Annotated in this window: 43 protein-coding genes (1 of these 43 running past the window's edge); 18 read left to right on the top strand and 25 right to left on the bottom strand. The window is 62.9% G+C overall.

Going from position 1 to position 57671, the window contains the following annotated elements; genetic code table 11:
* Window positions 1–102 precede the first annotated feature (102 nt).
* The 5 genes from FYJ85_RS09685 (at window position 103) to FYJ85_RS09705 (ending at window position 4571) form a co-directional block, all read left to right on the top strand.
* Entirely contained in the window at window positions 103–1677 is a 1575-nt protein-coding gene (locus FYJ85_RS09685; protein ID WP_154418177.1) for a hypothetical protein, read from the top strand.
* Complete coding sequence (locus tag FYJ85_RS09690; RefSeq protein ID WP_106055271.1) at window positions 1664–2407, top strand: class I SAM-dependent methyltransferase; 744 nt, start codon at window positions 1664–1666, stop codon at window positions 2405–2407. The genes FYJ85_RS09685 and FYJ85_RS09690 overlap by 14 nt, the downstream gene beginning before the upstream one ends.
* Window positions 2395–3126 carry a glycosyltransferase gene (locus FYJ85_RS09695; protein ID WP_154418179.1) on the top strand — a complete coding sequence of 244 codons (732 nt, stop codon included), beginning with the start codon at window positions 2395–2397 and terminating at the stop codon, window positions 3124–3126. Before FYJ85_RS09690 ends, FYJ85_RS09695 begins: the two co-directional genes overlap by 13 nt.
* A 30-nt stretch (window positions 3127–3156) precedes the next feature.
* Window positions 3157–3534 (top strand): hypothetical protein, encoded by a 378-nt coding sequence (locus FYJ85_RS09700; protein WP_154418181.1) that lies wholly within the window; start codon window positions 3157–3159, stop codon window positions 3532–3534.
* Window positions 3535–3635: 101 nt separating this feature from the next.
* Window positions 3636–4571 (top strand): class I SAM-dependent DNA methyltransferase, encoded by a 936-nt coding sequence (locus FYJ85_RS09705; protein WP_106055268.1) that lies wholly within the window; start codon window positions 3636–3638, stop codon window positions 4569–4571.
* A 7-nt stretch (window positions 4572–4578) separates the two neighbouring features.
* On the opposite strand, the gene arfB is transcribed toward FYJ85_RS09705, so the two are convergent.
* Together arfB and FYJ85_RS09715 are read right to left on the bottom strand one after the other, a co-directional pair.
* Window positions 4579–5031: an alternative ribosome rescue aminoacyl-tRNA hydrolase ArfB gene (gene arfB / locus FYJ85_RS09710; RefSeq protein ID WP_206213080.1), complete on the bottom strand. Its 453-nt coding sequence runs from the start codon at window positions 5029–5031 to the stop codon at window positions 4579–4581.
* A complete protein-coding gene (locus tag FYJ85_RS09715; RefSeq protein ID WP_106055266.1) occupies window positions 4998–5747 on the bottom strand; it encodes a hypothetical protein in 750 nt (249 codons plus the stop codon). Before FYJ85_RS09715 ends, arfB begins: the two co-directional genes overlap by 34 nt.
* A 79-nt stretch (window positions 5748–5826) precedes the next feature.
* Between FYJ85_RS09715 and FYJ85_RS09720 the strand changes: the two genes are divergently transcribed.
* Window positions 5827–6114 carry a hypothetical protein gene (locus tag FYJ85_RS09720; protein ID WP_154418183.1) on the top strand — a complete coding sequence of 96 codons (288 nt, stop codon included), beginning with the start codon at window positions 5827–5829 and terminating at the stop codon, window positions 6112–6114.
* On the opposite strand, the gene FYJ85_RS09725 is transcribed toward FYJ85_RS09720, so the two are convergent.
* The 9 genes from FYJ85_RS09725 to FYJ85_RS09765 all read right to left on the bottom strand — a co-directional run bounded on the left by FYJ85_RS09725 (window position 6115) and on the right by FYJ85_RS09765 (window position 17950).
* Window positions 6115–7467, bottom strand: coding sequence for a deoxyguanosinetriphosphate triphosphohydrolase (locus FYJ85_RS09725; RefSeq protein WP_154418185.1), 1353 nt, complete (start codon window positions 7465–7467; stop codon window positions 6115–6117).
* Between the two features lie 155 nt (window positions 7468–7622).
* The gene (locus FYJ85_RS09730) at window positions 7623–9476 is read right to left on the bottom strand and encodes an ABC transporter ATP-binding protein (protein WP_206213081.1); all 1854 of its coding nucleotides are present in this window, start codon (window positions 9474–9476) and stop codon (window positions 7623–7625) included.
* 175 nt (window positions 9477–9651) lie between these two features.
* Window positions 9652–10038: a hypothetical protein gene (locus tag FYJ85_RS09735; RefSeq protein ID WP_106055262.1), complete on the bottom strand. Its 387-nt coding sequence runs from the start codon at window positions 10036–10038 to the stop codon at window positions 9652–9654.
* Window positions 10039–10085: 47 nt separating this feature from the next.
* Window positions 10086–11234, bottom strand: a complete 1149-nt coding sequence (locus tag FYJ85_RS09740) for an SU10 major capsid protein (protein ID WP_106055261.1) — start codon at window positions 11232–11234, stop codon at window positions 10086–10088.
* A gap of 25 nt (window positions 11235–11259) precedes the next feature.
* Window positions 11260–11814, bottom strand: a complete 555-nt coding sequence (locus FYJ85_RS09745) for a hypothetical protein (protein ID WP_106055260.1) — start codon at window positions 11812–11814, stop codon at window positions 11260–11262.
* A 496-nt stretch (window positions 11815–12310) separates the two neighbouring features.
* Window positions 12311–15235 carry a hypothetical protein gene (locus FYJ85_RS09750; RefSeq protein WP_154418189.1) on the bottom strand — a complete coding sequence of 975 codons (2925 nt, stop codon included), beginning with the start codon at window positions 15233–15235 and terminating at the stop codon, window positions 12311–12313.
* A gap of 306 nt (window positions 15236–15541) precedes the next feature.
* Window positions 15542–16117 carry a rubrerythrin gene (gene rbr, locus FYJ85_RS09755; protein ID WP_106055258.1) on the bottom strand — a complete coding sequence of 192 codons (576 nt, stop codon included), beginning with the start codon at window positions 16115–16117 and terminating at the stop codon, window positions 15542–15544.
* A 103-nt stretch (window positions 16118–16220) separates the two neighbouring features.
* Complete coding sequence (locus FYJ85_RS09760) at window positions 16221–16754, bottom strand: IbrB-like domain-containing protein (protein WP_106055257.1); 534 nt, start codon at window positions 16752–16754, stop codon at window positions 16221–16223.
* Entirely contained in the window at window positions 16739–17950 is a 1212-nt protein-coding gene (locus FYJ85_RS09765) for a phosphoadenosine phosphosulfate reductase (RefSeq protein ID WP_106055256.1), read from the bottom strand. The genes FYJ85_RS09760 and FYJ85_RS09765 overlap by 16 nt, the downstream gene beginning before the upstream one ends.
* Window positions 17951–18233: 283 nt before the next feature.
* On the opposite strand from FYJ85_RS09765, the gene FYJ85_RS09770 reads away from it, so the two are divergent.
* Entirely contained in the window at window positions 18234–19721 is a 1488-nt protein-coding gene (locus FYJ85_RS09770) for a carboxypeptidase M32 (protein ID WP_206213082.1), read from the top strand.
* A gap of 23 nt (window positions 19722–19744) precedes the next feature.
* Here the strand turns inward: FYJ85_RS09770 and FYJ85_RS09775 are convergent, their stop codons facing one another.
* On the bottom strand, window positions 19745–20776 hold the full coding sequence (locus FYJ85_RS09775; RefSeq protein WP_154418193.1) for an ROK family transcriptional regulator: 1032 nt from the start codon (window positions 20774–20776) through the stop codon (window positions 19745–19747).
* 535 nt (window positions 20777–21311) lie between these two features.
* Here FYJ85_RS09775 and FYJ85_RS09780 point away from each other — a divergent pair.
* On the top strand, window positions 21312–23570 hold the full coding sequence (locus FYJ85_RS09780; RefSeq protein WP_158704318.1) for a serine/threonine protein kinase: 2259 nt from the start codon (window positions 21312–21314) through the stop codon (window positions 23568–23570).
* Here the strand turns inward: FYJ85_RS09780 and FYJ85_RS09785 are convergent.
* Window positions 23554–24936, bottom strand: coding sequence for an extracellular solute-binding protein (locus FYJ85_RS09785; protein WP_106055251.1), 1383 nt, complete (start codon window positions 24934–24936; stop codon window positions 23554–23556). The two genes, FYJ85_RS09780 and FYJ85_RS09785, sit on opposite strands and share 17 nt — an antisense overlap.
* Window positions 24937–25111: 175 nt before the next feature.
* On the opposite strand from FYJ85_RS09785, the gene FYJ85_RS09790 reads away from it, so the two are divergent.
* From FYJ85_RS09790 to FYJ85_RS09805, 4 genes are all read left to right on the top strand, one after another.
* On the top strand, window positions 25112–25696 hold the full coding sequence (locus tag FYJ85_RS09790; protein WP_158704317.1) for a type II secretion system protein: 585 nt from the start codon (window positions 25112–25114) through the stop codon (window positions 25694–25696).
* Between the two features lie 18 nt (window positions 25697–25714).
* Window positions 25715–29170, top strand: coding sequence for a beta-galactosidase trimerization domain-containing protein (locus FYJ85_RS09795; protein WP_154418195.1), 3456 nt, complete (start codon window positions 25715–25717; stop codon window positions 29168–29170).
* 70 nt (window positions 29171–29240) lie between these two features.
* On the top strand, window positions 29241–32201 hold the full coding sequence (locus FYJ85_RS09800) for a hypothetical protein (RefSeq protein ID WP_154418197.1): 2961 nt from the start codon (window positions 29241–29243) through the stop codon (window positions 32199–32201).
* Window positions 32202–32211: 10 nt separating this feature from the next.
* A complete protein-coding gene (locus FYJ85_RS09805) occupies window positions 32212–34482 on the top strand; it encodes a hypothetical protein (protein WP_154418199.1) in 2271 nt (756 codons plus the stop codon).
* A 12-nt stretch (window positions 34483–34494) separates the two neighbouring features.
* On the opposite strand, the gene FYJ85_RS09810 is transcribed toward FYJ85_RS09805, so the two are convergent.
* Together FYJ85_RS09810 and mnmA are read right to left on the bottom strand one after the other, a co-directional pair.
* Window positions 34495–34932, bottom strand: a complete 438-nt coding sequence (locus tag FYJ85_RS09810; RefSeq protein WP_154418201.1) for a 23S rRNA (pseudouridine(1915)-N(3))-methyltransferase RlmH — start codon at window positions 34930–34932, stop codon at window positions 34495–34497.
* Window positions 34922–36043 carry a tRNA 2-thiouridine(34) synthase MnmA gene (mnmA, locus tag FYJ85_RS09815; protein WP_338116704.1) on the bottom strand — a complete coding sequence of 374 codons (1122 nt, stop codon included), beginning with the start codon at window positions 36041–36043 and terminating at the stop codon, window positions 34922–34924. The genes FYJ85_RS09810 and mnmA overlap by 11 nt, the downstream gene beginning before the upstream one ends.
* An 84-nt stretch (window positions 36044–36127) precedes the next feature.
* On the opposite strand from mnmA, the gene FYJ85_RS09820 reads away from it, so the two are divergent.
* A complete protein-coding gene (locus FYJ85_RS09820; RefSeq protein ID WP_106055246.1) occupies window positions 36128–38629 on the top strand; it encodes an ATP-dependent Clp protease ATP-binding subunit in 2502 nt (833 codons plus the stop codon).
* Window positions 38630–38913: 284 nt separating this feature from the next.
* Here FYJ85_RS09820 and FYJ85_RS09825 read toward each other — a convergent pair whose 3' ends face one another.
* Entirely contained in the window at window positions 38914–39621 is a 708-nt protein-coding gene (locus tag FYJ85_RS09825; RefSeq protein ID WP_177995840.1) for an LOG family protein, read from the bottom strand.
* Window positions 39622–39778: 157 nt separating this feature from the next.
* Here FYJ85_RS09825 and FYJ85_RS09830 point away from each other — a divergent pair, with 157 nt between their 5' ends.
* The 4 genes from FYJ85_RS09830 to FYJ85_RS09845 all read left to right on the top strand — a co-directional run bounded on the left by FYJ85_RS09830 (window position 39779) and on the right by FYJ85_RS09845 (window position 42800).
* Entirely contained in the window at window positions 39779–40429 is a 651-nt protein-coding gene (locus tag FYJ85_RS09830; protein ID WP_154418207.1) for a CatA-like O-acetyltransferase, read from the top strand.
* Between the two features lie 47 nt (window positions 40430–40476).
* Entirely contained in the window at window positions 40477–41043 is a 567-nt protein-coding gene (locus FYJ85_RS09835; RefSeq protein ID WP_106055242.1) for a hypothetical protein, read from the top strand.
* A gap of 15 nt (window positions 41044–41058) precedes the next feature.
* Window positions 41059–42021, top strand: a complete 963-nt coding sequence (locus FYJ85_RS09840; protein ID WP_154418209.1) for a hypothetical protein — start codon at window positions 41059–41061, stop codon at window positions 42019–42021.
* A gap of 68 nt (window positions 42022–42089) precedes the next feature.
* Window positions 42090–42800 carry an SGNH/GDSL hydrolase family protein gene (locus FYJ85_RS09845; protein ID WP_154418211.1) on the top strand — a complete coding sequence of 237 codons (711 nt, stop codon included), beginning with the start codon at window positions 42090–42092 and terminating at the stop codon, window positions 42798–42800.
* 48 nt (window positions 42801–42848) lie between these two features.
* Here the strand turns inward: FYJ85_RS09845 and FYJ85_RS09850 are convergent, their stop codons facing one another.
* The 5 genes from FYJ85_RS09850 to FYJ85_RS09870 form a co-directional block, all read right to left on the bottom strand.
* Window positions 42849–43547 carry a hypothetical protein gene (locus FYJ85_RS09850; RefSeq protein WP_154418213.1) on the bottom strand — a complete coding sequence of 233 codons (699 nt, stop codon included), beginning with the start codon at window positions 43545–43547 and terminating at the stop codon, window positions 42849–42851.
* Window positions 43548–43667: 120 nt separating this feature from the next.
* Window positions 43668–43937, bottom strand: coding sequence for a hypothetical protein (locus tag FYJ85_RS09855; RefSeq protein WP_154418215.1), 270 nt, complete (start codon window positions 43935–43937; stop codon window positions 43668–43670).
* A gap of 283 nt (window positions 43938–44220) precedes the next feature.
* On the bottom strand, window positions 44221–48546 hold the full coding sequence (locus FYJ85_RS09860) for a malectin domain-containing carbohydrate-binding protein (RefSeq protein ID WP_154418217.1): 4326 nt from the start codon (window positions 48544–48546) through the stop codon (window positions 44221–44223).
* Between the two features lie 69 nt (window positions 48547–48615).
* Complete coding sequence (locus FYJ85_RS09865; protein ID WP_106055235.1) at window positions 48616–49383, bottom strand: type II secretion system protein; 768 nt, start codon at window positions 49381–49383, stop codon at window positions 48616–48618.
* A 71-nt stretch (window positions 49384–49454) separates the two neighbouring features.
* Window positions 49455–50495, bottom strand: coding sequence for a LacI family DNA-binding transcriptional regulator (locus FYJ85_RS09870; RefSeq protein ID WP_154418219.1), 1041 nt, complete (start codon window positions 50493–50495; stop codon window positions 49455–49457).
* 167 nt (window positions 50496–50662) lie between these two features.
* On the opposite strand from FYJ85_RS09870, the gene FYJ85_RS09875 reads away from it, so the two are divergent.
* The gene (locus tag FYJ85_RS09875) at window positions 50663–52978 is read left to right on the top strand and encodes a glycoside hydrolase family 95 protein (RefSeq protein ID WP_206213083.1); all 2316 of its coding nucleotides are present in this window, start codon (window positions 50663–50665) and stop codon (window positions 52976–52978) included.
* Between the two features lie 61 nt (window positions 52979–53039).
* On the opposite strand, the gene FYJ85_RS09880 is transcribed toward FYJ85_RS09875, so the two are convergent.
* The 4 genes in view from FYJ85_RS09880 to FYJ85_RS09895 are tightly spaced (each overlapping or abutting the next) and all read right to left on the bottom strand, a layout consistent with a single transcriptional unit that may run on beyond the window.
* Window positions 53040–55154 (bottom strand): WecB/TagA/CpsF family glycosyltransferase, encoded by a 2115-nt coding sequence (locus FYJ85_RS09880; RefSeq protein WP_154418223.1) that lies wholly within the window; start codon window positions 55152–55154, stop codon window positions 53040–53042.
* On the bottom strand, window positions 55151–56314 hold the full coding sequence (locus FYJ85_RS09885) for a glycosyltransferase family 4 protein (protein ID WP_106055231.1): 1164 nt from the start codon (window positions 56312–56314) through the stop codon (window positions 55151–55153). The genes FYJ85_RS09880 and FYJ85_RS09885 overlap by 4 nt, the downstream gene beginning before the upstream one ends.
* Window positions 56307–57536: a glycosyltransferase family 4 protein gene (locus FYJ85_RS09890; protein ID WP_206213084.1), complete on the bottom strand. Its 1230-nt coding sequence runs from the start codon at window positions 57534–57536 to the stop codon at window positions 56307–56309. Before FYJ85_RS09890 ends, FYJ85_RS09885 begins: the two co-directional genes overlap by 8 nt.
* Window positions 57533–57671 carry the end of a glycosyltransferase family 2 protein gene (locus tag FYJ85_RS09895; protein ID WP_106055229.1) on the bottom strand. Its footprint extends 725 nt past the window's final position, so the window shows 139 of its 864 coding nt (coding positions 726–864); the start codon falls outside the window, past its right edge — the gene reads right to left on this strand; the stop codon is at window positions 57533–57535. The genes FYJ85_RS09890 and FYJ85_RS09895 overlap by 4 nt, the downstream gene beginning before the upstream one ends.

Here is a 57671-nt window from a genome sequence, read left to right on the forward strand (position 1 = left end):
GTCGATGAATAACGAAAGTTGACGGAAGCCGAGACAAAAATCAGAACAGAAAACGCCGGAAAATCCGGCAAAAAACAACGTTTGAATCCGCATGAAAAACACATGGACAAAATTTCACGGATTCAGGTGCATTACAACCTGACCGCGAACCTGCAGGGAGTCTATACGCCGCTGACCGCGCTCTGGCTCATGATCGACAACGCCGTGTTCGGCGGAGCCCCGGCCGGCTTCCATCTCGTGAATCTGCTGCTTTACGGCGGCTGCGCCGCCATGCTCTGCCTCATCATGCGGGAGCTTCGCATTCCGCCCGTCGCGGCCGTCGTGCTGACGCTGCTGTGGGCGTGGAATCCGTGCAAGATCGAAACGGTCGGCTGGATCGCCGAGCGCAAAGGGCTCGCCAGCGCGTTCCTCGCCTTCTGCGCCATGCGGCTCTTCCTGCCGGCCTGCCGCCGCGGCCGTCCCTCATGGAGCGCCGCGCTGCTGACTTTCGCGGCGTTCTTCTTCAAGCCGTGGGTGCTGCCGCTGCCGGGCGTCATGGCGGTCTATGCGTGGATGCTTTATCCGCGCGATTTCCGGAAGCTGCAGAACCTCCTCGGGCCGGTCGCCGCCGCAGGAATCCTCGGAGCGGCAATCGTCAGCGCCGTGACCTTCAGCGAACTTTCGGGCTCGCAGAAGCCGGAAGCGGCGGATTATGCCGGGCTCCTCCTCCGCTACGCCGGGGCCGCCTTCGCACCGCTCTCGCTCAATCCGCTTCACCCCGCGGCCGGCTTCGCCCGCATGTGGCCCGAAGCGCTCTGGGGCGCGGCGGTGCTCGGCTGCCTGTGGGCGGCAGGCTTCGCAAACTTCGGCCCGAAGCGCGGGTTGCGGCTCTCGCTCGCCTTCACCGTTTCGCTGGCGGGACTCGCGCTGCCGGTCCTGTCAAGCGGGAGCTTCACGAATACGAATTACGCCGACCGCTACGGCTTCCTGCTTTCGGCGCTGCTCTGGTGCTGGGCCGGGGTGGCGGGAAGCTGCTGGTTCCGCCGTTTTCCGCGCATCTCCGCTGCGGCCGCCGCGCTGCTGGCCGGCGGTTATCTGCTCGCCGGATACGTTTATGCCGAAACCTTTTCGGACGCCCGGCTCCTGTTCGCCCGCGCCGCCGCCGAGCCGGACTGTCCGGCCAAAGCGATCGACGGCCTCGCGCTCGTCGGGCTGAACCGCAACGACCCCGGGCTCGTTTACGAAGCCGGAACCCTCTTCCTCGCCCGCGCCGCGCTTCAGCCCGCGCCGGTCCGCCGCAGTTACGAGGCGGCCGGCGCCCTGCTGACCGCGCTGGCCCCGGCCATGGCGGGCGGAAACCCGGCGGCGGAGCGAAAGCTTGCGTCGCTGCTGGAACATCTTGACCTGCCGGCGGTCTACTCCCCGACCGCGTTCCTGGCCCGCGCCTGGGGCATCGCCGCCGCGCGGCTGCTGCGGGACGGCGAGAAAGCAAGAGCGCTCCGCATGCTGGAATGCCAGCTCGAACGCGGCGACGGCGGCAGTTACGAGCTCGCCTTCGCATCGGGACTGTACGGCTACCTGACCGGCGACCGCGAACGCGCCGTCGCCGGCTGGAAAAAAGCGCTGATGCTCAAGCCCGGCGACGAACGGGCCCGGCTGAACCTGAAGAACGCGGAGGCGATGCATGGATCTGAGTGAGGAACGCATCCGTTTCCGGCAGGACGGGGAGCGTCATTTCTGGGAGCTGGCGCGGGCGGATTTCCTGGTGCGGCTGCTCGGCCGCCGCCTTCCGCCGGGTCCCGGCACGATTCTCGACATCGGCTGCGGGGACGGATACCTGCTGCGGCGCCTCGGAGCCGCCTTCCCCGAACGGCGTTTCGCGGCAGTCGACCCGGCGGCCGGTCCGGAACGGACCGCCGAACTCGAAGCGCTGCTGCCGGGCCGCGTCTCCGTTTCGACCGGAGTGAACCCGCAAAGCGCCGCCGCCGCGGACACCGTAACGCTGTTCGACGTGCTCGAACACATCGAAGACGATGCCGCCTTCCTGCGCTCCGTCCGCGACATGGTTCCGGCCGGAACGCTCTTTTTCCTGACCGTCCCGGCCGGAGCACGGCTTTTCGGAGAACACGACCGGAAACTGCGCCACTTCCGCCGCTACGATCACGGCGCGCTGCGGCTCCTGCTCGAAAGGAGCGGCCTGCGGATTCTGGAGACCGGAAGTTTCTTCCAGACGCTCTACTGGTTCCGCTGCCTTGAGCTCCTGTTCGGCAGGCGGTCCCCCGGGGTCGGCGGCGGAGCGATCTCTCCGCGCTGGCTGAATGTCTGCCTGCGGAACTTCCTGCGTCTGGAAGCCGGATTCGAAACCCGTCAGGCCTGGAGCCGCCTCCGGCTGCCCGGCCTTTCCCTGGAGGCGATATGCAGGAAGTGATCCTCGTTGTGCCGTGCTATAACGAAGCGGAACGGTTCGACTCCGGCGGATTCGCGGATTTTCTCGCGGAACAGGCCAGCTATGCGCTGCTCTTCGTCGACGACGGCAGCTCCGACCGCACGCCCGAGCGGCTCGAAGCACTGCGGAAACGGCAGCCCGGACAGGTTTCCGTGCTGCGGCTCGAAGCAAACTCCGGCAAAGGCGAAGCGGTCAGGCGCGGCATGCAGACAGCGCTCGCCGCCGGCGCTCCGTTCACCGGCTTCTGGGACGCCGACCTGGCGACTCCGCTCTGCGCCGCCGTCGCCATGCGCCGCGAATTCGAACGCCGGCCGGAGCTCGACTTCGTCACCGGCTGCCGGCTGCGGCGGCTCGGAGCCGATATCCGCCGCTCCCCGCTGCGGCATCTGGTCGGACGCGTCTTCGCCACGGCGGCTTCGCTGCACCTGAAGCTGCCGGTTTACGACACGCAATGCGGCGCAAAACTCTTCCGGCGCGAGACAGCGGAGGCGCTTTTCGCAGAGCCGTTCACAACCCGCTGGCTGTTCGACGTCGAACTCTTCGACCGGTATCAGAGGCGTTACGGGCGCGATGCCGCGATGCGCCGTATCTGCGAACATCCGCTGGCCGTCTGGCACGACGTGCCGGGTTCGACGCTGCGGCTGCGCACGGCGCCGCGCATCCTTCTTGAATTCCTGCGGCTCCGGCGCCGCTGTTTGTAAAGTATGCGGCATTATGCTATATTAAAAAGCATGAATTTATTTTCGTTCAAATCCGCCGGGCTGGCCGGCTGTTTTTTCTTTCTTCTGCTGCTGACGGCGGCCCTGCCGGGAGCGATTCGTTTCGCTTCCCATGCATGCCCCGCCCCGGCGGTGCCGGTCTATATCATGACTCCGGTCGACGACTGCTGCGACGACTCGGCGCACGATCACTCCGTGCCGGTACTGCAGGAGGACGAGTTCGATGAAGCGATCGTTCCGAAGTCGTTTCCCGACTTCGTTCCGTCCGCGGTACCGCCCGCCGCATTCCGCATCGAACCGGCGCCGCCGGAAAGCACTCCGGCCGGCTGTTCCGGCCGGTTGTCCGTTCCGGCTCCGCCCTGTCCGGCGCCGCCGATTCTGCGCTGTTGACCTTTCTCTTTCTTTTCCGCGCCTCCACCGGAGAGAACGGCGCCCCGCCGCGCCTCTTCTCCCTGTCATATCCGTCAGATCATCACAGAAAGAAAACATCCATGAAACGATTGTTCCGGCGCAAGCGCAAAAATCCGAATTCTCAGGAAATCGGATTGCGCATCGCCAATATTTTCGGCCGTTACTTCCTGAAAACCGACCATCTTCATTACGGCTTCTGGCCGGAAGGGCTCCCCGTCGCCCTCGAAAACCTGCCGAAGGCGCAGGACCTCTACACCGAATTCCTGCGCGCCCGGATTCCGGAAGGCGTCAGAAGCATTCTCGACGTCGGCTGCGGCACCGGCCACAACGCCGAAGTGCTGCTGGCTGCGGGATACGAAGTCGACTGCGTTTCGCCGAGCCCGTATCTCTCTTCGGTGACCCGGAGCAAGCTGCTCGACCGCGGCACCTTGTTCGAGTGCATTTTCGAAGACCTGCCGGCCGGAAAGAAATACGACTGCCTGCTGTTCAGCGAAAGTTTTCAATATATCGACCTCGACACGGTGTTCGCAAAGATGCCGGTGTTCCTGAATCCGGGCGGCTGTGTGATCATCTCCGATTTCTTCCGGATTCCGGGAAAAGGGTCGAGCGCCATGGGCGGCGGCCACCGGCTGAGCCGGTTCCGCGACAAACTCGCCGCATCGGGCTTCACGCTCGAATACGAGCAGGATATCACGGACAATACTGCACCGAACCTGCAGCTGGTGGACGAAGCGCTGCAACAGGTGGCCGTTCCGATCCGCGACCTTGTGCTGGACGAGCTTTCGACCCACCACCGCTGGGCGTGGCTGCCGGGACGCTGGATCGGCCGGCTCTTCTTCCGCCGCAAGCTCGAAAAGCTTGATTACAAATACTTCAGCGGCTCCCGCAACGCCGAAAACTTCAAAGAGCACAAACGGTACTGCTGCTTTGTGCTGAGGCAGGAAAAAGCGGCCAGGGAACCCGGTCTCGCCGCGGAACGGCCCGGCCGGATGAACTGGAAAGCCGCGGCGCTGTAACCGGGCGTCACTCCTCGTCCAGAGGGCCGCGGCGGGAATTCTTGAGCTCGGAGCGGCGGCTTTTCGACTCGAGCCGCCGCCGGACCGACGCGGCCGTCGGTTTCGTCGGCCGCCGCATTTTGCGGACGGTCATCGCCTCCGCCAGAAGCGCATCAAGCTTTGCGAGCGCGATGCGCCGGTTCGCGTGCTGCGTACGTTCTTCCCGGGCCGTGACGACGAGCTCGCCCGCCTCGTTGAGGCGCGGGCCGAGCCGGGCCAGCAGCCGGTCGCGGAACTGCTCCGGCACCGACGGCGATCCGCGCAGATTCCAGCTGAGCCGGACCGCCGTGCAGACTTTGTTCACATTCTGCCCGCCGGGGCCGCCGGACTGCGCAAACTGCCAGTTCAGCTCGGACTCCAGCACAAAGATTTTTCCGGCCAGCAGCATCAGCGGACGAATTCCCGGAAGAGCGAGAGCCATTTCGTCCAGATGCCTTCCGCCGTCTCCGCATGGTCCGGCGCTTCAACGCCGGGCGGAACCGCGTAGGAGGCGGCCAGAAAAAGATCGACCCACATGAACTGCTCCTCGTTCAGAAACTTCATCGCCTCCCCGAAACTTTTCCAGTCGCGCACTTTGTTCAGGAACTTCATGCTCATCGCGTCGCGCCGGGCCGTCAGGACCCGGATCGAGTTGTCCGCGGGATCGTGGACCAGCGTGTAGCGATCGCGCTTGCGCAGTTCCGAATCGGGGTTGAAGAGTCCGGGATCGTCGACATAACCGCCCTCGAAAATCAATTCGACCGGGCGGCCGAGCGCGGCGGCTCCGGCACGAACCTTCTCCTGCAGAATTCCCGACGCGACGGCCGGATAAAAGGTGTGCCACCCCCACGAATCGTCCATCAGGAGCCGCCGCCCTTTTTTGGTCGGGTAGACCTTTTTCAGCATCGGGTCGAGCCCTTTGGCCAGATAGAGACCGCAGCGGAGCGGGTCCCGGACTTTTTCATCCCAGGTGAAAAAGTATTTGCCGAACTTGAAAAACGGCAGTTCGAGCGACGGAACGATCCACCAGTCGGTCAGCGCCGGCGAATAGTGGTTGAACGGACGGCGCACGATCCGGCCGCCCTCCGGCGGAATCACCGCCTCGATCCCCTCGCACATCCGGCGCGGAGACTGGTATACCGAGTATGGAATTTCCATAAAAAACATCCTTTCAAAAATTTTTCACTTGCAAACCCGTAACCGGGAGCATATTGTATCTCCGGAAAGGGGAACCGTCATGCAGAATCCGGCTTGCTCCCATACAGCCCGGCCGCGCCTGAAACTCACCGGAGCATTTTTTCGCCAGCTTGAACTGCTGATCACTGCTTTTCTGTTTTACGCCTGCGTTTTCTCCACCGCAGATCCCCTCAGCCATCTTTGTTATCTCGCAACTCTCGCGGTCTTTCTGATCATCGCATGGCTTGCCGAGCGCCTGACCGGCTGGAAGGGATTCGACATGCCGGCCTATTTCCTGTCGATTCCAGCAGCGCTTTTCCTGACGGAAACCATCGTGCAGCGCTGTTGATTACAGCGAAATCCCCTTCAGCTTCTGAAAGAGGCTGACCGCGTACGAATCGGTCATGCCGGAGACGTAATCGAGCACACGCAGCAGCCGCAGATAGGCACTGCGTCTCCACTCCTCGTCCGCGAGATTCTCCGCCATGTCCGGCAGCAGGGCCGACAACCGGCGGCTGCGGAACGAAGCGGTTTTTCCTCCGGTCGCTTCGAGCGCCATCTCGTTCACGCACGGCACGAAGATGTCAAGCATGCCCGACACCATTTCGAACCCGGCGCCGATGACCTCGGCGACCGCCCGGTGCTGATAAATGTCGCGCGTGCTGCGCGCCTCGATCCGCCGCAGCGGCTCCTGGCAGCCGATGTAGGACAGCAGCGGTTTTTCGAGCGTTCCGGACAGCAGTTCCTCGTGATGATCGATAAACGCTTTCGTGCACTCCCCGACCAGCCGGCCGATGACCTGCGCCCGCAGGAATTCGGATTTGCGCAGCGGCGAAGCGATGGTCGCGACATACTCGGCCGAACGCTCCGAATCGATGATCTCCAGAAAGAGCTGCTCAAGTTCCTGATAGGACACGAGCCCGAGCCGCTGGCCGTCCTCGAAGTCGACGATCCGGTAGGCGATGTCATCCGCCGCCTCGACCAGATACGCGAGCGGATGACGCTGCCACGCCCACGGCCCGGTCTGGACCAGCCCGGTGTGCTCGGCCATCTCCCTGAACAACTGTTCCTCGGCGCGGAAAAAATTGAACTTCTTGCCGGCCACTCCGGTCGGCCTGACCATGACGCGCGAGGCGCACGGATACTTCGCAAACGCCGCCAGCGTCGCACAGGTCAACTGCATTCCGCCGGCCTGATCCGGCATTTCGAGCCGGGTCAGCACCCGGAAGCCCTGCGCATTGCCTTCGTAGAACTCGAAATCGGCGGCTTCGTCGTCATTCATGACGTCGCGCATCGCCTTCCCGACCGGCGAATGGGTGAACCAGTGGCGGATCGCCTCCTCTCCCGCATGTCCGAGCGGGGGGTTGCCGATGTCGTGCGCAAGTGCGGCGGCCGCAACGGCTGCGCCGACGTCGCTCGGCTGCGCATCGCCCATATCGAACTCCCGGCACAGGTGGACGCCGACCGCGCTGCCGAGCGAACGCGCGACCGAACTGGCTTCGAGGCTGTGGGTCAGCCGGGTGCGGACATAGTCGGTCTTGGCGAGCGGAAACACCTGGGTCTTATCCTGAAGCCGCCGGAACGAACTCGAAAAAACAATCCGGTCGAAGTCGCGCTGAAACGGCGACCGCGCCTGTGAGATTTCCCCGGGACGCGAACTCCCGACCCGGTGGGGAGACAAAAGCTTCTTCCATTCCATCATCTTTCGAACGGCTCCTTGATTCATGCCAATCATTCATTGTCATGAAATATACCAGCCGGACTCCCCAAATACAAGCGGAAAGACGACAACTCTGCACGGGAATGGCCGGGCAGAACGTCCGGCTGAAGAAAAGGCCGCAGGCGGCAGAGGAACAATCACGCAAATCCGGCTTCGGCCATGCGGGCCTCGCGGATCATTCCGGCCGTGGCGATGGCGTGGAGCTCCGCAAAGAGTCCGCCCTTCCCGAGCAGCTCCTCGTACGAGCCCGATTCGACCACGCGTCCCTGATCCATCACAATGATCCGGTCCACATGCCGCAGCGTATTGAGGCGGTGCGCGATGATCAGCACGGTTTTCTGATGGCTCAAAGCGTCGAAACTCTGCTGAATGATCGCCTCGCTCTCCGGATCGAGCGCGCTGGTCGCTTCGTCAAGCAGCACGATCCGGCTCTCAAGCAGCATGCAGCGCGCAATCGCAAGCCGCTGGCGCTGGCCGCCCGAAAGACGGCTGCCGCGTTCGCCCACCCGGAACCGGAGCTGCCCCGGAAGCTTCTCGACGAACTCCCAGGCGCGCGCTTTTTTGAGCGCCTCGATCACCGCCGCCTCGTCCGCCTTCGGATTCGCGCAGTGCAGATTTTCAAAGATCGTCGTGTCGAACAGATACGGGTCCTGCAGCACCACGCCGAAAAGCGCGCGGTAGTCGTGCAGCGGCAGTTTGCGGATATCCGTCCCGTCGAGCAGAACCGCGCCGCCGGACGGATCGTAGAAACGCATCAGCAGATTCGTCACCGTCGTCTTTCCGCAGCCGGAACGGCCGACGAGCGCGACGGTCTGCCGCGCCGGAATGACCAGACTCGCATCCTTCAGGATCAGCTGATCCGGCTCGTAACCGAAATCGACGTGGCGCAGCTCAAGCCCGCCGCAGACCTCCGCCGGAACCGGCACCGGGCGTTCGCACTCCTCGATGTCGCTGTGCGTGTCGAGCACCGTGAACAGCTGATCGAAAGCGACGCGCGTGGTCGTGAACTGCCCGTAAACGTTGGTCAGCGACTGAATGACCGTGATCAGCGTCGCCTGATAGCCGACGAACGCGACGAGCGTGCCGATCTCCATATTCTCGTCGAGCACCATATAGGCGCCGGTCACCACGACGGTCGCGGTCAGCAGATAGCTGATGTTTTCGGTGGTCAGCGAGAGCTTCATCGACTCCATGACGCTCGACAGCCACTTGCGCTGGGCGGTCCAGATTTCATCCTCGAATTCGCGCTGGACCTGTTCTTCCATGATGAAAGCCTGAATCGTCTTGTGGCCGTGCAGCTTATCCATAATCACCTCGGTCACGCGCATGCCGGCCTGCGCCGACTCCTTCGATTTCGTGTAGATCCGCTTCGACAGCTTCCGGGCGACGAAGACATAGCAGGCCGCCCCGGCGATGATGACCAGCGTGAGCTGCCACGACAGATAGAGGCAGACGAAAAGACTGAAGAAAAGCCCGGTCACAAAAGTGGCGAACTGCTGCATGAAGCTCTGGATGAAGGTGCCGAGCGCATTGATCGAATTGCCGAACACCCGTTCGTACAGGAAACCGGACGGGAATTTGCTGTGAAACGACAGACAGAGCTTCTGCAGATGGTTGAACGACTGCGCGCGGAGGTGAAACACCACCGACTGCTGGATCAGATAGACATTGCTCATGGCCTGATACCAGAGGAAGGTGCGCCCGCACTCGACCACGAGAAAGACCGCCGCCGCCGCCAGCGCATAATAGATGCCGTCCTCCCTGCCGTGAGTCTTGATTGCGGTATCGATGACGTATTTCGGAAAGAGCGGCACGGCCGCGAACGCCGCGCCGACCAGCATCAGCAGCACCGCCGTGCCGAGCATCCGGAATCTGTACGGCGCGAGCAGCGGGGCAAACCGCCGGAAAATTTCACGCCAATGATAGTGTTCGACCCGGAACTGCGCTTCCGCCGATTGTTCCGCCGCCTGGTTCTCCGCTGCTTCCGCCATCTCCTGCCGACCGCTCCACAAATGTTGAATTTCGGACTTCCTGTAAAATAGCCGGAAAAGAGGCGAATGCAAATGCGGAAGAACCATTCCGGCCACAAAAAACGCGATTCCGCCGGCAAAAGAGGGGAACCGGGGCGACAGAGCGGTCCCGCCTGTTTCCCGGCCCCCTCCGCAATCAGCCGCGCCCGATCCGGAAATTCCGGCGCCGGGCCGCCTCCATGAATTTCAGCGCACGCGGCGCGTAATCCGGCTCCTCCGTGTCGCCGTACTCCCATGCGCGGCGGCCGACGCCCGAAATCTCCTCCGAGACAAGGCGCCGTTTCGGACCGGAACACGGCGGCTTCCGCGCCAGGTGAATCGCCTGCTCGAAGACGGCGCCGCACTCGCAGCGGTTCTCCGGGTCGATGCCGGTCCGGTCAAGGTAGAGCGCGACATCCGCCTCAGCCCCGGCAAGCGCGCTCTGCTTCACCTCTTCGGGCAGCAGCTTCCACTCCTCCCGGGCCAGATGGCGGCGGAAATACTCTTCCGCCGCGGATCTCAGTTCAACAAGTGTCATATTCATACTTTCTCCTGCCGGAAAAAGGGGGGCCGCACCGGCCCCCCGAAATATCAGTTTCCGCCGCGGAGCGCCGCAAGCGCGGTCGCGCTGGCCTTCAGGTTGCTGATCCGGCAGAGACGCGCGCCGGCGTTCCTGAAGACGAAAGTGACTTCCCCGAGCGCCATGCGCTTGATGCCGTCGAACCCCTTCGGCGTCGCATCCGAGTCGGTGATCGCGCGTCCTTTCAGGCTGGCCAGGCCGAAACCGGCCGGATCGATGATCCAGCTGTCGGTGTCCGGCATGTCAGGATCGGCCATGACCGTCATGCCGCGACCGTTGATCTCGTTCACGATCACCGCGACATAGGCGCCGCGCCGGTCGTCGGAACGGACGATCTGCAGCTGGTTCTTATACTCGTTCGACAGAACCCGCGCCTGTCCCGGCGAGCAGAGGATCAGCGACGGGTCGCCGCCCGCGCCGAGCACTGCCTGAGCCGCATCGTTCACCACGACGCTGTCGAGCGCGGCGGCAGAAGCATCGACCGAGAGCCCGTTGTCGCCGCAGCCGAAGAAGTAGAGCCCGCCCGCTTCGCCGCGCGCCGACGCGGTCGCTTCGACCCGGCGGCCGAAAAGCGCCACGCGGTTCAGGTCGCGCGCCAGCTCGCCGAGCGCAAAGGCGGTCTGCTTGTTGAGCTGGTTGTCGACCGTGCCGAAAACATTGACCGCGAGCGCACTGCCGGAGAGAATGATGTCCTTGCGGAAAATCTGCGTGCAGTTGAACCCGGTCTGTCCGGTCAGGCCGGTTTCGTCGCCGTCGCCGGGGTTGCTGCCCTCCTGCACCGGCGTCGAAACGATCGACAGCACGTCGTCCGCCGCCGGCGCTGCGGTCTTGGAACCGTTCGCGCTGACCAGCGCGACGGTGAAGCCCGACGACGTCACCGTGGCAACCCGGAAAAGCGCCGAATCGTCCTTCACGACCACGAGCGTACCGACCTTCAGCTTCGCGAGGTCGGCGGCCGAGGCCGACAGCGTGCCGGACGAAACGGCAGTGACCGTCACGCTGCGCCCGGTCAGCTGGTCCTCAAGCCACTCGTGCTTCTGCTGCGTCGCATCCTCGCTCGGCTTGAAGAGGCTGATAAAACGCGGCTCGTCCTTGATCACGGTCGAAAGCACGTCGGAGAGGTCGCGCTTCTTATTCTGGAAACTGTAGCTGTACAACATATTGTGGAAACTCCTGCAATTCTGGTTATTCGTTCACGGCGGGAACTTCGGCGAGAAGCGACACGATGTCGTCCCCGCTCCGGTCGGCCCGTGCCGGGGCCGGCGGCACCTCGGGCGCACCCGGGGCCAGATCGAGCTTGAAAAAACGCGGCGAACTTTCGCGCAGCCGTTCGAGGAACGCCCCGGCCGCCTCGGGCGACTCCGGATCGATCCGGTTCCGGGCGCACAGATACTCGAGGTAGTCGGCGTCGGTGAAGCCGTGCTCCTGCGCGATGCTCTCGATCCGGCGGCGGAAACCGATGCGGGCGAGCTCCTGCTTCGCGGCGTCGCGTTCGGCTCCCGCGCTCTCGAGGCTTTCGCGCAGCCGGGCGAGTTCGGCGTCATAGCGGCGCTTGAGCTGTTCCGGCTCGGTAAGGGCGCTCTTCTCGAGCTCCTCGATCCGGGCTTCGAGTTCGCGGTTGCGTTTCTCGAGTTCGGAGGAACCGGCGTCGCCGGGGCGGAAGCCGGCCAGCCGGGCGCGTTCCGCCTCGCTCAGAGCCTCCCCCGCCGCGGCTTTTCCGATGATCTCCATCAGATCCATTGGCAATTCTCCCTGTTGATGGTCACTTTCGTCAGGCTCCGCCGGAAGCGGTCCTTTCCGGCACGGCATGCGGCCTGAACTCACCAACGGGAATTTCTGTCAACCCGCCGCCTCAGAAACGGCCGGAAACAGCAACCGTTCCGAATTTTTTCATGCACGATATTTTATGAATATTTGTTTCTTGAATATTTCATCAATTCTGCCCGAGGTCCGGAATCACGATGGACGGGCCTAAACACGTCTTCGGCCTCTTCCGCAAAGGCGGCACGCCCGAACCGGTGACCGCCGCCCGTACAACAACGCCCCTGCGTCTTCGAAGGAAGCAGCTCTCGGCACCCTGGCCCCCCCGGCCGGGACGATCCCGGCGGGGCCGGCGGCATCGAATTCCCGCGCCGACAACAGCGACAACCCGGCGTTCTGGTCGCTGCTCCGCCTGAAAAAGTGAAAACGGGCGGAACGGCCGAAGCCGTTCCGCCCGCAAAAAACAGACTGACTGTTACTGGGCGAAGACGATTTTCACATTCCGAATCCAGTAGACGGGGCGGTCCACCTGCGGATTCATGCCGATCCGCAGCTGTTCGATATCGGCCGGGTCGATCGTGTCCGGGAAGCGGACCGTCCGCTCCTCCCACTTCGCCGACGGTTTGTCATAGGGCAGATCGACGGAACTGCCCTGTTCCTTCTCCCTGCCCATCACGGCCATCAGGTAGCACTTGCTGATCTTGTCCGCCGGGACGTCGGTGCGGATTTCGAACGAGATTCCGGCCGCTCCCTTCAGCGACTCCTGCGGCAACTGGAGCACGTATTCCGGATAGACCCAGCGGTCCACGTTCGGCGGAAATTTCACCGCGAACCGAACCGCCTGCTCATTGCCGTCATAGCCGATCTCCATGCCGCCGGCCGCGTTTTTCCGCCAGTTGACCGGGTCTTCCGTGCCGACGATGCCGACTTTGCGGCCGCCCTGCATGAGCTTGCCGACCGCCACGACCGGCGCCACCAGCGGCGTCGCCGGCTTACCTTCGAATACACCGTCAACCTTGAGCGCGCCGCGGAACTCCCCGTTCAGCTCCGGCGTGAAGCCGAGCTCGAATTCGGCCTTGCCGAACGGCGGAACGGTCACCGCCTCCGGAACTCCGGTCACTTTACCGCCCGAAACGGCGATCCGGCCGGATTTCGCACGGTCCGAAAGGTTGAACACCTGAAGTTTCAGCTTCGCATTGTCCTTCTTCACGTCCACGCTGTCCTTGCCGCTCGAAAGCACGAAGTCATCCGAAAGCTCGGTACGGAACACGATGGTCCGGTCGAAGCCGTCCGCCGAAGCACCGCGCTTGGCGACCGCCCGGAACGGCACGGCCGGCGTCAGCCCGGAGAGTCCGGAGAGGAAGGCGGGCAGCCGGGTCGCCTCCAGCTTCAGCTTTCCATCCGCCGCCTTCACCTCGAACGGAGTCCCGAATGCGTTGCAGCCGGTGTAGACGCCGTCCTTCACATCCAGCGTAAAACCGCGCCGGTACAGATCCTTGAAATCGCGGTCCGGGCGGTTCGACTCGGTCTCGATGCCGGTCACGCTCCAGTAAACGAGCGTCTGCGACCCGTCCGGCTGACGATAGAGGAAACCGCGGATTCCGTCGCCGAGCTCCATGGCGCCGAGGTAAACCGCACTGCCGAGCCGGTCGGTCAGCGTGGAAAACACGACGAAACCGGGCTTGACCGTAAAATCACGGCGCATGAGTCCCCAGTCCTTGTTGCCGTTCCGCTCGTTGTAGGGCGGCAGGACGAAGAAGAAATCGCGGTCCACCCCGAACGACTGCATGGTGATCATGACCTTCGGCAGAATTTCGGAAACCAGGAGCTCCTGTTCCGGCGAATGCGCCTTCATCCCCGCAATCACCGAAGAGACGCGGCCCGATCCTTCCGAATCGGTGCCGTTTTCGGTGAACCAGAGCGGACGGTCAGCGATGCCGTGGCGCTCCATATAGCTCCGGACGTTCTCCATGATGGCCGGGTAGTCCCGGATCGCCCGGTAGGCGTGGACGTTGAAGATGTCGAAGTAACGCCCCGCCCCGTTCTCCATGACCACGTCGGCATACTGCGGGAGCGGAATCATCGCATAGCCGCCGATGGCGACCGGCAATTCCGGGTCAGCCGCCTTGTACCCGAGGTAGGCCGCTTTCAGCGCCGATGCATAATCCCACGCGGACTCCGGCGCAAAACCGATGTCCTGCTCGTTCCAGAACTCCCAGTCGGTCATGGTTCCCCGGAACGCTCCGGCGACCTCCTTCGCATAGCGGTAGACGGCGACAAGATCGCCCGGCAGGTTCGTCGTATTCGTTTTGGCCCACCGCGGCGCGTTGTGGTACATGCCGGAGGCCCTGATGCCGCGCTCCGCCAGCAGCTTCGCGTTGAGGCCGTACTGCTTCCAGTCGTATTTCCCAGGTTCCGGCTCGCAGTCGGCCCAGCTCATGCGCTCGCGGACAATCTCGATGCCGCCGCGCCGGATCAGCTCCGAAAGCAGTTCATAGGCGTCGCCCGGATAAACCGGATTCGCCGGATCGGGACGTCCGAGCCAGCTCTGGCCGGAATCGATCGCAAAAAACGTATCGGGGTTGCGGAGGCGCGAGGCCGGGTCCGGCACGACCGCAAAGCTGCGGACTCCGGAAAACGGCGCCTCCGCCGACTCCACAGCCAGCTGGTAATAGCCGTTCGGCAGCGCAGGCAGCCGCAGCTCCTCCCGGCCGGAACCGGGCCACTCGCCGGAACGCAGAACCTCGCCATTCCAGCCCAGCAGCTTCCAGCGGAGCGGCAGCGCCGCATACGGTTTCAGGCTGAACGTCAGCGGCTCGCCCTGGACAAAGACCGAACCCGGCGCATGAACGGTGATCGTCGAAGCGGCGTCGAAACCTCCCTTCGGGGGTTTCGAACTCAGCATTTCGAGATTGCGGATATAGAACGTCGTCTTCTCCGAACGCGGATTGGCGCCGATCCGGATCGACTTCACGGCGGCGGGATCGGCCGCCGTCTCCGGAACCCTGACCGTGACGGTCTGCCACTCCGGCTTCAGCTCCGGCAGCGTGACGTACGGCGGCTTGCCGTCATACATCAGATAAGCGTGCCTGTAGCCCTTGCCGCCCGCCGGCTGCACGGCCTTGATGTCGAAACGGATGGCCTCGACATCGGCCAGGGACTCATCCGCACCGAAACGGATGCCGGGATAGCACCAGAAATCGGTTCCCGGCTTGAATTCGACATCGAACCGGACCGCCTTCTCCGCCGCATCATTGCTGATCGTCAGGCGCCCCGAACTGTTATGGTCGAACCGCGAAGCGGTATTCAGCCGCTCCGACCACGGCAGCGGACGCAGTTCGGCGGCGGAACACGCCGCCGCCAGACATGCGACCGACAACAGACCCGTCAGAAATTTCATCTCTGCCCCCCTTTGATTTGGTAACCGTTCATTTTCCGGCTATTGGTTGCTTCCGACCATATATTATAGCAAAGTCCTATAACAAATTCAATACCGTCATCGAAATTTTTTCGAATTTATCGACAGCCGAAACAAAGGGAGAGGGTGCGGACGGCTGAACAGGCATCGCCGCAAACCGGACGGCGTTTCCCCCCGCATGAACAAAAACTGCCGGCCGGAACGGCATACACCGTTCCGGCCGGCAGGCCATAATCGATCATCCCCGCCCGCCGGCATCCGGCCGGCCCGGGGTTCAGCAGCAGAAGCTTACCAGTTTTCGGCGAGAACTTCAAAATGAGCCTGCGGATGCGCGCAGGCCGGGCAGACCAGCGGCGCCTCGAAGCCGACGTGCAGATAGCCGCAGTTCAAGCAGCGCCAGACGATCTCTTTCGGCTTCTTGAAGACGGTGCCGTTCTGCACGTTTTCGAGCAGGGCGCGGTAGCGGCGTTCATGCTGCTTTTCGGCGACGCAGACATGATCCCACACCGCGGCGATTTCGGGGAAACCCTCTTCGCGCGCCTTCGCGGCGAAAGCCGGATAGAGATTGTGCCACTCGTCGTATTCGCCGCCGGCAGCTTCCTTCAGGTTCGTCGCCGTGTCGGAGATGATTCCGGCCGGGAAACTCGCGGTGATTTCGAGTTCGCCGCCCTCGAGGAACTTGAAGAAGCGCTTGGCGTGCTCCTTTTCCTGATTCGCGGTCTCCTCGAAGATATTCGCAATCTGAACGAAACCCTCTTTGCGCGCCACTCCGGCGAAATAGGTGTACCGGTTCCGGGCCTGCGATTCCCCGGCGAACGACTTCAGAAGATTCTTTTCGGTTTCAGTGCCTTTGACGGACTTCATAATGCATTTTCCTCTCTTTTATGGTTGCCGCGCTTCATAAGAAGAAACGCTATTTATATATAGCAGGGGATAGCGGGAAAGTCAAGCTTCCCGTTCAAAAAACTCACTTCCACGCCTCGGAAAAAGCGCGTTCGCTGAACGCTTCGGCCAGCCCTCCGACCTGCGAAAGCCGCAGCACCTCGTCGGGATCCATGCCGAGGTTTTTGCCGATCTTCGCATTGCTCCAGTTCCGCCGCTTGAGTTCGAGCACGATATTGCTCATATCGATAATCTGGTGCTTGCCGCGCGCCCGGTTGTGGCGGATGGTCGAGGCGATCCGGTCGTTGCGTTCCTCCTCGTTCCGGTTCAGCACCACGCAGGGCAGATGCGAAAGCCCGAGTTTGCGGCCGACCTTGCTGCGGTGAAAGCCGTCAACGACCTCGAAGCGGCCGTCCTCGCGGTGCCAGACCACGATCGGCTGGGTGAAGCCGTCCTCGCGAATCGACAGTTCCAGCAGCTCCATCTCCGGCGGAGCCACCACATTCGGATTGTAATCGTTCGCCTCGATCATCCCGACCGGAATCCAGTAAACCCGGGCGACCGGCTGGTCCGCGGCCCACACCGGCATCTTCTCATACTGTTTCAGATCAACTGCCATGCTTTCCTCCTTCGTGCCATCAGATCACAATATTTCTGGTAAGCGGCTGTTTTGGTCGGAGCGAAGCAGAGGGTCCGGCACCAGTAATCGTTCTTCAACACGCACTTGCAGATCCGGCGCCAGCTCGGGACGTCTTTCGAGCCGAGGTCGTTCTGCTGCTCGTCCGGTATGCCGTCCGGCAGACCGCCGCGGGTGGTCCACCACCGCAGGTACACGGCGATCTTGTTCCGGTAATGCTCGGCCGTCCGCTGCGGCATCGATTCGAGCAGCAGAAGCGTAAAGCTCTTCCAGGTATGCTTTTCCGGCTTCGATATCCGGTAATTGCCGAGGATGATTCCGCGCTCGCGCGCGTAGACCGAGCCGAAATTCGCGCCGTTGACGCGCGCGACCATCCGCCCCCACGTCTCCGGTTCGATGATCTGGAAGAAATCGAGCGACTGGCGCTGTTCGTTGCCGAACGGCTCGCAGATGCGCATCCGGCTCAGCGGCACGCCGGCCTGATAAAACCGGTCGTAAAGTTTATTGTAGCACTTGCCGAATTTGCCGCAGTAGGTCCAGATGTCCTCGGTGCTCCAGTCGTAGAGCGGATACGCGTTGCAGAGCACGCTGCTGAACAGCGTGGTCCAGCGCCTCCCCTTGTAGGTGTGCTTGACGCGCCCGCCGGAGACCGTGGCCCAGCGGTTCAGCGACTCCGCGGCGCGGATGCCGACGAAACAGGCCGCCTTCCGCCTGCCGGCATACCAGAAGCCGAATTCAAGCACGAACTCCTCGAAGGTCATCTCCGGCTTGTAGAACGGAAAAAAGCTGCCGTCGGTGATGGCGCCGGCGGGCTTCTCCCGAATCCACTCCTTGCCCTCCTCCCAGCAAACCCATTCCGGTTCGAAAACGCTGACGGCATTGACCGTGCGCAGCGGAATGCAGCACCAGTACGGCTCGATCACATCGGCATACTGCCGGAACATCTCCGCGACATGGTCGATGGTCAGTTTGTACTGACACTCCCAGTCGATGAAGAGAACGCCGAATTTCCGGTGCAGCCGCCTCGCCTCCTCGGCGCACAGATGGAGCATGACCGTGCTGTCCTTGCCGCCCGAAAAGGACAGATAGACCTGCGAAAACTCTTCGAAAATCCAGGCAATGCGGGTGCGGGCGCCTACAAAAACGTCGTACCCCAGATATGTCTTGCCTCTGCTCATTTTCCCGGAATTCCCGATTGCTGAACGGTGAAAAATGACCGCCTGACGACAGGCAGGTTTTACCATATCATGAATCACTTGATTTTTCAACGATTCGTTCGAGTAAATTATCAAAAAAACAATAATTTTTTCACTTTTACCGGATCACCTTTCCGGAAAATAACCGGAAGCTGACGGTGATGAATCGAGTAAAAAAGCGCGCGCTCCGGAAAAATCTTGCATTCCGCCCCGATGCCCTTATATTATGCAATCAGATAAAGCAGATTCGAACCGCGGGAGGTGCATGGTGGAAAAGCAATGGAAAAAATTTCTGGCCCTGATCGGCGAGGTCCGCGACCTTGCCGCGGTGCTGGAGCTGCTGGAGTGGGATATGCAGGTCAACCTGCCGGAGAACGCCGCCGCCGGGCGCGGCAGCCAGATCGAGACCCTCTCCGGAATTCACCACGAAAAAGCGACCTCGAAAGCCCTCGGGAATCTGCTCGACACGCTTGAACGCGCCTCCTTTCCCCCCGGTTCATTCGAACAGGCGCTGCTCCGCCGGGCGAAACGCGACTACGACAGGGAGCGCCTGATCCCGGCCGCGCTGGTCCGTGAGCTCGGCGCGGCCGGCTCCGCCGCTTTCGGCGCATGGCTGAAAGCGCGCGAAGAGCAGGACTTCTCCGTGTTCGCCCCGCATCTCGAACGGCTCCTTGAACTCAAACGCAGCCAGGCGGCGCTCTACCGCCCGGCCGGACATCTGCTCGACCCGCTGCTCGACGATTACGAGGAAGCCCTCACGGTCGCCGAACTCGATCCGCTCTTCGGCGTCCTGCGGCGCGAGCAGGCCGCGATCGTCCGCAAAGCCGTCGAACGCGGCCTGGAGGACGACAGCTTCCTGCGGCGGAAATTCCCGGCGGCGAAGCAGCTGAAGCTCGCCGAATTCGTCGCGCGCCGGATCGGCTACGATTTCCGGCGCGGCCGGATTGACCAGGCCGAACACCCGTTCACGACCAGCTTCGGCCTCTCCGACGTGCGCATCACGACGAAGGTGTTCCCGCAGCTCCCGCTCTCCTGCCTCTTCAGCACGATCCACGAGGCCGGACACGCGATCTACGAGCAGGGAATCGATCCGTCCTTCGACCGTACGCCGCTCGCCGACGGGGCTTCGCTCGCCTTTCACGAATCGCAGTCGCGGCTGTGGGAGAACCAGGTCGGGCGGTCGCTGCCGTTCTGGCGCTGGCTCTATCCGGTCATGCAGAAGCGCTTCGGCGGCGAACTCGGCGGAATCCCGCTCGAAACCTTCCTCCGGGCGGTCAACCGGGTCGAGCCCTCCCTGATCCGCATCGAAGCGGACGAGGCGACTTACAATCTGCACATCATCCTGCGCTACGAGCTCGAAAAGGAGCTGATCGAAGGCAGCCTCTCCACCTCGGAACTTCCGGAAGCGTGGAATGCGAAAATGGAGGAGTACCTCGGCGTCATTCCGCCGAACGACCGGCTCGGCGTGCTGCAGGACGTCCACTGGACGAGCGGCGGTTTCGGCTATTTCCCGACCTACGCGCTCGGCAATCTCATCGCCGCGCAGATCTGGGAACTCGCGCATCAGGCGATTCCGGAGCTGGAGGAGGAGATCGCCGCCGGGAAATTCGACCATTTCCGCGAATACCTGCGCGCGAACATCCACCGTTACGGCGCGAAACTGCCGCCGCGGCAGCTGTTGAAGCAGCTCACCGGCTCCGAAACGCCCGACCCGCGGCCGTTCCTCGCCTATCTCGAAAAGAAATTCGCCTGAGCCTCTTCGGGCCCCGCGGCAGCTCAGAACACGTCGTCGACCATCTGGACGCCGGAGTGGAGCCGCCGCGTGGCGCGGTAGACCATTCCGGCCCGGTAGAACGGCCAGATATCCGGCTCCCAGACAAGTTCGGGACAGACGTTCCCTTCTCCCTCCCAATGGAAGCCGATCCGCTGCCGGAGCCGCCGGTCGATCTCCGGCAGCAGCGCCGGGCGCACCGAACGGCCTGAAAAAATCGCGATGCGCGGATTCACGGTGCAGGTCACCGCGCCGAGCAGATACGCAACCCCGGCGATATACTCCTCGTCCGGCACGTCGTCCGCAACGAGATCGCGGATGCAGCGGCCGCCCGGCAGCGGCATCCGCCCGACTTCCCCGGCAAAGAAATCGGCTCCGCGCAGCACCCGGCCGCCGGCCATGCAGCCCGCGCCGTGGCCGGCCGGGTCGAGCAGAAAGCAGGTGATGTCCTGCAGCTCCGGCGTTTCAAGCGCCATGGGGGCAAGCCCGCGCCGGCTGTAGCCGACCGTGGCCAGATTCAGATCGCGCCCCATCCAGACCGGAATGCCGAAGAGCGCGTTGAGCTCCCGCTGAACGTCCATCTGCCGGAACTGCCGCAGCCCGCCGCTGTGGAGCCGTCCGCCGAACACGGCCGCCGGAAATCCCGCCACCGCCGTGCGCATCGGCGGCAGGCCGTCGAGAAATCCGGCGAGCTTCGGAGCAAGCTCCGCAACCAGGTATCCCTCCGGCATCGGCATGAATTCCTCGCGGACCACCGCGCCGAACTCGTTCGCCGCAACGAAATCGACGCCGACGCCGCGGAACCGCAGCGACACGGAACAGCTCCGGTTGCCGTCGAGTTCGAAACGTTCCGCCCGGCGTCCGAGTCCGGATTCGCGGAGCCCGGAACGCAGCAGCGTCCCTTCCTCCAGCATCGCGTTCACGATCTTGCCGACCGTCATCAGGCTGATGCCGGTCGCCTCCGCGATCTCCGGCTTCGTCGCGCTCCCGTTCGACAGCAGGAACCATTTGACCAGATTGCAATTGCACTGTCTCACGTTCGGAGACGTCCCCGCGACTTTCATTGGAATTTCGAACTCCCTTCCGCCATATTTATAAATAACATTTAAGAATACTATACAGCATCTCCCCCAAAAGTCAAGGAAATACTTCCGGCAACCGATATACGGTAAAAAAAACACCCGGGAATCTTGAAAAAATACGCAATCATATTATAATTACAGATGTTGAAGCACGACAATGCGGAAAAAAGCGTAAATACCCGTTTTTCATTATGCATCTCTCTATCGTTCGAACGGCAGACGAAGATTCGCCGCCGGAAAAACAGCAGAACAACATAACCGCCGGAAACCGGCGTTTCTCCATCCGGGAAAGCCGGAGGCGCGACTGCGTCCCGCCGCCTGACGCCGGCCGGGCCGTACGGCGAAGTTCCTGAAGCCGCCGCCGATCCCCGGCCCCGCCGTTGAACCATTGCGGGAATCCGGCGGCCGGCCGGTGCGGTCCTCCGGCAGCAAGCCTCCCCTTTCCCCCTCATTTATCATGCAGCCTGATAACCGGAAAGAAGATAACCACATGATAGAAAACCCCTCCGACAACACAACAGGAATCACGCAGGTGCTGACAGAGCAGGCGCCGCAGTCGTCGGCCGACACCTCCAACGAGATCATATCCGACGGGGAGCTGGAGGCCGGACCGGTCAACTTCTCCGTGGATTCTTCACTTGAATTCCGCCAGTCGCTGGAGAAAAGCGGCAACCGCTACCACATCCAGAAGCTGCTGGCGACAGGCGGATTCGGGCGGATTTTCCTTGCCAGGGACCGGATTCTCGGGCGCCCCGCCGTCATCAAATCGCTGCGGGAAGAGCTGCTCGCCCAGCCGGATACCGTGAAGAAGTTCATCGCCGAGGCCAAACTCAGCGCCCAGCTGGACCATCCCGCAATCGTCCCGCTGTTCAGCCTCGACAGCGACAGCACCGACGGGCTGCACCTTGCAATGCAGTTCGTCAACGGCATCACGCTGCAGGAATATCTGCACCGCAGCCGCGAACAGCAGCAGAAGCATCATTACGGGCAGATGCGTTACAACAAATCCCTCAGGGAACGCCTCGAAATGTTCCTGCATATCTGTGACGCCATCGAATACAGCCACAACCGCCATATCATCCACTGCGATCTGAAGCCCGCCAACATCATGATCGGACGCTACGGAGAAGTGTATGTGATGGACTGGGGCAGCGCCTGCGAAGAGGGCACCGACCGGAAAGGACATGCGGACGGAACCCCCTCCTACATGGCCCCGGAAAGCCTGCGGGAAGGCGCGACGACGCAGCAGACCGATGTGTTCGCCCTGGGCATGATCCTCAATGAGATCGCCACGCTGCGCCGGCCGGTTTTCGGCAGCGACTGCCGGGAGATCATCAACCGGATCTGCAGCGGCGAATTCGAACCATCGACCCCGCTCGATCCCGCGCGGCGGCTTGCGCCGGCGCTGCGCGCCATCATCGAAAAGGCCCGCGCCGTCGATCCCGCCGCACGTTATCAGTGCGTGAAACATCTCGCGGCCGACGTCCGGCACTATCTCTTCAACGAAGAGGTGGAGGCGTATCCCGACTCCATGCTGCAGAAGCTCATGCGCCTCATGTACCGCCACCGCTACCTGACACTGTTCCTGATCATGGCCGTGCTCTGCGCCTCCGGCGCGATGGCGGTCTACGGGATGCAGCGGGAAAATCACGTCCTCCGGCAGGTGAACCGGGAAATGATCCGGAACCTGCAGCTGCAGAGCAATACCGAAAAACTCGCGACGGAGGTCAACAGCCGGCTGCTCCGGCTCCAGGACCAGCTGAGGACCCTCAGCCTGAGTCTGGGAATCGGGATGGCCGGGTCAAGTGCCGACAGCGGGAAAGAACATTTTTACATGGTCTCCGAGTTCGCCCCGGATTCGAAGACTCCGCCGCCGGGCCTGATCGCGACCCGGTTTTACAAACACCCGATCACACTGGAACACGCCGCATACTTCAAAGAAGGCGATGTAACCGACGACACGCTGAAACAATGGGGGCATCGCCTCCGGGGTCTCCATCCCCTGAGGCTGGCGCATTTTTTCGACAATCTCATCAGGCAGGATTCGTTTGTGCACGCGCAGGATGAGAACATGCGGCAATTCTTCCTGCAGGGGGGAATCCTGAGGCGGATCACCTATATTCTCGACAACGGGATCGCATTGCGCTTTCCCGGCATGTATGAAGAGGTCGCATCTAACCGGGATTTCCAGTGCGACTGGATCAGGAGAGCCTACCGAACCCAGCCGCACCGCCTGATCTGGAGCCCGCCTTACCCGGACACCTCCGGACACATGGTGGTTTCCTGCTGGCGCCCGGTTCTGGACAGGGCGGGGAAAGAGATCGGAACAATGGGATTCGAGGTTTGCTACCATGAATTGCTGCGCCCGATCTTCGAACAGGGCCGGCGGGAAAATTTCCAGACGCTCTATATCCTGCTGGATTCGGAGGGCAGAGAAATATTCACCTCCGAACGGCGGGACTTCGAGCAGCAGCACGCCGACATCTTTTCCGCTCCGGCGTCCGCGCCGGAATGGCCCGCCTTCCGCTGCGGAGAGCTGCTCAAACGGATCAGGCAGGCCGACGTGCCGCAATTTACCGCAACGGTGGACGGGCAGAAGATGCGGGTCTCCTGGAGCAGCATCGGCCATGCCGGCTGGACCCTGGTCCAGCTGGCCCCGCAGGATTTCGACGGCCCGGCGGATCATCTGCAGACAGCGGCAAGGCAGCCCGGCTCCCCGGTCCGGGGCGCGGTCACAGCCGCGCGTTGATCTTCCTGCAGAACTCGCGGCACTGTTCGCGGGTCAGCCGCAACTTGTGCGCAAGCAGCAGTTGAATCGTTTCGGAAACCGCATTGACCGCATGGCGGCTCGTGCTCTGAATCGACGGATACGCCTCCCGCAGCAGCTCCGTTATCAGCGGAGGGACATGGTTCGCAGCCGGTTCATACGCCGGCAGGGTATTGACGCTCCGGCAGCAGTCAACCCAGTGTCCCGGGCGGAAGCAGCGCTCCAGCAGCGCGAAACGCTCCTGCGCGCGCGGTCCGGCGGAGAGCCCGATTCCCCACACGGAGAGCGACGTGGCGCTGCGTTTCCCGGCGGGAAGCTTCACCATCCCCCAGTCATCGGGCGGCATGCGCTCGCACAGCATCGCATAATCGATGCCGTCGCCGATGAGCATCGCCGCGAAGTCGTTGCTCATCAGGTCGGCCAGCGCGCTGCGCGGATCGCCGTGGCGGTGGCTGCACACACCCGGCAGCCGGTAGAGCTCGGAGAAGAACGACAGCGCTTCGAACGCCGGCTCGCTGTCGATCACGCAGTTTCCGTTCCGGTCGAAGAACTCCCCGTCGTTCTGGAACACGAACGGAACATAGCTGTTCGGAGTGAACAGAATCGCAAGTCCGTAACAGGAAACGCCCTCCGGCCCCGCGTCGGTCAGCAGCTCGGCATGACGCAACAGATCATCCCAGTTCCAGGAACCGTCCGGCTCCGCGACGCCGCGGCGGCGGAAAACGCGCCGGTTGTAGCAGAGAAACACCGGGTTGAACGCCAGCGGCAGCGCATACAGTTTTCCGCCGAAGCTCAACGACCGCAGCAGCTCCGGCGGAAAGCCGTCGCGGACGGGAAAATCCGAGCCGTCGAGAAGATCGTCGAGCGGAAGCAGCGCCTTCTCCGACGCGAGGACCGGCAGCTGCCCTTCATCCAGCACGATCAGCCCCGGATGCGATTCGCCGCCGGAATTCCTCGAGATGATCCAGTCGAGATAGTCCGGATTATAATCGTAGGTCGAGGCGGGGAACGCCGAAAACTCCAGCTCCGGGGAGAGCGAGGCCGCGAGCCTCGCCGCCTCCATCGACGGCAGTACGCAGTCCCAGCTGTAAAAATAATTCTTCGGATCGGCGGCGGCGGGCGTGCCGCAGACGAAAGTTCCGGAACCGGCGCGCCGCTCGACCAGCCCCTTTTTCTCAAGCGCGCGGTAGGCGGAGAGGCAGACCGCCGTGCTGATGCCGTAACGCACGGCGAGTTCGCGCACGCTCGGCAGGCGCGACCCGGCCGGGAGGGTTCCGTCCGCGATCCGTTCCTCCATCTCCGCCGCAATCCGGCGCGTCATCGGAATTCCCCGGTTCGTCCCTTCCATAATCGAGTCCTTTCTGATTGATTCCCCATATATCGTCACTATAAATATATCACAATATATCACTTTATCAAGAGTGTCGTTTTTATTTTATTTATTTAAAACAGCACTTGACAATGTGATTCATATCTGGTATAATTATAGGCAGATTCACCCCGAACTGAAAAGGATAATGCAGATGAAGAAAAAATCGTTTACATTGATCGAACTCCTCGTTGTAATTGCGATCATAGCGATACTGGCGGCCATGCTGCTGCCCGCGTTGAACCAGGCGCGCGAAAAGGCGCGTTCGACGACCTGCATGAACAACCTCAAGCAGATCGGGACGTCCATGCTGCTCTATGCGCAGGACAACAACAACAACTGGGCGCCGACCCACGAGGCCTGGGGCGGGCGCAAATGGTACGACCTGGTCCGCAAATACGGACAGCTCGGCAAAAACGTCAATGAGAGCGGTTCGCTGTTCCGCTGCCCGAGCGAACAGGATCTGACCAAGGTCAACACTTACTGCTACAATATGTCTCCGAAAACCGGCATGAGCGGCGACGGAAAATCCCTGCCGGTGCTGCGGCTGCGGAATCCGTCGCGCCTCATCGCGATCGCCGACGGCTCGAACTGGTGGACCGATCGCTGGAAAACCCCGAACGGCACCGACGGGCTCGTCACGCGCCACTCGTCGCGCGCAAACGCGCTGTTTTTCGACTGCCACACAGCAAGCCTCTCGTCCGGCGAAATCGTGACCGAGCGGCTGTGGGAAGAATAAGTGACGGGGGGCAACGCCATGCGGCTGTGGATATTCTGTTTCTGTCTCCTCTCGCTCTGCCTCGGCGCGGGGGAGCTGTTCCGGGACGATTTTCCGGGCGACCGCCCCGGCCCGCACTGGCGCGGCAGCGGCGGAGCCTTCTCCGTTGCGGACCATACGCTTTCGATCCGTTCCGGCAGGGATAATCCGGTTCTCTATCTCGACGGAAAAAACTGGAAAAATTACCGGGTCGGCTTCGAGCTCATCCGCCCGACCGGCTCGCGCTTCGACCTCTATGTCGGCTGGCGCTACCCGGAATTCGTAAAGCTCGTCTTTTCGCCGCCCTCCCCCGGCACGCTGAAGTTCGTCACGGCCGGAGGCGAGACCGCGGCCGAATTCGATTACACCGGGAAAGTCGATGCCAAAGGCCCCCTGAAACTCGAGGTCGACATCCTCGGCGACACGGTCAACTGCAAGCTGAACAACGTTGAAATCGGCTCGTACAAGGCCCCGGCCCCGCTCTCCGGTTCGATCGCGTTCGGCGGAGAATGGAACACGAATCTTCAGATCCGGGACCTTGCAGTCACGCAGCTCGCCGCCCCGCCGGCGCCGAAGCCGGAGATCGTCGACCGTTTCACCCGTCCCGAAATCAAAAACGGCACGTTCTACGTCGGCGGAAAACCGGTTTTCATGCTCGGCGTCAACGACTCGCAGAATTTCTGGGAGTTCGGCAAATTCAACGCCGAGCCGCCGTTCGCCCCGAACGACGTGTTCACGGACCTCATGAGCCGCGAAACCGCCGGAAAGATGGGCTTCAATTCGCTGCACGTGCCGACCTCGGCGCGGCAGGCGGCCGACCCGTACCTGGCCGAGCTCGCGCTCACGCCGGAACAGGCCGACGAACTCTTCGGACTCGGCTATCCGCAGCACTGGAGCGAACGCGCCCGCCACCGCTCCCGCATCGCCGGAATCCCGCTCATCGTCGATTACTCGGCGCTGCACCTCTTCACGATGGCGAACCAGCGCGAGCGGATCAAAAAAGCCGGATACCCGGCCGAGCTCTACCATGACGGCGGCTTTATGCCGTACGTGCCGGAACTGCCGATCGGACGCGCCGTTTACAACACCTATTTCCGGGGGGGCGCCGAATACTGGCTCGACGGAGGGAAATCCAATCCGTGGGTCTACGAACTCTTCAACGAGGTGCAGTGGTATCACTCGAAACACCCCGAAAATAAAAAGCGCTTCGGCGCATGGCTGAAGAAGAAGTACGGCACGCTCGCCGGACTCCGGGCCGTCTGGGGCGGCGAAACGCCCGACTCGTTCGAAGCCGTCGCCGCCCTTTCGCCGTGGAACGGCAAAGCGATGAAGGCGGACTGGATGATGTTTCTCGGCGACCGTTTCGTCGAAATCTTCAACGACGGAAAGGCCGCGATCCAAAGCGTCGACCCGCGCCGGAAGAACGTCTATTTCGACATCGAAATCGCGGTCGCCTCGCTCTGGTACGAGCAGAACGGCATCGATTATCACAAACTCATGAAGGCGGCCGATTTGTTCGGAACCGAAGGCGGCATGCCGTTCGGGCTCTTCGCCGAGAGCGGCAAAAGCTACCTCGACGACGTGATGAACAACTCGAAGATCAAGGTCATGTTCTACTGCGACCTCGCGCGCAGCTTCGCGGGGGAAAAACCGATCCTGAACCAGGAGTCCTACGTCAAGCGCACGCACGGCAAGCTCGGCGTGGTGCCGGCCCGCCGCAGCGACTTTCCGACGCTGTTCTGGTTCGAGGTGTTCCACAACTATTCCGGCTCGCAGGTCTACTGCTGGTGGCAGGGATATAAGAACAACGGCTGGAAGACGCTTGAAGACGCCCGGAAGACGACGAAGAGCGTCCCGCCCGCACTGCTGAATCCGTACGCCTACCCGTTCGAATCGCTGAAAGGTTTTCAGGATTTTTCAAACGAAATCGGGCGGCTGGCCGAAACGGCGCTGCCGTATCCGCGCGTCACGCAGGAAATCGGCATCCTCTACTCGCTGCCGTCGGTCTGGCGGCAGCCGCATGCCGTGAGCGGAAACCAGAAGTTCCCCTACCAGCAGAACTGCTTCAACTGGTACGACGCCTTCCTGCGCCGCCAGCTGCCGGTCGCGGTCATCACCGAACAGGAACTCATCGAGCGCGGCCCCGGCTCCTTCAAGGTCATCGCGGTCCCCTACCCGTCGCACACGTTCGCGGAGACACCCGCGAAGCTGCGCGAGTTTGCGAAGAACGGCGGCATCGTGCTGGCCGGTGAAGGCTCGCTGAAATTCGATCCGTACGGCCGGGAACTGGCCGATTCGAAGCTCTCCGGCCCGAACATCCATATGATCCCGGCCGGGCTCCCGCCGCAGGAGCAGGCGAAAGAGCTGAACAAAGCGCTCGACGCATCGGGCTACCGGGCTCCGTTCCGGGTAACGGGTTCCGACACAAAGCTGCTCGCCGAAGTTGAGGCGCGGGTCATCCGCCGCGGCGGAACCGATCTTTACTTCCTCTGCAACTGGGATGCGCGCACGGCCGGAACCGTCGATTTCCATCCGGCCTCCCTGCCGGGAGAACAGTTTTACGTGACCGACATGGTCCGCATGGCGCCGCTGCTCGCCCCGTCCGGCCGGGAGGAGTGGAACGCCGCCGAACTGCGGGCCGGTTTCCCGGTCGCGCTGCCGTCGCAGGAGCGTGTGCTGATCGCCGTCTCGACGGCGCGGCCGGAAGGAGCCGACGCTCCCGCCCTGACCTTTGACGCCGTCCGCCGCCTGGCGGAGGAGGCGAAGAAGAAACTCGATGCCGAGAATGAAAAGCTCGACCGGGAGCTGGCCGCGGTCGAAGCGGCGGAGGCGGCCGCGTTCCGCGCCGCGCGCAAGCCGTATCCGGCCGAACCGGAGAACTGCTTCGCGCTCGATCTCTCGAAAGCCGCGAACATGGGTTTTCGCGACGAGACCGCCGGTGACCGCAAAGGCGGCTGGACCGACCAGGGAGCGATGGACTTCCGCGAATTCCCGACCGGCAGACGGAACTTCGCCGGCGTGCCGTTCGAAGTGATCGATCCGGGCCGGAACGACGGAAAAAGCTGTATCGTGCTGGCCGGGGCAATCAAATATTTTCCGCTTGAATCGACGGACATCCCGGTCGGCGGCAAGGTGAAGAAGCTCTATTTTCTACACGCCGCCGCCTGGGGCGGCCAGGCCGGGAAGCAGTTCGAATACCGCGTCGCCTATGAGGACGGCAGTACGGCGGACATCCCGATCGAAGGCGGAAAGGAGTGCGCCGACTGGGTCGGCAACACGCCGGTCGCGAACGGCAGCATCGTCGCCGAAACGGCCAAGCCGAACGGCGTCCGGATCGGCGCCTACGTGACCGGCTGGAAAAATCCGCACCCGGAGAAGCCGGTCCGCTCGATCCGGGCCGTATCGGCCGGAGCCGACGCCGTGCCGATCGTCATCGGCATCACGGCCGAACGCTGAAAAAGCAAATTTCATTGAAAATCCCCCGGCAGCCGCTAAGAAAACTGCCGGGGGATTCGTCTTAACGGACATGATGAAAAAATTCGGATTGATTCTTCTGCTCATCCTGTCCGCTGCCGTCGTTCTGCCGGGAGCGCCGCGCTTCGCGCTCCTCGGAGAAGGGGACGGCGGTTCTTCGCTCGCCGACCTGACGCTGGCGGAAGCGGGCGACTTTGAATTTGTCGACCGCGAAAATCTTCACACGCTCCTGCGGGAACGCAAACTCACGGCCGCCGAGCTCGACGGACGAACGGTCGCCGCGCTTCTTCCGCTGCTGCGGGCGGAGCTCTTCGCCCGCCTCGAGGGGAAAAACGGCGAAGCGGTCCGGCTCACGATCTTCGAATCCGGCAGCGGACTGCGGCTGGCCGACCGGCTGCTTCCGCCCGATGAAGCGACGCCGCAACAGGTGCTCGCCGAACTCCGGCGCACGTCGGAACTGCTCGAGCATCCCGAAAAAACGCTGCTGCTTTCGTTCGCCGGAATCCGCGACCGCGGCATCCCGGATCGAATCCGGGCGGAGGCCCGGTTCCGGGCGGAAGAGGTCCGCCGTCAGATCGCCCGCATCGCCCCGGTTCTGCTGACCGAGCGCGAATACCTGGCCACGCTGGCGGCGGAAAACAGACTGACCGGCAAATTCGGCCGCCTGGCCGCCTCGGCCCGCATCGTGACGATTTCGCTCGATCCCGGCGCGCAGACCTCCGATTACGGCATCACCCTGACGCTGAGCGATGCGGACGGTACGAAACTGCTGGAAAACACGGCGCCGGGCAACGCCGCCTCCACTCCGGAGCTGCTGGCCGGAAAACTGGCCCGTTTCCTGCACACCGCTCCCCCGCCTCCGGAATCACCGGAGGATCGCGCCCGGGAAGCCGAACGCTTTCTCCGGGAAGCCGACTGGCAGCAATACTCACGGCGCGCTCCCTCTTCCGAATATCTGCCGCTCTATCAGGCCGCCTGGCTGCTCGAACCGACCGCCCGGCACTGGAAAGAACTCACATACGCCCTTTCTGCCGCCGCCGCGGAGAACAGCGCTCCTCCGGTCAGCGTACTGCTTGAACGCCTGGAATTGGTCTCTTCGGCATTAGAGAAAGAGTATCCGCAAGATGAAAGCGAGCTTGAGAGTTCCGGCCGTGAAGCCGTCTCCTCCCTGTTCACCCTCCTCTACCTGCGCCGGGAAGAGCTGAGTGATCCCGCACACAACCGGGTCGCGGAACTGGCCTCGCTCTATCGTTCCTATCGGGAAAAATGCGTCAGAAACTACCGCAAATGGTATGATGAGAAAAAATCCCCGACCTCTTTCGATTTCAGTTCATGCCTCTCGCGCTACTGCGATCTCCTGAAACCGTGGTTGTGGTTCAATGATGCTGAATTTGCAACGGGAGGGGAGTCCTGGTTCGCCGAATTGCCGGTACTGGCGGAACAATACTGCGGCCCGGAGGATGAAATTGATCCTTTCGGCTGGCTCCTTCCCGACGAATGGTTTGCCGTCCTGCCGGATTCCGTTGCGGCAAACCACGCGGAACGACTGGCGGCGGCCTGCCGCCGGATTCCGGGCAACGGAATCCGGAACGTGGCGGACGAGCTCGCCGACTACGCGGATTTGCGGCGGAATCTGATGGATGACGCCGGTTTTGCCGCCGCGTTCCGCCGGGTATGCGAACACGGCGCGGGGAAGACGGACTTCTACGCGGAAACCCAGTTCAACAGCGTTATGAGCGTCCCGCACCTGACGGAAGAACGCCGGCAGCGCTGCCGGAAAATCCGCTCCGAAGTGCGGTCGGCCTTCCTGCGGGAAAGAGCCGCTCCGCTCTCTCCCCGGAATCAGCTCCTGCATTCTGCTGAAACGCTTCGCACAGCGGCCGGGAAACGGTTCGGCGCGGTGCCGCCCGGCTTTCCGGCCGGAAACAGGAACCTGCCGGAACTCGCGACAACCGATTTCTGCGAAAAGCTCAATCCTGACTTCACATTTCGGGAACTCTCCGGCAGCCACTTCCCGTTCTGCGCTTTCGTCCAGTCGTCAGACGGAACCATCTATACGGCCATGTGGCAGGGAAGCACGATCACGTTCCACACGCTCAACCCGGAAACGGGAACAATGCGGAGAATTGCATATCTCACAGGACAGCCATTCGGCAATCTCGACAACAGCAAACGCCTTCTGGCTCGCCTGCACGCCGAAAACGGTTTTCTTTCGTTCGGCAATGCAAATACGATCCACCTGATCCCGCTTGACGGCTCGAAGACGCGCATCATCCGCGACTGGCCGGAAGAGGTGTTTGCCGCCTTCGTCCGGGACGGCCGGGTCTGGGCGGTCGGTCCCGCCATGCTGATCAGCTCGACTCCCGACGGCAGCAACCGGATCATCCACCTCTCACGGCTGCGCGAGGACGAACCGGCCTTTACGGCTTTCAGGCACGGCAGCCGGTCATTCACGCCCAGGAATCTGTTTCCGGCCGAGGATGGAAAGATCCTGATTCAGACGGAGTCTGCGGTCATGCTTTATGAACCCGGCGGGAAACAGCTGGAAATCGTCGGCGGCTTCCTGCCGTACGGCATCGTCAGCCGGCGGGCCGGGAACTTCATTCTGTTCGGCGAAAACAACGAATATATGACGCCGACCGGATACCGGGCGGCCCGGGATATGCAAAACCGGAGCTTCCGGCATCTCGCCATGCCGGAAAAACTTCAGAAGGAGCTGGAAAAAGCCGCCGTGCGCGATCTCTCCGCCCTCCCGTCCGCCGCTTCCCTCAAAACAGAGGTGACGCTGCCGCCCGGCACGACGCTGCGCGGCCCGTCGGCCCTGTCGGGAGAGCGGCTCTGGTGCGCCGGGAACGATTCCGGCCCCGGCAGCGTGGTCCGCCTCAACCGCCCGGAGAGTTCTCCCGGCTGGCTCCTTCCGGGCATTTTCGCAATTTATCCGCATCCGGACAACCGTTCCGTGCTGCTGTTCACCGACACAAGAATTTACAAGGCAACCCCGAAAGACGAATAAGGACACTCTCATGCGGAACCTCCTGTTTACCCTCTTTGCCCTCCTCACATTCACGCTTCCGGCGGATGAGCTTCCGCTGCCGGCGGAGAAATGGAGCCTTTTCGCCAATTCATCCATCGAAGACCGGGTCGGCAACGATACACTGCCAAGCGGTTTCTGGTACGGAGTCTTCCCCGAAAGGGAGCCGGGCCGCGGCAGCGTTGTCTTTCTGCGGGCCGAAAACCGTTACAGCAGCGCCATCTACGACATCGCGCTGTTTCCGCCGGTCCCCGGTTCCTACCGCTTGAAGGGGCGAGTCCGTTTTCTCGGCGGCGAGGAATGTCTGCAGATCGGCGGCACCTGGCATCTGAAAGCCGAGCAGCAGCCGGGGCAAAAACGGCATTCGGCTCCTCAGGGACCTCAGGACGGACAGCCCCGGATCGGCACTTGGATTCAAAGGACCGGAGAAATCGGCGAATGGCAGACATTTGACATTCCGATTGAAATTCATCCCCGGAAAGCCTGCCCGGAATGCGGCAGGAAATATATATTTCAGGATTTCGGTCTCGCCTTCAGCCTCTGGAAAATGACGGAGGAACCCAATAAGCGTTATCTGGAGGCGGAAGTCGATTCCCTCGTTTTTTACGGCCCCGGAGCCTCTTCCACCCGTTTTCTGCCTCCGGGAAAACGGCCGCAGAAAAAAATTGCGCCGATGCCGGTTCCGCCGCGGCTGCCGGAGCGTTTTCCGGAGAACCGCTTCGATGCGACAGCATATCTCCTTCGCGACAAACCGCAGCCGCCGCCTTTTTTCCAGGCCGATGGCCTGAGCGGGGAACAGCTGCGTATCCTTAATCCGGCCTTTCAGGTCCGGCGCGTGATCCGCTACGCCCCGAAGAAGGTGCTCGACGGCCGCCGGGCCATGCGTTTCCCGATCCAGATCGAGGACGGACAGCCACGTCACCGGCCCCTTGCCGGCGGCTTTCAGGCCGGAAATTTCCATGCGCTGCTCGAAAATACCAAAGGCTTCGACTTCGCCCGGTTCAATCCGGATCACGGAACCTGGAGCATACTGAATCATATCGACAAACTCCCGTATTTCGACTGGACAACTCCGCTGGCAGCGGAGTCGAACGGAGAATACCTGTGGCTGCACTCCCGGCCTCCCGTCGGCTTCCGGTTCAGCGACGGCCGAATGGTCCAGTTGCCGGGAAAACTTTCGTTCGGCGTCCGTCCCGGCCATATCTATTATCTTCAGGACGGCAAGGTGATCGACGGCCGTTCCGACGGCAGCGGCCGGGAAACGGTAAAAATCGATTTCGAGCCGATTCCGCCCCGCGACGGAAATGTCCACCGAATCCACAGCTCACCTGACTCCGCGACTCTCTACCTGCTGGCGGACGGGCATACCCTTTATGAATGGAATCCGGAAAGCGGCAAAGCGATACAGAGATATTATCCGTTTCCCAGCAGCGGGGAACAGCAATTCCTGGCGACGGAATACGGCAGTTTCGCCTGGAACGGCAGTCGGCACCGGCGCGAAATGCGCCATCTGATCTGGTATCCCGGAAACAACAGGCAGCCGGTCCGCATCCAGGGCTCCCGGGAGGCCGGGCAGGAGCTGCCGCATCTGCCTTTCGCCCCGCGGAACAGCGTCTACCCCGAATCCAATGTTTATCACGGCATCCGCGGCCGGTACCTGATCCTCACCGTGCATGGAGCGCTCTCTCTGATGAATCTGGCAGACCCGGCGCAATCGCTCATCTTCCACGGCTGCGGTGGCACCGGCTTTCTGCCGGTGCCGGGCAGCGACGCCCTCTGGCTCTCGAATAAAGACGGCATGTTTGAAATCGTGCCGCCGGGCGGCTGGGGAGAGTTCCCGGCGACGATCGAGAGCCGCTGGACCTATCTGGACCGGAATTACATCGATCAGGAACGGACTGTCCCGCTCCGGGAGTTCATCACGCAAACTGATGCCAGCGCCCCTGATCTGTTCCGGGCCGAATGGACCAAAGAGGGGGAAATCGACGTGCTCCGGTTGTCGTGGGACGAAATTCCGTTCACCTGCGAGGTCACCCTGACCCTCCGCGACGGCCAGCCCGCCGGACAGGTCAAACGGCTCTTTACGCTTCCGCGCGCGACGCAGCAAATCCCCAAGCCGTTTCCGGGTCAGGTGCTCACCGACAACCGGTACGACCGAATCGATCAGCAGGGTAACATCGCCGTCACAGGGGTGAAGACGGTCACCTTCCGGCTGAACAAAGCCGCGCCCGGCTCCATCACGGTCGCCGCTGCAGGACAGTGAACGGCCCGCGCGTTACGGATTGTGGTAGCTGCCGCCGTGCAGGATGTTCGTCGCCCGGAACAACTGCTCGAAAAGCAGCAGCCGGGCCAGTTCGTGCGTGAAGGTGAGCTTCGAAAGCGACCAGAGCAAATCGGCGCGCTGTTTGACTTCCGGAGCAAGCCCGTAAGGGCCGCCGATCACGAAAACAATCTTGCGGTCGCAGGAGCCGAGTTTTTCGGCGAACTGCACGCTCGTGAATTCGCGCCCCTCCTCCGACAGAACGACGACCGCCGCGTTCCGCTCCCGCCCGAGAGACTTCAGAATGGCCAGCCCCTCCTTCGCAACGGTCGAATCGGGCAGCTCGACGACCTCGAGTTTCGCATACGGCGAAAGCCATTTGGCGAACTCGTCGCAGCGCGCCTGCATGGCGCGGTCCTTCAGCCGGCCGACCAGAACGAGCTTAATCAGCATGGTCGATCACTCCCCCGCCGAGCAGAACATCGCCGCGGTAAAAGACCGCCGCCTGTCCCGGCGTGACCGCCCGCAGAGGATCGGCCGGAACCACCCGGAGCCCGCCGTCCGCGCCGGGCTCGATCCGGCACGGAACCGCGCGGCTGCGGTAACGGATCTGCACTTCCATCTCATCACCCTCGGGCGGCACTCCGAGCTGCCACGCCGCGCGGCGGACGGTGAAGCTCCGCGAAAGCAGCGCCTCCGGATCGGTTTCAAGCCGCACATCCCCCGACTCCGGGTCGATCGATACGACATAGGCCGGCACGCCGAGCGCAACGTTCAGTCCCTTGCGCTGGCCGATCGTAAAAGCGTGCGCGCCCGCATGACGGCCGACCGTCCGGCCGCGATAGACAAATCTTCCCGGTTTCGCGGCCAGGCCGCAGAGCCGCCGCAGCGTCTCGCCGAAGCATTCGCCGCCGACCTGAAAACAGGCGTCCTGGCTGTCCGGCTTCTGCGAGGTGACGAGCCCGAGCCCGGCCGCGATCCTGCGAACCTCGCTCTTCTCCATCGCGCCGACCGGAAACGACAGTTTCCCGAGCTCCCGCTGAGTCAGCCGGTACAGGAAATAACTCTGGTCCTTCCGGGGATCGTCGCCGCGCCGCAGCACGGCCCCGGCCGTTTCGTGCGAGAGCTTCGCATAGTGTCCGGTCAGCACGCGCGCTGCGCCCAGCTCCTCCGCCAGGTCGGCCAGGATGCCGAACTTGACCAGCAGATTGCAGTCGCAGCACGGATTCGGGGTCCGGCCCGCCATATATTCGCGCGCCGAGGGCTCGAGGACCCGCTCCCGGAACCGCCCGAATCCCTCGATGTAGCGGTGCGTGATCCCGAGCGTGCGCACGACCTGCTCCACCGCGGCCTCGTCGTTTCTGGACGCGCAGAGCTGCGCGCTCGAAAACGCCGGGTCCGGATGCTTCAGCCGCAGCGTGACGCCGATCACCTCGCAGCCCGCCTGCACTGCCAGAGCCGCCGCGACCGACGAATCCACGCCTCCCGACAACGCGACAATCACCTTTTCCTTCATAAAATTCCTCCCGGAAACACGCTTTTCGATAGTATAAAGTAAAATGATTAACTTTTCAAGTTGATTTGTGAAAAAAAGCGGTTATATTGACTTAAACCTGAACTGCTGATGCAACTTGAGAGGAGGAGCATAATGGCAAAACCAGAAGACAACAATTTCGGGAATCTGACACCGCGCGCACGGCAGATCCTGCTTCTTGCGAAGCAGGAGGCCGAGCGGTTCAATCACGATCATATCGGCACCGAGCACCTGCTGCTCGGCATTCTCTGCCTGAACGAGGGAGTCGCGGTCAACGTGCTGAAATCGCTCGGGCTCAATCTCGCCCAGCTCCGGCTGGAGGTCGAAAAGTCCTGCGGAATCGGCGGGGCGACCCAGACGGACGGGCCGCTGCCGCTGACACCGCGGCTCAAGCGCGTTCTGATGCTGGCCGCAACCGAGGCGCAGGCGATGAACTACAACTTCGTCGGCACCGAGCACCTGCTGCTCGCGATCCTGCGCGAAGGCGAAAGCGCCGCCGCGCGGATATTGCAGAATCTGAACGTGAATCTCGACGAGGTGCGGCAGGCGGTCATCAAGACGCTCGACTCGGACTACCTGCCCGAAAACAATGACGACCAGTCCGAACCGCCGAACCTCCCGCCGCAGCAGCAGAGCGGCCAGGGCGGAACGCAGCAGAGCAGCCAGGAGGGGCTGAACGCCCTGAACGCCTTCGGGCGCAACCTGACCGATCTCGCGGCGAAGGGCGAACTCGACCCGGTGATCGGGCGCACGGACGAAATCGAACGCGTGATCCAGGTGCTCTGCCGGCGGACCAAGAACAACCCGGTCCTGATCGGCGAGGCCGGCGTCGGCAAAACCGCCATCCTCGAAGGGCTGGCGGAGGCGATCGTCGCCAAGAAGGTGCCGGACCTGCTCGCGGACAAGATGGTCTATGCGATCGACCTGCCGCTCATGGTGGCGGGAACCAAATACCGCGGCCAGTTCGAAGAGCGGATCAAGGCGGTCATCGACGAGGTCCGCAACTCCGGCAAGGTCATTCTGTTCATCGACGAGCTGCACACGATCGTCGGGGCCGGCGGCGCCGAGGGCGCGATGGACGCGGCGAACATCATCAAGCCGGCGCTGTCGCGCGGCGAGCTCCAGTGCGTCGGCGCAACCACGCTCGACGAATACCGCAAGGGCATCGAAAAGGATGCCGCGCTAGAACGCCGGTTCCAGCCGGTGCTGGTCAATCCGCCGAGCGTCGAGGATTCGATCAAGATCCTCGAAGGGCTCAAGGAAACCTACGAGAAACACCACCACGTGCAGTATGCGAAAGGTTCGCTCGAAGCGGCGGTGAAGCTCTCCGACCGCTACATCACGGGCCGTTTCCTGCCGGACAAGGCGATCGACGTCATGGACGAGGCCGGCGCACGGGCGCGGATCAGCAGCGTCTGCCCGCCGCCCGACACCACGCTCGCCGAGCAGGAGATCGAGTCCGCCAAGGCGAACAAGGAGGCCGCGATCGTCGAGCAGAACTTCGAAGCCGCCGCCAAGTGGCGCGACCGTGAACGCGAGCTCAAGCGCAATCTGCAGGATCTGCAGGACAAGTGGCGGCAGGAGTGCGCCGAGAAGAAGACGGTCATCAGCAAAAGCGATATCGCCGCCGTGGTGGCGAAACTGACCGGCGTCCCGCTTCAGCAGATGGAGGAAGGCGAGAGCAAGAAGCTGCTCCGGATGGAGTCCGAACTCAAGAAAACCGTCATCGGGCAGGACAACGCGGTCGGGATCATCTCCCGCGCGCTGCGCCGCAGCCGCGCCGACCTGAAGAATCCGGCGCGCCCGATCGGATCGTTCATCTTCCTCGGACCGACCGGCGTCGGCAAAACGCTGCTGGCCAAGGCGCTGGCGGAGTTCATGTTCGGCGACCAGGACGCGCTGATCCAGGTCGATATGTCCGAATACATGGAGAAGTTCAACGTGTCGCGTCTCGTCGGCTCGCCGCCGGGCTACGTCGGCCACGGGGAAGGCGGAGAGCTGACCGAAAAGGTCCGCCGCCGCCCGTATTCGGTCGTGCTGTTCGACGAGATCGAAAAAGCGCACCCGGACGTCATGCACATGCTGCTGCAGATTCTCGAGGAGGGGCGGATCACCGACACGCTCGGCCGCCGCATCGATTTCCGCAACACGATCATCATCATGACCAGCAATGTCGGGGCGGAACAGCTAGCGAAGGGTTCCGGGCCGCTCGGCTTCGGCAGCGACTCCATCGAGTCGGTCAATGCCGATGAAAAGCTTCTCGGCATCGCCAAGAAGTTCTTCAAGCCGGAGTTCATCAACCGCGTCGACGACATCATCGTCTTCCGGAAGCTGAACAAGGAGGACCTGCTCGCAATCATCGACATCGAGCTCGGCAAGCTGCGCGAGCGGCTGCTCGGCCGCAGGCTCGACTTCGAGATCTCGAACGAAGTCAAGGACTTCCTGATCGCGAAGGGGTACGAACCGGAGTTCGGCGCCCGTCCGCTGCGGCGTGCGGTCGAACGCTTCATCGAGGACCCGCTGGCGGAAGAACTGCTGCGCGGCACCTTCGAAAAGGCGAAGAAGGTCCGGGTCGAGCTCGATCAGCAGAAGATCCTGTTCTTCCCGGAAAAGTAAACCGCCGGAACAGACAGACGCGCCCCGGAATCCGACATGGGTTCCGGGGCGTTTTCATGCGGAAGCAGAGCGCCGGTACGATTGCCGGCACGCAAAGCGGCAGAACCGCCGGAATCCGCCCCCCCCCTGCCGCTCTTCCGCCGCTTCAGCGAAACGCGCGGAAAGGCCGCAGCCCGGAAGAACCGTGCCTCCGGGAAGTTACGGTGCGGCGGGCGGGCCCGCTGCGCCCGCTCTCCGGAACCTGCATCCGCGGCCCCCGGAGACAGCAAGGCACGGCAGCACCGTCACTGCCTGACCGTAGTGCGGAAGCCGAAGCGGTGACACATCAGGAGATAGCTGACCGCCTCCTCCGCCGAATCGACGAGGTGGAAGAGCTCCATATCCGCGGGAGAGATCGTCTTTTCCTTAACCAGCACGTTCTTGAACCAGTGCAGCAGCCCGCTCCAGAAATCCTTGCCGACCAGGATCACCGGAATCCGGTTGATCTTGCCGGTCTGGATCATGGTCAGAACTTCGCAGAGCTCGTCGAGCGTGCCGAAGCCGCCCGGGTACACGATGATCGCCGTCGAATATTTCAGGAAGCAGACCTTCCGCACGAAGAAGTAGCGGAACGAAAGCGAATTGGTCTGGTAATGGTTCGGATGCTGCTCCATCGGCAACTCGATATTGAGCCCGACCGACTTGCCGCCCGCGTCGAAGGCTCCCTTCGACGCCCCGCCCATAATGCCGGGACCGCCGCCGGTGATGACGCCGTATCCATTTTCCACCAGCAGCCTGCCGAGCGCGCATGCCGACTTGAAATCCGGATTGTCCTCCGCCGTACGCGCCGAACCGAACACGGCAACCAGCCGCTCCGGCAGCTGGCTCATATCCTCGAACGACTCGACGAATTCGGACATGATCCGCAAAATCCGCCAGGAGTCGACCGGCATGAAGTCGTGATTGTTGAAGCTGCCTCCCCCGTTCGGGCCGTCAAACTGATTTTCCATCATTGCAGATTCCTCCATTCATGGTATCATATGTCAGGAATATACCAGCCGCCTCCCGCGAAGTCAAGTCCGGGAGAACACTTTCCCCGAAAATCGAAAATGCCGGACTTGACGAATCCTCTCCGCCGTGGTATCTTTCCGGAAAGAGGAGGACGATTTTATGAAAAAAGCGGAATTCCTGCCGTTCGATCCCGAAAACTGGCCGCGCCGGAGCCATTTCGAGCACTACCGGAAGTCGGGCTGTTCCTTCAACCTGACCGCCAAAGTCAACATCCGGAGCTTTCTCGACACCTGCCGGCGAACCGGGGTGCGGAGCTATCCCGCGCTCGCCGTGCTCGTGACGCAGACCGTGAACCGAATCCCCGAATTCCGCACCGCCGTCGATGCGGACGGGCGGCCGGGATACTGGGAGTACGTCTCTCCCTCGCTGCCGGTTTTCCATGAAGAGGACCACACCTTTTCGTGCTTCTGCACTCCCTACGACCCGGACGCGCGCAATTTCTATGACGCGCTGACCGCCGACCTCGAACGCCGCAGCAGGGAACGCGGCATCCTGCTCGGCGAATTTCCGCCGAATCTGGTCCATCTCTCCTGCCTGCCGTGGTTCCCGACAACGGCTTTTTCGCTTGAGCTTCAGGATGCCGGCTGTCTCGCCCCGGTCATCACCTGGGGCAGATACGAGTCCGCCGACGGACGGACGCTCCTGCCGGTTTCGCTGCGGCTCAACCATGCCGCCGCGGACGGCTGGCACGCCTCCCTCTTTCTCCGGCTGCTCGAAGAAAGTGCGGCAAATTTCAATATACTGTCTTGACTATTCGGTTTATCAAACTATATTGAATCAGAAAGGGAGGCGTGATCATGAAAAAGCTGTCCGTTCTCCTTCGAACCGCTGTGCTGTTCGGCTGCATCTCGGTCTGGGCCGGCGAATCGGCCGTCAAAACCACAGCCCCGGCCCCCGCAGCGGAACAGCCGGAACAGGCAAAGCCGCTGAATCCGGGTTCACTCGTCGGTTCGGTGAAAATCGGCGATGCGACGATCGTCACGACTCCCGGCGGAAAATCCGAAGTGCTGATAGAAACCGGCAATACGGTCATCTTCCAGAAAAACGGAGCCTCGACCTTCACCGAAGTCCCGTGCAAAGGGGAGACTCCGCAGTTCGTGCACGACTCCGGCGGGAAGGTCATCGGGCCGCTGTCCGTCGGCAGCGCGCCGAAAATACGGCCGCGCCCGAATCCGGTCCCTTCCGCAGCATCGCCATCGCCCGGTACGGGGGCGGAACGCGAAAGCGCGAACCGTTCCGGCTCGACGCGAAGCACGCCTTCCGCCCGGCAGAACCGCCCGTCGCCGATCGAACGCTCGGAGCGGCCGAGCCGCAGTACGATGCCGAGCTCGCCGTTCCTGCGCCCGAATCCGATTCGCCGCTGAGCGGAGGATTTGAAAATGACGAGACAAAAGCTGCCTATCTTTTTCGTTGCCGGATTTCTCGTCGTTGCACAGCTATTTTTAGCCGTAACGCTATTTCTGCCGCAATTTTTTGGTATTGCACTCGGCAGCCTCGGTGTCGGCCTGGGCACCTGGCAGGTGTTGCGGTTCGACAAATCCATCGGCAATTTTCCACAATGGGGAAAATGGACCATTCTGCTGGGGCTGGGGCTCATCTTCTGGGGGCTGATCGGTTTCATCGGTTCCTACCGGATCTTTCCCGAAAGCCTTCTACCGCAATACGCACCGTATTTCTGGCCGCGTGCCGTGTCTGCATTGCTGGTATTCGGGGGACTCACCATCATTCAGTCCGGTCTCGAGGCATCGGTTTCAGAACATGCCGGACAGGATAAAGCGGAACTGACTCCGGTAATCTGGATGTTCAAATTCCTGCCGCTCATTCTGCTGAACATCACAGTGGACAGCGATCTCGCCGAAGAAGAAACAAAGTATCTCATCATCCACAGCATCACCTTCGCAGGGCTGCTGATCTGGATGTTCGCTGATCTTATTCTGGCCGTCTTTCACAAACCGCGCGGCAGGTATCTGTTCCGCGCCACTGTCATGTTTGCAGTCCTTTTCATTCTCGGCTGTATTCTCCCGGCCAACGGAATCCGGGAACCCACCAAACGCATCGCGTGCCGGAATAACCTCAGGCAGCTGCAATTCATGCTGGAGCAATATCTTGCCGACGAACATTCCCTGCCTCCGGACCTGAAAACACTCCATGACGGCGGATATCTGTCGGAGCCGGGCACCTGCGTCTGCCCGACCCGGTCCGGTCCGGCCGTTTCGCCGGATGCCTTTCGGACCGATTATCTCTACACGGTCGAAAACGATATCGTCACGCTGGCCGACAAACCGGACAACCATCCGCACGGCTTCGTCAACAAAATCAGCTTTCCGCTTTCGAGCCCCTGAGAGGCGATTTGCATAAAACCGCCCCATGCGGTATAGTATCCACGCAACCAACGCGGAGGAGTCTGTCTATGAAATTCCGAAAACTTCTGTCGGCCGCGATTCTTTTTTTCGCGGCATTTTTCGTTCGCGGCGTCGAAGTCGTCAATGCCGGGCATTCGGGCTGGAACTCGCGGCAACTGCGCGAAATTTTCCGGCAGGAGCTCGATAAAAACAGGCCGGACCTCATCATCCTGATGGTCGGAACCAACGACAACCTGAACAGCTACAACCTCGTCCCGCCGGAAGAGTTCGAGAAAAACCTGACCGCGATGGCCGAGGCCGCCAGAGCCTCCGGCGCCGAGCTCCTGCTCTGCGAAATCCCGAACGCCTGCCAGGAGCTCATGCAGAAACGGCACAAAGCCGATTTCTTCCGCCGCGAAACCGCCGAAGACAAGGTCCGCCGCGCCAACCAAATCGTCGCGGCCGTGGCCGAAGCGCAGCGCATCCCCCTCCTGAAAACCACCGAAATCCTCGGGAAAGCCACGACCGACGCGGCCAGTCTCATCCGCAATCCGGCCAACTCCGGCAACGAGGACGGCGTACACCCGACTCCGAACGGCTATTTCCGCCTGGCCGACGCCATCGCGAAGCGGATCAAAGCCGAACAATGGAAGCCGAAGCGCATTCTCTGCATCGGCGACAGCATCACCTTCGGCGCCGCGGTCAAAGGAGCCGGAACCGCCGCTCCCGACGCAGAAACCTATCCCGGCCGCCTCGCCCGGGAATTGAACGCCAGATAGTCCCCATGCCCTCAACCGCCGCCCGGCACGGCGGGCGGCACAGGCCGGTCAGCGAAGATTTTTGATCAGCTCCTCGCGCTGCCGGAAGAGCTCGCGCAAAGCGCGCATCTCCTCGAGCATCCGTTCCGGCGGATACTCTGCCGCGGATGCCCGCAGTTTCAGGAAGCCATCGCAGATTTTGTCGTCGATGTGGGCGGAGGCCTTCACGCTCTCGGCCGCAAACCGCGCCGCTTCGGCCAGCCGGCCGCTTTCCCTCAGGAGCTCCGTCTCCCGCGGGAAACGCGTTTTGAGCTCCGACAGCAGAGCGGCCGACTCAAGCTTGAAGCCGGTCTTGTTCCGTTCCGTCACCGCAAAGCCGGTCACCCCCTCAACCGCCGCCCGGCCGGCCAGGCCGAACAGCAGCTGCATGATCAGCGTGACGCCGAAGCCGATGATCTGCACGACCAGGAGCGTCCGGGTCGAAATGCCGTTCCCATAGACGGGAATCATGATCATCGTGAAAATAAAATAGCCGACCACCACCACACCGCTGCCGGCGCGGAACAGCCCGAAGCTCTCCTTCAGACGGCTGCCGAAATCGGCGAACGAAAATCCGAACATGGCCTCAGCCAGCATGATCGGCACGAGGGTGACCCAGAATCCGGTGTCCCGCTCCGGACTTTCCACCAGCAGCAGCCCGGCGGCCGCCGTCATCCCGAGAAGCAGCAGCGTGATGACCGGCCATACCAGTTTCGATTTGCCTGACATGATTTCGCGTCTCCTTTCCATCAACTCAACTTCGTACCGCACCCGCACAGAAGCACCAGCAAAAATCCTGCCGCCGCAGTTCGGGCATTGACCGGCAGCATGATCCGGGAATTCGGGTCTTCAAGCGGCATCGGTCCGGCGGTCTTCCACGGAATATCGAGCTTGAGCGCTTTCCGGATAAACCAGGTTTCGGCGGAAAAAGGGAGACTCCTCCGTCACCGTTTTCACGATCGAGATCAGCCCCGGACCATCGGCCGGGCTCGAAACATGACGGCCGGGGCAGAACGGGCAGACCACCTTCCCGCCCTGCGGCTGGACCGTCTCCTGCGACTCCGAAACGATCAGCGGCGTCCCGCTCGAAGACTCCCGGAAATTTCCATGCGAAGACACCGGGTCCGGCATCCTGCTTCACGGCATCGATAACCGTCATTGCTGCCTGCCTTTCACATATTTCGGGAAGCGGACGGAAAACGGCTGCGCGGCATATCTCCGCCCATCATAACAGATATCCGGAATAACATAATTCCGGTCAGGGAAAAAAACAAGCGCCGGAAATGCGCGAATCCGTATTTTTGCCTCATCGCCGTTCAGCCGGGAAAAAAATGAGTTCCGGCCCGCGGCGCATTTCAGCCGCAAACCGGAACCATCCGTCTGCACCGGACCGGGGGAGCACCTATTCCGGAATCACCTCGATCGCGTTCAGGAAACGCACCGACGGATGCACTCCGTCCGGCACCGTAAAGTCGAGTGTCAGCATGCCGTCCGTCACTTCGATGCCTTTCATTTCACGCACGATCGCCCGGTTGAAGCTGCCCGTCTCCCGGAACAGGTCGAAGTTGTCGAGGAATCTGCGCCCGTTGACCGTCAGCGTAAAGACTCCCCTCCCCTCCTTTGCATTCGGTTCGTAGCCGATCTTCAGATAGACCCTCACCGTGTAAGCGCCGTTGCGGACCTTGAACCGGTAGGCGTCGAGATTGTACGCCTCCGTCGCATAGAGTTCGGGGTCGTCGGTACCTTCGATGTTCTGAATCGCCCGCCCGATCTGGCTGCCGTCGCTGACGGAGCCGTAAACGCCGTCCCACGGATGATCCGGGAAGAAGAGCGTGCCGTCCTTCGCCACATAATAGTCATACTCGCCGCTGCCGCAGTTCACCGCAAAACGCGACGCCCGGATCATCTCCTGCCGCTTCAGCAAATGGCCGTTTTCCGCCGGCGGCAACTGCCGGATCACGCCGTTCAGCAGCTTCGAAAACAGCAGCCGGTGCGCTTCGGCGTACTCGTTCCGCCCGACGGCGCGCTTCGCTTCCCCGAGTTTCTTCTCGGCCCTGTCGGATGCGAGCCCGGCCTTCCGCAGAAACTCCAAGGTCCTGTCGAGCTCCTTCAGGCGCTTTGCGGCCGCCTGCCGCTGGCGCTCCGAAATCTGCGCGCCTTCAACTTTCGGAGCAACTTTGCCCGGAGTGAAAAAACTGCGCAGTTCGTACGCCTTCAGCGGCAGCGTCAATTTGCCGTCGGGCGGAACCGCCAGCGATTCTCCGGTCGAAAGATCCGTGACAATGGTGTCCGCCGGGAGCGAAAGCGTAACTGCGCCGGCGTCCCAGAGCAAACTCGCCGCATAGAAATAGGTGCCGTCCTTCGCCTCGAAATAGCGGACGGTCACCGGGTCGTGCGGTCCTTCGGCAAGCGTGAACGGCTCGGCCGGCAGCGCCGTATAGGCCCGGGCGAACTCGCGCGCTTCGGCGTCGCGCCCCCAGGTCCCGATCGGCTGCGCGCCGATGAGAATCCGGGAGGCGTCGGCCGCCGCGACGTTGAACACCAGCTCCTTCAGGAAGAACCGCCCGTGCGGCTTGACGTCCGCATTCTGGAAGTAAGCCTTGAACACATCCGGCTGCAGCGAATCGTTGAAGGTCTCGAAGTATTGCAGATAGCTGTTGGCCACGCCGGCCGGACCGAACGGCTTCATGCGCTCGAAGTCGTAGAGCTGCTCGTCGATGGTCGACTCCGGCTTGCCCCAATGCTTCGCCCAGCGATAGTCGGTCGCAAAACGCATGGCCGCGAGCCGGAAGCCCGGGATTTTCGCCGCGGCGCCGAGGTCGAGCGCGCTGTTTTCATAATACCATTTCGCCGTGTCGATGCCGTCGCCGCTCTCGAGCGCATAACTGCCGCGCAGCGGTTCGCCGCTGACCGACAGGACCGTCGACAGCGCCGGATTCGCGGCCTTCACCACCGCCGCAACTTCGGTCAGGAAGGAGGTGAGCCCGTCGGCCCGGAATTTCAACCATTCATCGCGGTAACGGCCGTTCAGCAGTTCGTAACGCTCCTTCATCGACTCCGGCAGCGCGATGTTCCGCAACCGCGCGAATTCGCCGGCGGTCCAGTTGTCGTAGCCGTGTTCGGCATTCAGCGTAAAACCGCCCCAGAGGTCGATCCCGCGGAAACCCGGCAGATTGCCGTACCGCCCGACGATCCTCCGGATGTGATCGAGAATCAGCCGGCGCGCCTCGGGGTGGAAAAAGTTCGGCGCGGCCGATTCGGCGGCTTCATCCCTGTAATCGTAAAGCAGAAATCCCTTTTCGCGCAGCGCGGCGCGGTTCTGCGGCTGGAGGTTGAACTCCGGCAGATTGTAGATGTTCACGCTCGATACGAAATCGATGCCGCTGCCGTGCAGCATGCGGAGAAAGAGCGGCACATCGCCCGGCGCATACGGCAGAAGCCCGTTCCCGACATAGTTGTTCAGCGGATAGAAGCAGAAGTCGTAGCGAAGGAGCGAGTACGAAAGCATATTCTGCCCTGTGTAGTTCATGTATTCGGCGAGACGGTCGGCCACCCGCCCGGTGCGGAACGGGCTCCGGACCCGGCTCTCAATGTCGTAGCCGAAGGTCATATCGACGGTCTGGTCCTCGTCGAGATGGCCGAAGCTGCGCGGACGGCAGCCGTCCGGCATTTTCACGGCAAGTCCGGGCAGCCCCTCCGGCAGTTCGTAGACGCTGACCCGCGACACGGCGGCCGGAAGATGGTCAATCATGGTGCGCGCCTCGAAGAGATAGCGCGATTCACCGGGGTAGAACAGATAACGCGTCTTCACCATCCTGCCGGAGTTCGGATACTCGTCCCCGGCTTGAATGCCGCCCTCGAGGCGGTCGCGATGCATCGCCTCATCGCTTTTCACATACAGATAGAGCCCCATCGAGCGCGGTTTGTCGTCGGGCCACTCGATTTCGAGCAGGACCGGCCTGCCCCGGCGGTGCATGGCCCCGAACGGAATCTCGAAAGCGAAACGGTTCCCCTTGCGTTCCCCGGCCTCTGTGTACTTCCCGGCCTCGGAACTGCCCTGCCGGACCGGCGCATCCGCGAGAAATCCGCTCAGCGGAGGAGCGGTCAGATCACGGGTGAAAATCCGCGCTCCGATCTTCAGCTCCGTTCCGGCAGCGGCGGTTTTCCGCTCATACTCCGGGCGGTAGACGGTCACCGGGAAACTCCGCCGGGCAGGAACTCCCTCCGGGTTTTCGATCTCCGCCTGCAGGTGGTAGAGCTTCTGCGGCAGCTTTCCGGCCCGCAGGGCAAAGCGCTGCACGCCGGTTGTCCCGACTGGATTGAAGGAGCCCCGGCACAACACCTTTTTCTCCTCCGGGTCGCAGAGCTTCAGCGTGAGTTTCCGCGCCGCGAGCGGTTCGTCCGGATCGTATCCGTCCGGCTTCGGCACGCTGTAGAAATCCGCCGGAGCCGCAGCGACTTCGAGGACAACCTCCTCATCGGTCGTAAAGGCGGCCTTGTCAAGCATCAGGTCGAACGGGACGAAGCGGCGGAATTCGGCGGAGACCTCCCGCCAGGTCAGCGGGCGGTTGTAAACTTTGAACTCATCGATCGCTCCGTCGGCCGCGCGGACGAGACCGTTCGTCTCCGGCGCGGAGCCGACCAGCAGCTGTTTCACCTTGCCGAAATCGAAGTTGCCGATCCGGACCGGTTTCTCATCCATCCAGGTCGAACCGATTTTGTACGGCAGAGCGTTGACATAGATCGTGCTCCAGCCGCTGTTGTCATAGACGAACGCGAGATGAATCCAGTCGCCGGGGTGATTGATCGCCCGCATCATGCGGGCCAGCGAAACCGGCTCGAGGTCGCCGCGGCGCGGAAAATCGGCGCGCAGCCAGTTCCACCAGAAGATGTTCACGGCGTTTTTCCCGCTCTCATCCTGCCCGGTAAGCAGATGGTACCACGGCATCGAATCGCGCACCTCGCCCTCCCAGTCCGGCCGGAACCAGAAGCTGAACGCCCCCTGCGACGGATTCAGCCGGACCGGGAAACAGATCCCGGAGTTTCCGTTCCGCAGGGTGCGGATCACTGCCGCCTGACCGCTCAAACCGGGTTCGAACGAGACGCCGCCGCTCCCCGCCGCCCTGACCGGCCCCGCGTCGGCCGTACCGTCGAACGGCGCATACAGAATCGGCGGAGCCGCCGGGTCGGCCGCCGTATTCGCCGCCTCGAGCTCCTCGAGCGAGGCGCTGCGGAGCGCGAGGTCGCCGCGGTATCCGTAAGCCTGCACCTCCGCAAGTTCCCCGAGATCGAAGTCGATGCTGCCGACATACTTCCGGTTGCAGCTGATTTCGATGAAACCGCCGCGGTATTCGAGTTCGAGCTTCGTCCAGGCGTTTGACAGCGTGCCGGAGAGCTTCGGTGCGATCGGACCTATCGCCTCTTCGCCGCCGGAGAGCGGAACATAGTTGACCGTGTCGCCGCGCGTCAGCAGATGAAGCTTGCGCCTGCTCCCGACCAGCAGGAACCCGCAGTGCTGCCCGGCCGGATTCAAATTGAAAGTCTGGAACTCGGCGGCGAACCGGAAGTTCGTCCTGCCGCCGCCGTCGAACAGCGGAACGGTTTTCATCTCCTTCCGCCGTGTTTTCACGGTCAGCATCTTCTGCGGCTCATCATCGAACCGGACCGTTTCGGCATACAGTACCCCCGCGGCGGCGATGAGCGCCGCCGAAACCATCCATCGATTCATGTCTCAACTCCGATACGGTTTCCGTGTTTTCTCTTCAAACTCTTTTCCGCCGGTCTCCGTCCGGAGCGGTCACTGATTGTCGGGGTAGGTAAGGTCGTAATGCTGCCGGGCCGAGGTATAATCCGTGCCGAAAATCCAGTAGCCGACGATGTCGTAGTACTTGTAGTTGCGGACGCTGCCGTCGACCGTGGCGATGTTGGTGCCGCCGCCGTGGCCGTCGATATACAGCCCCTGCCCGAACTCTCCGAACGGCGCCCAGTTCGACGAATAGTAATCGAAACGGTCGATGGAGTTCGCATATCCGACGGCCGCGCCATCGGTTTCGGCTCCGTTCGGATGGCGGTCGAAGGCTTTATTGATGCAGGTGAAGAGGAAAATATTCGACGGCCTTTTGATCGATGTGATCTTCTTGCCGGCGGGATTCCGCGGATTCAGATTCGGGTGGTCGCCGAAATTCGTCATATTGACATCCGCATTGATCATATACGACAGCGGGCGGGTGTCGCGCCAGAATCCCTTCGTATGCTTGTCGAGTTTGCAGTGGAACACCTTGTAGCCCTGGCCGGTGTACTTCGAGACCTGCCAGCTCCAGGCGCCGCCATCCTCATCGACCTGATTCACAATCGAAGGGTCGCGCCGGACGGGCACGATATAATCGCCGTAGTCGTTCGTGTACATCAATGACGCCTGGCCGACCTGCTTCAGGTTTCCGACGCAGTCGCCGCCGTAGGCGCGTTCGCGCGCCTGCTGCAGCGCCGGCAGGAGCATGGAGGCGAGAATCCCGATGATTGCAATAACCACCAGCAGTTCGATCAGGGTGAAGCGGTTCCTGTACATGGCACTGTCTCCTTTTGTTCCGTTATATTTACCGGGAAGCGGTTGCACCAGTGACTCATCCGGAATCCGGATCAGGTCGTCTCGCCGGGAACAAAGATCACCGGCAGTTTTTCCTCATCGCCGGAGTCCGTTCCGGAATCCGCCGTTTTCAGCAGCCGCCGGGCGGCGGCGGCCCCGATTTCGAAATCATCCATCGCGACGCGGGTGATTTTCAGGATCGATTTTTCTTCGACCAGGCTGTCGCAGCAGGCCACCGCGCACTCCTCCGGAATGCGGATTCCGCGCGACGAAAAGACGTCGCAGCAGCCCCGCGCCGAATCGTGGCTCACGAACAGCAGCGCGCTGACCGGGGAGGCTCCGCCGGGAGCGAACGCTTCGGCAAACTCACAGCCGTGCGAATACAGATAGTTGCAGCGCATCGGGACAATCGTTTCATCCCAGCCCAGATTATTCGCGTTGAGCGCCTGCCGGATGCCGAGATCCAGCTCGCCCTGCAGGCTCGTCACGTCGTCTCCGTTCGCGCACCAGCCGATGCGGCGGTGCCCTTTCTCCAGAAGATGCTCCACGGCCAGACGGCTCGCCTCGGTGTAATTCCCCCGGAAACAGGCGGCAGGGTCCCCGCAGTCCGGACGGGTCGTAATGAACACATGCGGATAACCGTGCTCCCCGAGTTCCGCGTAAAAGCGGTCCGCGCTGGCCGCCCCCCAGATGAATACGCCGTCGAGCTGTTTGCTGCGGAAAATATTCAGATACTCCTTGCCGGAAACGAAGTCGCGGTCCGCGAAAATCAGCAGGACCCGGTAGCCCTCCGGCGAAATCGTCTCTTCGATGCCGGCCAGAATCCGCATCAGGTGCTGGTCCTCGAACATCCGCCGCATCGGAAAGTCGAACCGGGGCAGCACAAGCCCGAAAACGCCGGAGCGGTTCGAAAAAAGCCGCCGCGCATTGATGTTCGGCACATAGTCGAGCGTGCGCACCGCGTCGAGGATCTTCTGCCTGGTCGCGACGGATACCCGGGTGCGCCCCATCCGGTTGCTCAGCACCCGCGAAACCGTCCCCGGCGACACTCCGGCCGCCCGGGCGACATCCCGCATATTCACGTTCTCCGGCATTCGTTTCCTTCCTGACAACAAACAACATGTTGTTTCACCCTATAATTATACCAAAACAAACCGCTGTTGTCAATAGCCGCGCCGTCTTTTTTGCGATTATTCCGGCGGCGGGGTTGACGGCCGGTGCTCCGCGGTGTACGTTGTTGGAAACATTTCGGGAGGGATTCATGACGAACGGACAACATCTTCTCTTTTACCGGAACCCGGCCCGCTGCTGGGAGGAAGCGCTTCCGCTCGGAAACGGCCGCATCGGCGCCATGGTCTACGGCCGTGCCGACGAGGAGCTCATCGAACTCAACGAAGATACCCTGTGGGGCGGACGGCCGCGCAGCTTCGACGGCGGCGGCTATTTCGAACAGCTCGGCGAAGCCCGCAGGCTCCTGCGGGAGCGGAGGTTTGCCGAAGCGGACGAATTCATCTCCTCGCATATGCTGCATTACGACAGCGAAGGGTATCTTCCGGCCGGGCGGCTGAAACTCCGCTTTGCCGGTCCGCTTCCGGACGGAGAATACCGCCGGGAGCTGGAGCTGTCGGAGGCCGTCGCCGCGACCCGGACCGGCGGACTCCTCTGCGAATGGTTCGTCTCCGCCCCGCATCAGGTGCTCGTCATGCGCTGTACCGCGACCGTCCCCGGAACGGCCGGCTTCGCGCTGTCGCTCGATTCGCCGCTGCGGCACACTGTCGGCATCGAAGCGGGAGACCTCTTCCTGAACGGCGTCTGCCCGGTTCACGCCCGCGGGGACGAAATCACCGAGACCGATGCGGAAGGGCGCGGCGGAATCCGTTTCGAAATCCGCGCCCGGCTGCTGGCCGAAGGGGGAACCGTCGCAGCCGGAGCAGGCGCCCTGACCGCAAGCGGGGCGGATTCCATCCAGTTGCTTGTCGCGATCCGTTCCGATTTCCGGGGGTGGAACCGGGAACCGGCCGGCGCGTTTCCGGCCGAAGCGTGCCGTGCCGATCTCGACCGGGCCGCAGCAGCCGGCAGCGACGCGCTCCGGCGCGCCCACATCGAAGAGCATCAGCTCTACTACCGGCGCTCAAGCCTCGAATTGCCGGAGGACGCCGCCGACGCGCTGCCGACCGACGAACGGCTGGCCGCCGGCACCGGCGCCCCCTCCCCCGCGCTCGCCGCATTGCTCTACAACTACGGGCGCTATCTGCTGCTCGCATCGAGCCGCCCCGGTACCGAGCCCGCCAATCTTCAGGGCATCTGGAACCGGCACACGCTGCCGCCGTGGGGAAGCAATTACACGACGAACATCAACCTCGAAATGAACTACTGGTCGGCGCTGCCCGCCAACCTGGCCGAATGCGCCGAGCCGCTGTTCCGCTTTCTGCGCGAAGCCGCCGAGGCGGGGAAGGAGACGGCGGAACGGCTTTATCACGCGCGCGGCTGGTGTCTGCACCACAACAGCGACCTCTGGCGCTTCACGTATCCGGCGACGGGCCAGGCGCGCTGGGCGTACTGGCCGGTCGCCGGGCTCTGGCTCTGCCGCCATATCTGCGAATATTACCGCTTTACCGGGAATCTCGAGTTTCTGCGCGAAGCCTATCCGCTCCTGCGCGGCAGCGCCGCATTCGCGCTCGACCTGCTGACCGGGGATGAAAGCGGCGCACTCGGGACTTCGCCGTCCACCTCGCCCGAAAACGGTTTTCTCGATCCCGAAAGCGGCAGAACCGCGACCGTCTGCGCCTGCGGCAGCAGCATGGACCTCGAGCTGATTCGCGAATGCTTCCTGAACCTGGCCGAAGCCGCCGCGGAACTCGGGCTCGACGAACCGCTGCTCGCGGAGAGCGAACCCGCGCTCGCCCGGCTCCGCCGGCCCGGAATCGGCGAAGCCGGACAGCTGCTCGAATACGACGAAGCGTATGAGGAAGCCGAGCCGCACCACCGCCATCTGTCGCATCTGTACGGCGTCTACCCCGGAGAACTCTTCACGCCCGATTGCGATCCGGAGCGCTATGAAGCCGCGCGGATTTCGCTGATCCGCCGCGGCGACCGCAGCACCGGCTGGGCCATGTGCTGGCGCCTCGCCCTCTGGGCCCGCTTCCGCGACGGCGGCAGGGCGGAGGCCGTGCTGAAGGAGTTCCTGACCCCGGTGGACCCCGCGGCGGAAACCTCTTATCAATCCGGCGGCATCTATCCGAATCTGCTCTCGGCGCACCCGCCGTTCCAGATCGACGCGAATCTCGGCATTCCGGCCGCAATCGCGGAGCTGCTCGTACAGAGCCATCGCCGGAGTGCCGACGGCACGATGATCCTCGACCTGCTGCCGGCACTGCCGCCGGGCTGGGAGGAAGGGAAACTGACCGGCGTCCGCGCCCGGAACGGCGTGACGCTCGACCTGGCCTGGAAAAACAGCCGGGTCGCCGCCGTCCGCATCCGGGCGGCAAAGCCGGTGAAGGTGGAGCTGAATGCGCCGCGCTTCACCCGCCGCGTCGAAGCCGGACCCGAAGCGCAGTTTCTCACCTCCTATCAATGACCGGTGCCGATACGGCTTGCCCGGCCGCGGAACCCGGGGACGGCTCCGCGACGCACGAAACTCACAGCAGACGGTGCGCCCGGAGCTGGAAACGCAGCAGCGGCCCGGCATTGCGGAAGCGCAGCGGACACCGTCTCCGGTCCGCCTCCAGCCGGGCGGCGAGGATGGTCCGCCGCTCCGGATTGCCGAGGCGGTGAACGCCGGAGCACTCCGCCTCCACGACATTTTCCTTTTCCCGGAATGCGAAAACGGGTTCCCTGCAATTCGGCAGGAGCGCGCCAATCCACGAAGCCGCCGCCGACCATCCGGCGAGCCAGCCGAACTTCAACAGTCCGAGTCCGTAACGCTTCCAGAGCCGGGCGGGCTCCTGAACGATCCGGTAGACCCATTCGAGTCCCGACCGCTGCATCCAGCGCGGTGCGCGCCTGACCGAGCCGCTGAGAAAATTGAACGAGCCGCCGATCCCGATCGCGGCGGCGGCCTTCAGCTGCGCGGCGTTCCGGCCGAGCCACAGCTCCTGCTTCGGGTTGCCGAAGGCGACCAGCAGCAGATCCGGGCGCGCGGCATTGATCCTTGCGCAGATCTCCGCATCCTGCCGGCGGCTCTCCTCCGTGTCGTCCGGCGAAACGAACGGAGTGTCGATTCCGACGATCCGGAGACCGGGAAAGCGTTCGAGCAGAATCGCTTCCGCCTTCCGCGTCTGGTCGGGGGCCCCGCCGAGAAAATAGAGCCGGAGACCGTCCCGCGCCGCACGCTCCGCCAGGAGCGGAACGAGATCCGCCCCGGCCACCCGTTCCGGGAGCGGACAGCCGAGCAGGCGGCTCAGAAGGACGACCGGCATGCCGTCCGCACAGACGAAATCCGCCCTCCGCAGCACCGGCAGAAGCCCCGGCACGGCGCGATGGAAACATACCGGAAGCGCGTTGACGAGAAAATCGACGTTCAGCGTCACCAGGATCCGGCAGCGGCCGGCCGGCGGACGCCCCGCCAGCTCCGCAATCCGGTCGAGCGCCTCCGCCGTGGCGACCCGGGCGACCGGAATGCCGAACAGGACCGCCGCGGAATGCGAAACGGCCGCCTCGCGGCACCAGCCGGCGATCTTCGCGGCGTGCGTACTCCAGCGGAATGCGCGCGCCCGTTCCTCTCCGGCGGCGATGAGCCGGGAGCGCGTCTCTTCCGATTCGAGAATGGTGGTCAGCGCCGCCGCGATCTCCTCCGGTTTGCGGGGGTCGAAAAGCAGCGCGGCTCCCTCCCCGATCTCGCCGAGCGACGAGTTGTTCGAGCAGCAGCACGGCACCCGATAGTGCATCGCCTCGATCAGCGACAGGCCGAACCCTTCGAAAAAGGAGGGGAACACATAGCAGGCCGCATTCCGGAAGGCGGCTTCGAGATCTCCGGCAGGCAGGAAGCCGGGGAAGAGAATCCGGCCGCGCCGGGACGAGTTCGCCGCCGCGGCGTGGACGGCCTCCGCCCCGTGCCAGTCCGCCCCCGCGCAGACGAGCCGGCAGCGGGAGGCCAGGCGCTCCGGCAGGAGTTCGAAGGCGCGGATGAGGTTCAGGTGGTTTTTCCCGGGCGACTCGATGCGCGATATGTACAGGATATACGGCTCCGCGGCGAGGCCGTTCCGTTCCGGCCAGTCGTGCAGCGGATTCGACACCTCCGGCAGAGAGAGGCCGTTCCAGACCACCCGGATCTTCTGCGGCGCAACGCGCCAGAACGTTTCGAGATCCCGCGCCGTCGAACGGCTGATCGCCAGCACCGCCGGGGCGCGGCGGATGAAGAACGGCAGCACATGCTTCAGATAAAACATGCGGAGGCGGTCGTATTTGCCGGCGACATGGTACTGGGCGAGGTCGTGAACCACCGCAACCGTAAAGAGCGGATAACAGGCGAAAGCGCGCCGGTTCGCGGCCGCGATCAGGCAGAAATCGTACTCTTTCCGGCGGATCCGGAACGGCAGGATCAGCAGGTGCCAGAGCATCGAACAGACGGCGCGGCGGGTCCAGCCGGGCGCCTGAATGGTCCGGAAGCCGGGGAAGAATCCGGCGTCTCCGGGTTCGACCAGCAGCGTCAGGTCATGTCCCTGCGCCGCCAGCTCGCCGACCACGTTCCGGATGTAGGTTGAAATGCCCGACCTGCCGCGATCGAACGGGATGCACGAAATTAGAATTCTCATGCCGAACCTCCGCACAGACGGCCGAATCCGGCCAGAAACCGCTCCTCCGAAAAACGTTCGGCTGCCAGCCGGCGGCCGTTTGCCCCCATTTCGCGTCGCAGGCCGGCGGAATCGCGCAGCCGCGCCACGGCGGCGGCCATCGCCTTCCCGTCGAACGGCTTGACCGCGATCCCGGTCACGCCGTCGATCAGCCACTCCCGCACGCCGCCCAGGTCGAAGGCGACCACCGGCACCCCGTGCGCGGCCGCCTCCAGCCCGCAGAGGCCGAACGGTTCCTGCCAGCGGAATGGAAAAACCGCCGCGTCCGCTTCGGCGAACAGCTCCTCCGGCCGGCCGCACCAGCCGAGGAAACGGACACGCTCTCCGAACCCGAACGCCCGGCTCATCGCCTCGAGTCCGGCCCGATCATTGCCGTCCCCGGCGATAACCGCCCGGAACGGACCGCCGAGAGCGCGCAGCATCTCCAGAAAGAGGTCGCACCCTTTGCCGCGCAGGAGCTGGCCGAGAAACAGCAGCCGCAATTCCGGCGCCGGTTCCGGCCGCCGCGCTTCCGGCTCCACCCGGATGAACGGGGAGAGCAGGTGAATGTTCTCCTCCCGGAATCCGTTCCGCAGCAGATTGTTCCGCATAAAATCGGAGATGACCACCGTACCGGTTTCACGCAGGATATCGAGCCGCCGCGGCGCATCCCGCAGCAGAAACCCGAGCTGACCGGCGATTCCGCCGCCCTGCCAGTTGCGCGGCGAGGCCAGCAGCGCGCAGCCCGCGCAGCGGAAACGCGAACACGCCCGCGCGCAGTTCCTCCGGCCGAACGGCGTATAGTAATAACGCCGCGGACAGTAAACGTCGTGATCATGCGCCCAGAATACGAGGCGGCGGCCGAAGGCCCGCGCCAGCAGCCGCAGCCCGGCGGCCGAACCGGCCTTGTGCAGCGCGGCGAGTTCGAACTCCGCCGCCCGGTCCGCCGCCTCACTGCGGCTCATGATCCGGTCGAACCCGCCGAGAAAGCGGTCTGCCTCCCGGCCCGGCGAATCGAATGCGCCGGAGACCTCATAGCCGTGTTCCCGGAGCAGCCGGGCCGTTCCGAACATGTAGCGCTCGATGCCGCCCTCGAATCCGGCGCGGCCGCCGAGAAACAGAATCCTTCGTTTTTCAGCCATGGCAGACCCCTTCGTAAAGACGCGCAAGCTCCCTGCCGATAACCGGCCAGGAGTAGCATCTGACCTCCTGCCGCGCCCAGCCGACGATCGATTCGCGCAGCCCCGGTTCCCGGACGATCCGCTCGTAGGCGCTCATCAGCGTCGCCGGAATCCCGGGCTCGAAATGCAGCCCGGAGTAACCGTTCTGCACGAGCCGCCGCAGCCCGCCGACCTTCGCGGCCAGCACCGGCAGTCCGGCGGCCCACGCCTCCAGCACAACGATCCCGAACGGCTCGTGCAGCGAAGGCAGCACAAAGCAATCCGCGCCCTGGAAGGCGGCGACCAGCCGCGGATCGTCCGGCGCCAGTCCCGGCACGAGCGTCACCCGGTCGGCCACCCGGCACTGACGCGCCAGCGCCATGAGCTCCTCCGCATACCAGGGAGCAGTAACCGGCCCGATCAGAAGCAGATGGACCTCCTCGCCGCGCCCGGTCAGCTGTTTCAGGAACGGAATCAGCATCTTCTGGTTCTTTTGATAGTCGATGCGCGAAACGCAGAGCAGCAAGCGGCGTTCCGCCGGAATGTTCCACTCTTCGCGGACCGGCCGCGCCTTCGGCGTCCCCGCAAATTTTTCGATGTCGACCCCGTTCGGCAAATAGAGGACCCGGCGCTCCGCGCCGTACGGGGAGAGGAGACGGAACTCGTTCTGCCCGACACAGATGACCGCATCGGCCTCGCGGACCGGATTGCAGTGGAGCCCGCTCAGGCGGTCCAGCACCCCGCCGTAATGGAATTTGCCGCGCAGCGGAGCCAGCATCTCCTCAAGCTCCTGCTTCGGCACGTCGGCGAATCCGCCGTGCAGGCTGATGACGCACGGAATCCGGCACTGATGCGCCGCCGCGACCGCCAGCATCGCAATACGTCCACCGGCATGGATATGAATCAGGTCGTACCCGCCCTTCGCCATCGCCCGGGAGAGCGACGGCGAATAGGGACTGCCCCCCTTTTTGTCGAGCGCCAGCCGGTCCTTCCCCGGCAGCGGGAAATACGGGTAGAAGTAGCGGAAACGGCGGATTCTCACCCCGTCGCGCACCTCCTCGCCCGGAAGCGACAGCGCCGAAGTCGCCAGAATCTCCGACTCGATGCCGAGCTTGCGGAGCGCAAGCGTGCTGTTCCAGACCACGTTTTCGGTCCCTCCCCACTCGTCGAACGAAAAACGGCGGACCACCTGGGCGACCTTCATGATTCCACACGCTTTCCCGCCGCGTCCAGCGCGCCGCGCCGGTAGGCGCACCTCTGGATGAACCGCCGGGCCGGAGCCGCGGCGAACTCGCGCCAGCCGGCGGGGCGCGGTGCGAGAAACAGCCAGTCGCGCAGC

The sequence above is a fragment of the Victivallis lenta genome (assembly GCF_009695545.1).
Taxonomy (GTDB): domain Bacteria; phylum Verrucomicrobiota; class Lentisphaeria; order Victivallales; family Victivallaceae; genus Victivallis; species Victivallis lenta.

What these genes read in the sequence shown, in the direction of transcription:
- FYJ85_RS09685 (WP_154418177.1), top strand. Translation starts at nt 103, where the DNA reads ATGGACAAAATTTCACGGATTCAGGTGCATTACAACCTGACCGCGAAC.
- FYJ85_RS09690 (WP_106055271.1), top strand. Translation starts at nt 1,664, where the DNA reads ATGGATCTGAGTGAGGAACGCATCCGTTTCCGGCAGGACGGGGAGCGT.
- FYJ85_RS09695 (WP_154418179.1), top strand. Translation starts at nt 2,395, where the DNA reads ATGCAGGAAGTGATCCTCGTTGTGCCGTGCTATAACGAAGCGGAACGG.
- FYJ85_RS09700 (WP_154418181.1), top strand. Translation starts at nt 3,157, where the DNA reads ATGAATTTATTTTCGTTCAAATCCGCCGGGCTGGCCGGCTGTTTTTTC.
- FYJ85_RS09705 (WP_106055268.1), top strand. Translation starts at nt 3,636, where the DNA reads ATGAAACGATTGTTCCGGCGCAAGCGCAAAAATCCGAATTCTCAGGAA.
- arfB (WP_206213080.1), bottom strand. Translation starts at nt 5,031, where the DNA reads ATGGCTCTCGCTCTTCCGGGAATTCGTCCGCTGATGCTGCTGGCCGGA.
- FYJ85_RS09715 (WP_106055266.1), bottom strand. Translation starts at nt 5,747, where the DNA reads ATGGAAATTCCATACTCGGTATACCAGTCTCCGCGCCGGATGTGCGAG.
- FYJ85_RS09720 (WP_154418183.1), top strand. Translation starts at nt 5,827, where the DNA reads ATGCAGAATCCGGCTTGCTCCCATACAGCCCGGCCGCGCCTGAAACTC.
- FYJ85_RS09725 (WP_154418185.1), bottom strand. Translation starts at nt 7,467, where the DNA reads ATGATGGAATGGAAGAAGCTTTTGTCTCCCCACCGGGTCGGGAGTTCG.
- FYJ85_RS09730 (WP_206213081.1), bottom strand. Translation starts at nt 9,476, where the DNA reads ATGGCGGAAGCAGCGGAGAACCAGGCGGCGGAACAATCGGCGGAAGCG.
- FYJ85_RS09735 (WP_106055262.1), bottom strand. Translation starts at nt 10,038, where the DNA reads ATGAATATGACACTTGTTGAACTGAGATCCGCGGCGGAAGAGTATTTC.
- FYJ85_RS09740 (WP_106055261.1), bottom strand. Translation starts at nt 11,234, where the DNA reads ATGTTGTACAGCTACAGTTTCCAGAATAAGAAGCGCGACCTCTCCGAC.
- FYJ85_RS09745 (WP_106055260.1), bottom strand. Translation starts at nt 11,814, where the DNA reads ATGGATCTGATGGAGATCATCGGAAAAGCCGCGGCGGGGGAGGCTCTG.
- FYJ85_RS09750 (WP_154418189.1), bottom strand. Translation starts at nt 15,235, where the DNA reads ATGAAATTTCTGACGGGTCTGTTGTCGGTCGCATGTCTGGCGGCGGCG.
- rbr (WP_106055258.1), bottom strand. Translation starts at nt 16,117, where the DNA reads ATGAAGTCCGTCAAAGGCACTGAAACCGAAAAGAATCTTCTGAAGTCG.
- FYJ85_RS09760 (WP_106055257.1), bottom strand. Translation starts at nt 16,754, where the DNA reads ATGGCAGTTGATCTGAAACAGTATGAGAAGATGCCGGTGTGGGCCGCG.
- FYJ85_RS09765 (WP_106055256.1), bottom strand. Translation starts at nt 17,950, where the DNA reads ATGAGCAGAGGCAAGACATATCTGGGGTACGACGTTTTTGTAGGCGCC.
- FYJ85_RS09770 (WP_206213082.1), top strand. Translation starts at nt 18,234, where the DNA reads ATGGTGGAAAAGCAATGGAAAAAATTTCTGGCCCTGATCGGCGAGGTC.
- FYJ85_RS09780 (WP_158704318.1), top strand. Translation starts at nt 21,312, where the DNA reads ATGATAGAAAACCCCTCCGACAACACAACAGGAATCACGCAGGTGCTG.
- FYJ85_RS09785 (WP_106055251.1), bottom strand. Translation starts at nt 24,936, where the DNA reads ATGGAAGGGACGAACCGGGGAATTCCGATGACGCGCCGGATTGCGGCG.
- FYJ85_RS09790 (WP_158704317.1), top strand. Translation starts at nt 25,112, where the DNA reads ATGAAGAAAAAATCGTTTACATTGATCGAACTCCTCGTTGTAATTGCG.
- FYJ85_RS09795 (WP_154418195.1), top strand. Translation starts at nt 25,715, where the DNA reads ATGCGGCTGTGGATATTCTGTTTCTGTCTCCTCTCGCTCTGCCTCGGC.
- FYJ85_RS09800 (WP_154418197.1), top strand. Translation starts at nt 29,241, where the DNA reads ATGATGAAAAAATTCGGATTGATTCTTCTGCTCATCCTGTCCGCTGCC.
- FYJ85_RS09805 (WP_154418199.1), top strand. Translation starts at nt 32,212, where the DNA reads ATGCGGAACCTCCTGTTTACCCTCTTTGCCCTCCTCACATTCACGCTT.
- FYJ85_RS09810 (WP_154418201.1), bottom strand. Translation starts at nt 34,932, where the DNA reads ATGCTGATTAAGCTCGTTCTGGTCGGCCGGCTGAAGGACCGCGCCATG.
- FYJ85_RS09820 (WP_106055246.1), top strand. Translation starts at nt 36,128, where the DNA reads ATGGCAAAACCAGAAGACAACAATTTCGGGAATCTGACACCGCGCGCA.
- FYJ85_RS09825 (WP_177995840.1), bottom strand. Translation starts at nt 39,621, where the DNA reads ATGATGGAAAATCAGTTTGACGGCCCGAACGGGGGAGGCAGCTTCAAC.
- FYJ85_RS09830 (WP_154418207.1), top strand. Translation starts at nt 39,779, where the DNA reads ATGAAAAAAGCGGAATTCCTGCCGTTCGATCCCGAAAACTGGCCGCGC.
- FYJ85_RS09835 (WP_106055242.1), top strand. Translation starts at nt 40,477, where the DNA reads ATGAAAAAGCTGTCCGTTCTCCTTCGAACCGCTGTGCTGTTCGGCTGC.
- FYJ85_RS09840 (WP_154418209.1), top strand. Translation starts at nt 41,059, where the DNA reads ATGACGAGACAAAAGCTGCCTATCTTTTTCGTTGCCGGATTTCTCGTC.
- FYJ85_RS09845 (WP_154418211.1), top strand. Translation starts at nt 42,090, where the DNA reads ATGAAATTCCGAAAACTTCTGTCGGCCGCGATTCTTTTTTTCGCGGCA.
- FYJ85_RS09850 (WP_154418213.1), bottom strand. Translation starts at nt 43,547, where the DNA reads ATGTCAGGCAAATCGAAACTGGTATGGCCGGTCATCACGCTGCTGCTT.
- FYJ85_RS09860 (WP_154418217.1), bottom strand. Translation starts at nt 48,546, where the DNA reads ATGAATCGATGGATGGTTTCGGCGGCGCTCATCGCCGCCGCGGGGGTA.
- FYJ85_RS09865 (WP_106055235.1), bottom strand. Translation starts at nt 49,383, where the DNA reads ATGTACAGGAACCGCTTCACCCTGATCGAACTGCTGGTGGTTATTGCA.
- FYJ85_RS09870 (WP_154418219.1), bottom strand. Translation starts at nt 50,495, where the DNA reads ATGCCGGAGAACGTGAATATGCGGGATGTCGCCCGGGCGGCCGGAGTG.
- FYJ85_RS09875 (WP_206213083.1), top strand. Translation starts at nt 50,663, where the DNA reads ATGACGAACGGACAACATCTTCTCTTTTACCGGAACCCGGCCCGCTGC.
- FYJ85_RS09880 (WP_154418223.1), bottom strand. Translation starts at nt 55,154, where the DNA reads ATGAGAATTCTAATTTCGTGCATCCCGTTCGATCGCGGCAGGTCGGGC.
- FYJ85_RS09885 (WP_106055231.1), bottom strand. Translation starts at nt 56,314, where the DNA reads ATGGCTGAAAAACGAAGGATTCTGTTTCTCGGCGGCCGCGCCGGATTC.
- FYJ85_RS09890 (WP_206213084.1), bottom strand. Translation starts at nt 57,536, where the DNA reads ATGAAGGTCGCCCAGGTGGTCCGCCGTTTTTCGTTCGACGAGTGGGGA.